Source organism: Curtobacterium sp. MCLR17_042 (genome assembly GCF_003234695.1).
Lineage (GTDB): Bacteria > Actinomycetota > Actinomycetes > Actinomycetales > Microbacteriaceae > Curtobacterium > Curtobacterium flaccumfaciens.
Map to the genome: position 1 here is coordinate 228,821 of NZ_QKTD01000001.1, position 56,498 is coordinate 285,318.

Annotated in this window: 55 protein-coding genes (2 of these 55 running past the window's edge); 20 read left to right on the forward strand and 35 right to left on the reverse strand. The window is 70.7% G+C overall.

From position 1 onward, the window contains the following. Positions 1–56: the final stretch of a hypothetical protein gene (locus tag DEJ02_RS18385; RefSeq protein WP_181440243.1), read on the forward strand. The gene continues 100 nt to the left of window position 1, outside the view; 56 of the gene's 156 nt are visible here — the last part of the coding sequence; the start codon falls outside the window, past its left edge; the stop codon is at positions 54–56. Positions 57–193: 137 nt separating this feature from the next. Then, positions 194–1,228 carry a hypothetical protein gene (locus DEJ02_RS01110; RefSeq protein ID WP_146249199.1) on the forward strand — a complete coding sequence of 345 codons (1,035 nt, stop codon included), beginning with the start codon at positions 194–196 and terminating at the stop codon, positions 1,226–1,228. A 653-nt stretch (positions 1,229–1,881) separates the two neighbouring features. Here DEJ02_RS01110 and DEJ02_RS01120 read toward each other — a convergent pair. Both DEJ02_RS01120 and DEJ02_RS01125 read right to left on the reverse strand, forming a co-directional pair. Next, complete coding sequence (locus tag DEJ02_RS01120) at positions 1,882–2,634, reverse strand: YfbU family protein (protein ID WP_111031709.1); 753 nt, start codon at positions 2,632–2,634, stop codon at positions 1,882–1,884. Positions 2,635–2,812: 178 nt separating this feature from the next. Then, complete coding sequence (locus DEJ02_RS01125; RefSeq protein WP_111031710.1) at positions 2,813–3,844, reverse strand: alcohol dehydrogenase catalytic domain-containing protein; 1,032 nt, start codon at positions 3,842–3,844, stop codon at positions 2,813–2,815. A 245-nt stretch (positions 3,845–4,089) separates the two neighbouring features. On the opposite strand from DEJ02_RS01125, the gene DEJ02_RS01135 reads away from it, so the two are divergent. Next, a complete protein-coding gene (locus tag DEJ02_RS01135) occupies positions 4,090–4,530 on the forward strand; it encodes a GNAT family N-acetyltransferase (protein WP_111031711.1) in 441 nt (146 codons plus the stop codon). Between the two features lie 31 nt (positions 4,531–4,561). Here DEJ02_RS01135 and DEJ02_RS01140 read toward each other — a convergent pair whose 3' ends face one another. Next, entirely contained in the window at positions 4,562–5,242 is a 681-nt protein-coding gene (locus DEJ02_RS01140) for an SDR family NAD(P)-dependent oxidoreductase (protein WP_111031712.1), read from the reverse strand. 102 nt (positions 5,243–5,344) lie between these two features. Between DEJ02_RS01140 and DEJ02_RS01145 the strand changes: the two genes are divergently transcribed. After that, positions 5,345–6,178 (forward strand): helix-turn-helix domain-containing protein, encoded by an 834-nt coding sequence (locus DEJ02_RS01145; RefSeq protein WP_181440244.1) that lies wholly within the window; start codon positions 5,345–5,347, stop codon positions 6,176–6,178. Here DEJ02_RS01145 and DEJ02_RS01150 read toward each other — a convergent pair. Further along, positions 6,165–7,385, reverse strand: coding sequence for a beta-ketoacyl synthase (locus DEJ02_RS01150; protein WP_111031714.1), 1,221 nt, complete (start codon positions 7,383–7,385; stop codon positions 6,165–6,167). The two genes, DEJ02_RS01145 and DEJ02_RS01150, sit on opposite strands and share 14 nt — an antisense overlap. A gap of 54 nt (positions 7,386–7,439) precedes the next feature. Here DEJ02_RS01150 and DEJ02_RS01155 point away from each other — a divergent pair, with 54 nt between their 5' ends. Next, a complete protein-coding gene (locus DEJ02_RS01155; RefSeq protein ID WP_111031715.1) occupies positions 7,440–8,018 on the forward strand; it encodes a TetR/AcrR family transcriptional regulator C-terminal domain-containing protein in 579 nt (192 codons plus the stop codon). A gap of 62 nt (positions 8,019–8,080) precedes the next feature. Here the strand turns inward: DEJ02_RS01155 and dhaM are convergent, their stop codons facing one another. The 3 genes from dhaM to dhaK all read right to left on the reverse strand — a co-directional run bounded on the left by dhaM (position 8,081) and on the right by dhaK (position 10,578). Then, complete coding sequence (gene dhaM / locus DEJ02_RS01160; protein ID WP_111031716.1) at positions 8,081–8,815, reverse strand: dihydroxyacetone kinase phosphoryl donor subunit DhaM; 735 nt, start codon at positions 8,813–8,815, stop codon at positions 8,081–8,083. Further along, positions 8,812–9,438 carry a dihydroxyacetone kinase subunit DhaL gene (dhaL, locus tag DEJ02_RS01165; RefSeq protein WP_111031717.1) on the reverse strand — a complete coding sequence of 209 codons (627 nt, stop codon included), beginning with the start codon at positions 9,436–9,438 and terminating at the stop codon, positions 8,812–8,814. Before dhaL ends, dhaM begins: the two co-directional genes overlap by 4 nt. Positions 9,439–9,576: 138 nt before the next feature. Further along, complete coding sequence (gene dhaK, locus DEJ02_RS01175; RefSeq protein ID WP_111031718.1) at positions 9,577–10,578, reverse strand: dihydroxyacetone kinase subunit DhaK; 1,002 nt, start codon at positions 10,576–10,578, stop codon at positions 9,577–9,579. A gap of 316 nt (positions 10,579–10,894) precedes the next feature. Here dhaK and DEJ02_RS01180 point away from each other — a divergent pair, with 316 nt between their 5' ends. Further along, the gene (locus DEJ02_RS01180) at positions 10,895–11,620 is read left to right on the forward strand and encodes an MIP/aquaporin family protein (RefSeq protein WP_111031719.1); all 726 of its coding nucleotides are present in this window, start codon (positions 10,895–10,897) and stop codon (positions 11,618–11,620) included. Positions 11,621–11,703: 83 nt separating this feature from the next. Further along, positions 11,704–13,215: a glycerol kinase GlpK gene (gene glpK, locus DEJ02_RS01185; protein ID WP_017887334.1), complete on the forward strand. Its 1,512-nt coding sequence runs from the start codon at positions 11,704–11,706 to the stop codon at positions 13,213–13,215. A 499-nt stretch (positions 13,216–13,714) separates the two neighbouring features. On the opposite strand, the gene trpD is transcribed toward glpK, so the two are convergent. Further along, a complete protein-coding gene (trpD, locus tag DEJ02_RS01190; RefSeq protein ID WP_111030102.1) occupies positions 13,715–14,770 on the reverse strand; it encodes an anthranilate phosphoribosyltransferase in 1,056 nt (351 codons plus the stop codon). A 70-nt stretch (positions 14,771–14,840) separates the two neighbouring features. Here trpD and DEJ02_RS01195 point away from each other — a divergent pair, with 70 nt between their 5' ends. From DEJ02_RS01195 to DEJ02_RS01215, 5 genes are all read left to right on the forward strand, one after another. Then, entirely contained in the window at positions 14,841–15,479 is a 639-nt protein-coding gene (locus DEJ02_RS01195) for a heme-copper oxidase subunit III (RefSeq protein ID WP_027465617.1), read from the forward strand. Positions 15,480–15,500: 21 nt separating this feature from the next. Next, a complete protein-coding gene (locus tag DEJ02_RS01200) occupies positions 15,501–16,310 on the forward strand; it encodes a cytochrome c (RefSeq protein ID WP_071403834.1) in 810 nt (269 codons plus the stop codon). Positions 16,311–16,343: 33 nt separating this feature from the next. Next, positions 16,344–17,408 (forward strand): ubiquinol-cytochrome c reductase iron-sulfur subunit, encoded by a 1,065-nt coding sequence (locus DEJ02_RS01205; protein WP_027465615.1) that lies wholly within the window; start codon positions 16,344–16,346, stop codon positions 17,406–17,408. Continuing rightward, positions 17,408–19,096 (forward strand): ubiquinol-cytochrome c reductase cytochrome b subunit, encoded by a 1,689-nt coding sequence (locus DEJ02_RS01210; protein WP_071403835.1) that lies wholly within the window; start codon positions 17,408–17,410, stop codon positions 19,094–19,096. Before DEJ02_RS01205 ends, DEJ02_RS01210 begins: the two co-directional genes overlap by 1 nt. A gap of 167 nt (positions 19,097–19,263) precedes the next feature. Beyond that, positions 19,264–20,223, forward strand: a complete 960-nt coding sequence (locus tag DEJ02_RS01215) for a phosphodiesterase (protein ID WP_111031720.1) — start codon at positions 19,264–19,266, stop codon at positions 20,221–20,223. 539 nt (positions 20,224–20,762) lie between these two features. Here the strand turns inward: DEJ02_RS01215 and DEJ02_RS01220 are convergent. Genes DEJ02_RS01220 through DEJ02_RS01235 form a run of 4 tightly spaced genes read right to left on the reverse strand, consistent with a single transcriptional unit; the run spans position 20,763 to position 24,909 of the window. Beyond that, positions 20,763–22,316 carry a stealth conserved region 3 domain-containing protein gene (locus DEJ02_RS01220; RefSeq protein WP_111031721.1) on the reverse strand — a complete coding sequence of 518 codons (1,554 nt, stop codon included), beginning with the start codon at positions 22,314–22,316 and terminating at the stop codon, positions 20,763–20,765. 48 nt (positions 22,317–22,364) lie between these two features. Further along, a complete protein-coding gene (locus tag DEJ02_RS01225) occupies positions 22,365–22,796 on the reverse strand; it encodes a DUF6804 family protein (protein WP_111031722.1) in 432 nt (143 codons plus the stop codon). Beyond that, a complete protein-coding gene (locus tag DEJ02_RS01230) occupies positions 22,796–23,380 on the reverse strand; it encodes a GDSL-type esterase/lipase family protein (RefSeq protein WP_071403838.1) in 585 nt (194 codons plus the stop codon). The genes DEJ02_RS01225 and DEJ02_RS01230 overlap by 1 nt, the downstream gene beginning before the upstream one ends. Continuing rightward, a complete protein-coding gene (locus DEJ02_RS01235; protein WP_258378640.1) occupies positions 23,377–24,909 on the reverse strand; it encodes an SDR family oxidoreductase in 1,533 nt (510 codons plus the stop codon). The genes DEJ02_RS01230 and DEJ02_RS01235 overlap by 4 nt, the downstream gene beginning before the upstream one ends. Before the next feature lie 43 nt (positions 24,910–24,952). Here DEJ02_RS01235 and deoC point away from each other — a divergent pair, with 43 nt between their 5' ends. The 3 genes from deoC to DEJ02_RS01250 all read left to right on the forward strand — a co-directional run bounded on the left by deoC (position 24,953) and on the right by DEJ02_RS01250 (position 27,561). Then, entirely contained in the window at positions 24,953–25,684 is a 732-nt protein-coding gene (gene deoC, locus DEJ02_RS01240; protein ID WP_111031724.1) for a deoxyribose-phosphate aldolase, read from the forward strand. Positions 25,685–25,848: 164 nt separating this feature from the next. After that, positions 25,849–26,802 (forward strand): ROK family protein, encoded by a 954-nt coding sequence (locus DEJ02_RS01245; protein ID WP_111031861.1) that lies wholly within the window; start codon positions 25,849–25,851, stop codon positions 26,800–26,802. A gap of 186 nt (positions 26,803–26,988) precedes the next feature. Further along, positions 26,989–27,561, forward strand: coding sequence for a hypothetical protein (locus DEJ02_RS01250; protein ID WP_111031725.1), 573 nt, complete (start codon positions 26,989–26,991; stop codon positions 27,559–27,561). A 658-nt stretch (positions 27,562–28,219) separates the two neighbouring features. Here the strand turns inward: DEJ02_RS01250 and DEJ02_RS01255 are convergent. The 17 genes from DEJ02_RS01255 to ybaK form a co-directional block, all read right to left on the reverse strand. Beyond that, positions 28,220–30,544 carry a bifunctional (p)ppGpp synthetase/guanosine-3',5'-bis(diphosphate) 3'-pyrophosphohydrolase gene (locus DEJ02_RS01255; protein ID WP_258378641.1) on the reverse strand — a complete coding sequence of 775 codons (2,325 nt, stop codon included), beginning with the start codon at positions 30,542–30,544 and terminating at the stop codon, positions 28,220–28,222. 69 nt (positions 30,545–30,613) lie between these two features. Continuing rightward, positions 30,614–30,961, reverse strand: coding sequence for a rhodanese-like domain-containing protein (locus DEJ02_RS01260; RefSeq protein ID WP_111031726.1), 348 nt, complete (start codon positions 30,959–30,961; stop codon positions 30,614–30,616). Continuing rightward, positions 30,961–31,965: a protein translocase subunit SecF gene (secF, locus tag DEJ02_RS01265; protein WP_071403841.1), complete on the reverse strand. Its 1,005-nt coding sequence runs from the start codon at positions 31,963–31,965 to the stop codon at positions 30,961–30,963. Before secF ends, DEJ02_RS01260 begins: the two co-directional genes overlap by 1 nt. Further along, positions 31,965–33,716 carry a protein translocase subunit SecD gene (gene secD, locus DEJ02_RS01270; RefSeq protein ID WP_111031727.1) on the reverse strand — a complete coding sequence of 584 codons (1,752 nt, stop codon included), beginning with the start codon at positions 33,714–33,716 and terminating at the stop codon, positions 31,965–31,967. The genes secF and secD overlap by 1 nt, the downstream gene beginning before the upstream one ends. A gap of 91 nt (positions 33,717–33,807) precedes the next feature. Beyond that, positions 33,808–34,209 (reverse strand): preprotein translocase subunit YajC, encoded by a 402-nt coding sequence (gene yajC / locus DEJ02_RS01275; protein WP_111031728.1) that lies wholly within the window; start codon positions 34,207–34,209, stop codon positions 33,808–33,810. A gap of 90 nt (positions 34,210–34,299) precedes the next feature. Next, positions 34,300–35,343: a Holliday junction branch migration DNA helicase RuvB gene (gene ruvB / locus DEJ02_RS01280; RefSeq protein ID WP_071403843.1), complete on the reverse strand. Its 1,044-nt coding sequence runs from the start codon at positions 35,341–35,343 to the stop codon at positions 34,300–34,302. Further along, positions 35,340–35,960 carry a Holliday junction branch migration protein RuvA gene (gene ruvA / locus DEJ02_RS01285; RefSeq protein WP_071403844.1) on the reverse strand — a complete coding sequence of 207 codons (621 nt, stop codon included), beginning with the start codon at positions 35,958–35,960 and terminating at the stop codon, positions 35,340–35,342. The genes ruvB and ruvA overlap by 4 nt, the downstream gene beginning before the upstream one ends. Beyond that, positions 35,957–36,604 carry a crossover junction endodeoxyribonuclease RuvC gene (gene ruvC / locus DEJ02_RS01290; protein WP_111031729.1) on the reverse strand — a complete coding sequence of 216 codons (648 nt, stop codon included), beginning with the start codon at positions 36,602–36,604 and terminating at the stop codon, positions 35,957–35,959. The genes ruvA and ruvC overlap by 4 nt, the downstream gene beginning before the upstream one ends. A 2-nt stretch (positions 36,605–36,606) precedes the next feature. Then, on the reverse strand, positions 36,607–37,374 hold the full coding sequence (locus DEJ02_RS01295) for a YebC/PmpR family DNA-binding transcriptional regulator (protein WP_017887357.1): 768 nt from the start codon (positions 37,372–37,374) through the stop codon (positions 36,607–36,609). Between the two features lie 119 nt (positions 37,375–37,493). Next, positions 37,494–38,105, reverse strand: a complete 612-nt coding sequence (gene pdxT / locus DEJ02_RS01300) for a pyridoxal 5'-phosphate synthase glutaminase subunit PdxT (RefSeq protein WP_071403846.1) — start codon at positions 38,103–38,105, stop codon at positions 37,494–37,496. Next, the gene (pdxS, locus tag DEJ02_RS01305; protein ID WP_017887361.1) at positions 38,095–39,015 is read right to left on the reverse strand and encodes a pyridoxal 5'-phosphate synthase lyase subunit PdxS; all 921 of its coding nucleotides are present in this window, start codon (positions 39,013–39,015) and stop codon (positions 38,095–38,097) included. Before pdxS ends, pdxT begins: the two co-directional genes overlap by 11 nt. Positions 39,016–39,028: 13 nt before the next feature. Next, the gene (locus tag DEJ02_RS01310; RefSeq protein ID WP_228516243.1) at positions 39,029–39,682 is read right to left on the reverse strand and encodes an HIT domain-containing protein; all 654 of its coding nucleotides are present in this window, start codon (positions 39,680–39,682) and stop codon (positions 39,029–39,031) included. Next, positions 39,682–41,703: a threonine--tRNA ligase gene (thrS, locus tag DEJ02_RS01315; protein WP_111031730.1), complete on the reverse strand. Its 2,022-nt coding sequence runs from the start codon at positions 41,701–41,703 to the stop codon at positions 39,682–39,684. Before thrS ends, DEJ02_RS01310 begins: the two co-directional genes overlap by 1 nt. Positions 41,704–41,827: 124 nt before the next feature. Then, on the reverse strand, positions 41,828–42,370 hold the full coding sequence (locus DEJ02_RS01320) for an adenine phosphoribosyltransferase (RefSeq protein WP_111031731.1): 543 nt from the start codon (positions 42,368–42,370) through the stop codon (positions 41,828–41,830). 173 nt (positions 42,371–42,543) lie between these two features. After that, on the reverse strand, positions 42,544–42,777 hold the full coding sequence (locus DEJ02_RS01325; RefSeq protein ID WP_128779916.1) for a hypothetical protein: 234 nt from the start codon (positions 42,775–42,777) through the stop codon (positions 42,544–42,546). Positions 42,778–43,606: 829 nt separating this feature from the next. After that, positions 43,607–46,213 carry an ATP-dependent Clp protease ATP-binding subunit gene (locus DEJ02_RS01330; RefSeq protein WP_111031732.1) on the reverse strand — a complete coding sequence of 869 codons (2,607 nt, stop codon included), beginning with the start codon at positions 46,211–46,213 and terminating at the stop codon, positions 43,607–43,609. A gap of 96 nt (positions 46,214–46,309) precedes the next feature. Then, positions 46,310–46,795: a Cys-tRNA(Pro) deacylase gene (gene ybaK, locus DEJ02_RS01335; protein WP_111031733.1), complete on the reverse strand. Its 486-nt coding sequence runs from the start codon at positions 46,793–46,795 to the stop codon at positions 46,310–46,312. A gap of 66 nt (positions 46,796–46,861) precedes the next feature. Between ybaK and DEJ02_RS01340 the strand changes: the two genes are divergently transcribed. Further along, positions 46,862–47,155, forward strand: a complete 294-nt coding sequence (locus DEJ02_RS01340) for a hypothetical protein (RefSeq protein ID WP_111031734.1) — start codon at positions 46,862–46,864, stop codon at positions 47,153–47,155. A 61-nt stretch (positions 47,156–47,216) separates the two neighbouring features. Continuing rightward, positions 47,217–47,954 (forward strand): membrane protein insertase YidC, encoded by a 738-nt coding sequence (locus DEJ02_RS01345; RefSeq protein ID WP_111031735.1) that lies wholly within the window; start codon positions 47,217–47,219, stop codon positions 47,952–47,954. Here DEJ02_RS01345 and DEJ02_RS01350 read toward each other — a convergent pair. Next, positions 47,951–48,166: a hypothetical protein gene (locus DEJ02_RS01350; protein ID WP_027465592.1), complete on the reverse strand. Its 216-nt coding sequence runs from the start codon at positions 48,164–48,166 to the stop codon at positions 47,951–47,953. The genes DEJ02_RS01345 and DEJ02_RS01350 overlap by 4 nt on opposite strands. Positions 48,167–48,541: 375 nt before the next feature. On the opposite strand from DEJ02_RS01350, the gene DEJ02_RS01355 reads away from it, so the two are divergent. Next, positions 48,542–49,174, forward strand: coding sequence for a hypothetical protein (locus tag DEJ02_RS01355; protein ID WP_146249200.1), 633 nt, complete (start codon positions 48,542–48,544; stop codon positions 49,172–49,174). Between the two features lie 229 nt (positions 49,175–49,403). Then, positions 49,404–50,765 carry an MFS transporter gene (locus DEJ02_RS01360; protein WP_111031737.1) on the forward strand — a complete coding sequence of 454 codons (1,362 nt, stop codon included), beginning with the start codon at positions 49,404–49,406 and terminating at the stop codon, positions 50,763–50,765. A gap of 649 nt (positions 50,766–51,414) precedes the next feature. Here the strand turns inward: DEJ02_RS01360 and DEJ02_RS01365 are convergent. The 3 genes from DEJ02_RS01365 to DEJ02_RS01375 all read right to left on the reverse strand — a co-directional run bounded on the left by DEJ02_RS01365 (position 51,415) and on the right by DEJ02_RS01375 (position 54,009). Next, a complete protein-coding gene (locus DEJ02_RS01365) occupies positions 51,415–53,019 on the reverse strand; it encodes a collagen binding domain-containing protein (RefSeq protein WP_111031738.1) in 1,605 nt (534 codons plus the stop codon). Next, a complete protein-coding gene (locus DEJ02_RS01370) occupies positions 53,016–53,336 on the reverse strand; it encodes a hypothetical protein (protein ID WP_111031739.1) in 321 nt (106 codons plus the stop codon). Before DEJ02_RS01370 ends, DEJ02_RS01365 begins: the two co-directional genes overlap by 4 nt. Before the next feature lie 208 nt (positions 53,337–53,544). Then, positions 53,545–54,009 (reverse strand): NUDIX domain-containing protein, encoded by a 465-nt coding sequence (locus DEJ02_RS01375; RefSeq protein WP_111031740.1) that lies wholly within the window; start codon positions 54,007–54,009, stop codon positions 53,545–53,547. 175 nt (positions 54,010–54,184) lie between these two features. Between DEJ02_RS01375 and DEJ02_RS01380 the strand changes: the two genes are divergently transcribed. Beyond that, entirely contained in the window at positions 54,185–55,054 is an 870-nt protein-coding gene (locus DEJ02_RS01380) for a universal stress protein (protein WP_164941108.1), read from the forward strand. Here DEJ02_RS01380 and DEJ02_RS01385 read toward each other — a convergent pair. Both DEJ02_RS01385 and DEJ02_RS01390 read right to left on the reverse strand, forming a co-directional pair. Continuing rightward, the gene (locus tag DEJ02_RS01385; protein ID WP_111031742.1) at positions 55,011–56,048 is read right to left on the reverse strand and encodes an SGNH/GDSL hydrolase family protein; all 1,038 of its coding nucleotides are present in this window, start codon (positions 56,046–56,048) and stop codon (positions 55,011–55,013) included. The genes DEJ02_RS01380 and DEJ02_RS01385 overlap by 44 nt on opposite strands. A gap of 105 nt (positions 56,049–56,153) precedes the next feature. Next, positions 56,154–56,498, reverse strand: partial view of a PRC-barrel domain-containing protein gene (locus DEJ02_RS01390; protein WP_027465587.1) — the 3' portion only. 12 nt of this gene lie beyond the right edge of the window; only the last 345 of its 357 coding nucleotides appear in the window; the start codon falls outside the window, past its right edge — the gene reads right to left on this strand; its stop codon occupies positions 56,154–56,156.

Here is a 56,498-nt window from a genome sequence, read left to right on the forward strand (position 1 = left end):
AGCCAGCAGCGCTCGAGATCGACGCCGACGACGTCCCGACGAAGCCCGCCGACTGACGCCGTCGTCATCCAGTGAGCAGAAGGGGTCGAGTCCGTACAGCGGACTCGACCTCTTCTGCTCACGAAGCATCTTCGCCGGTGCGCCGATAATGCATATTATGTCAACTTAGGTTCGATCCGGCTACTCTCTGGGAATGGACACACCCTCTGAACGGATCGCGCGTGCGATCGATGACGCGCTCACAGCCACTGCCGCGAACTCGCCAGCGAGCGTGATCACACGTGCCGCCCTCCGTGTAGCGATGCTCCGACAAGACGCCGTCGCGGAGTTCTGGTTGCGCATGGAGGTGCAGGGAGTCGACGACTCAACCCAAGACCGCAACCGAGCGTTACTCGCGCGGCTCACTGCCCAGATTGGAGCTGAGGATGCCCAGAAGGAGTGGGCGATCACGGCGAAATCATTCGAGGTACGACGCAGGATGAAGCTCGACGACAAGGAGACCTTCCTGTTCCCGTCTGTCGCAAGCCTTGAGTCGTCGCTCGCCTCTCTGATGACCATCCACGATGACGAGATCCCCGAGGGCATGACACCACTCGACACCGGTTTGGCCTTCCTCGACCGCCGTAAGTTGCGCGCGAGCCTTACGATCCCTGTCTCGGAACGCCGAAGCATGCTCGAACGAATCAAGGATGCCGCTTACACCTACGTCCTGGACGCCGAGGCGCAGATTCTCGTAGGCGAGGCAGTCCCAGATTCCGTAGCGAGGGGGCGAGGGTTCGTCGAGACGGAGCTTGCGAGAGTTGCGCCGTCCGCGCTTGAGGCACTGCGGGCCGCGGAAACTCGCTCTGTTGACGACGAGCAGGAGGCCGCCAGCCAGGCCGCAACTTCGTGCCGCCGCGCCATCAAAGCCCTGGCGGATGCGCTCTACCCGCCTGGGCCTCCCGTTGCAGGCGAGGACGGCGTGACCCGCTCGATGGACGACGACCATTACCGGAACAGGCTGACGACCTGGGTGCACGAGAGGAAGGGGCGCTCAACCCATGCAGACCTGCTCGCGTCCAACCTCGTCACGCTGGGTACCCGCCTGAAGTCGCTCGACGATTTGGCCAGCAAGGGCGTGCACGCAGACCTCTCACGGGCCGAAGTGGAGTCGTGCGTCTCGTGGGTTTACATGCTCGCAGCCGATCTCCTCCGCGTGGAAGTCCAGTCCGCCGCTCCATCGGAGTGATCTGATTGCAAGCGATGTGATTGCACCCTGCTTGCGGAATGCCAGCATTGAACCACCGACCCTCGCAGTTAATCGTGAATCCGCGGTAGTGTGGTCAGTGTTCGGGAACTACCTGGATACAGAACCGCCCCGGCGATGCCGGGGCGGTCTGTCCTGCACAACCAGCTGACGGTCGAACTTGCTGGCTCACCGTCAGCGGAGAGGTATATATGGCCAGGCACTTCGCCGTGTCCATGCGGATGCGCGTCCATCGCGTTGTCCGCCTTCGTATCGAGTCTACCGCGGATGAAAAAGTTACGCCAGTGCGTAAAAGCTCTACGGTAGCTATTTCGTTTATCCCTCTCGTGTTGACGACGATGCTTACGACGTTCCAGTTGTGGGACCACGCATCGTCCGCCATCACGACAGTGTTCTAGACGAAGCAGAACAAACGGCCCGTCTCGCATTTTCCGCGAGCCGGGCCGTTTTGTTTTTCTACTACACAAGATTCGTGGCGTGATTGCGTTTCGCGCGGCGGATCCTCCCGGGTCCACTATTGCGTCGTTTACGTCGTCCAGTTCATCTTCCGTTGCTGTCGTCGCGGTTGCGGTTCTGTACGTCGGTTCGTACGCCGACGATGACGCGCGTGACGCAGACTCGGGTCTGCGCACCGCTCAGGCGTTGAGGACCTGAGCGAGCTCGTCGGCCTTCAGGTCGAAGGACCCGTCGCCGAACGCACCAGCGCGGATCTTCTCGCGCCAGATGGGGGTGAACGCGTCCAGCATTCGCTTGTACGAACGCAACCAGGGGTGGTGCGAGTTGCCGCCGTCGTACGGCGTTCCGTCCGCGAACCGATCCGCCAAGTCGACCCACTTCCCCTGATCGACGACCAGGTGCCGTGCGTAGCTGAGCAGGCGGCTCTCGTAGTCGTCGTTAGCGTCGAACCCGCGGAAGACCGCGATGTTGTGCGACCGCGACTCCACCGCAATGCGCTCGTCGTTGTCAAGACGCTTCATCGAGGTCTCGAGGGCACGGAACATGTCGAGGATGTCCATGACGAGCCCGCTGTCGCGTCGCGGCAGTTCGGCGTAGATCGTAGTAAAGAGCTGCGGGTACTCCCCTGTCCAACCGTATTCGAGGACCTTGGCGCGCTCAACCTCCCACTCGGCTGCATCGGGATCCGCGGCGAGCTGCTGCGCGTGGATGCGGTGCAGCATCGCGAGAGTGTGACGTTCGACCGTGCTGAGTCGTTCCGGAACGGGCGCCTGACCCGACCGGTCGACTTCGTCACGGTCGTCGCTGCGCCCAAGACTCGCGAGGAGCACTTCCCGGGAGTGCTCCCCGATCTTCAGGCCGTGTTCGCGGGCGATGGATTCCAGGCTGTCGTATGCCTCGTCAGGGACACGAGTGGTAATGACTTTGCTCATGCGAAACAGCGTAACGCATACATGTATACATCTGCAAAGGGTTGTCGCCGTCGAGGCAGTCGCGCTGCGGACGTTCCGTCAGTAGCCTGGACAGCGACGATGGACCTGCCAAGGTGACGATGGAAAAGTTGTGCGGGCGCGGACGCGCGGACCGAAGGCTGACGGGAACGCCCGAGCCTCAGAACACCGCGACGGTCATCCCTGAAGAAGTGGCGGGGCGGTCCATCGCGACGAGTGCCTCGGGCAGGTCGTCGAAGCCGATCGTGCGGCCGATCGTCTCTTCCGGACGCAGCCGCCCGGCCACGATGGCGTCGAGCATCGCGCCGTACTCCCCGACCGCTGCCCCGTGGCTGCCGAGCAGTTCGAGTTCGTCCGCGATGACCCGGCCCATCGGGATCGCCGGAGCGGCTTCGTCGTCAAGCAGCAGCCCCACCTGCACGTGCCGACCGCGCGGACGCAGGGACGCCACGGCGGCGACCGAGGTGGCACGGCTGCCGTAGGCGTCGAGCGAGACGTGTGCTCCGCCGCCCGTGCGGGACCGCACCGTGGTGACGGCATCGGCGTCCATCAGCACGGTGTCGGCGCCCAGGGCTGCTGCGCGTTCGAGTGCGGCCGTGGAGACATCGACGGCGACGACGTGCGCGCCGGCGGCCACGGCGACCATGACCGCGGAGAGTCCGACTCCTCCGCACCCGTAGACCACGACCCACTCCCCTGCGGCGACGCGCCCTCGGGCGTGCAGGGCGTGGAACGCGGTGCCGAATCGGCAGCCGAGCGCCGCCGCCACCGCGAAGTCCACGGCATCGGGCAGCGCGACGAGGTTCAGGTCGGCGTGCGGGACGACCAGGGAGTCCGCGTACGAGCCCTGCAGGTCGAACCCGGGCTGCTGCTGGGCGGTGCACACCTGGGTCGCGCCGTCGAGGCATTCGGCGCAGGTCCCGCAGGCGAACACGAACGGTGCCGTGACCCGGTCGCCGACGGCGAAGCGCTGGACGCCCGTGCCGATCGACGCGACGACGCCGGCGAACTCGTGGCCGGGCACGTGCGGCAGCCGGACGGAGTCGTCGTGGCCCTTCCAGGCGTGCCAGTCACTGCGGCAGACGCCGGTGGCAGCCTCCCGGACGACGACGCCGTGGTCGGGTGCGACCGGTTCCGGCAGGTCGACGATCGAGGGGACGGAACCGAACTGGGCGTACTGGACAGCGCGCATGCGGCCATCCTGACAGACGCCGGACGCCGGACGCCGGACGCCGGACGCCGGACGCCGGACGCCAGACGGCGGATGCCGGACGCCCGACGGCGGACCAGCGCGACCGACCGCCAGCCGCGACCCGCGCGTCGGGGTCCCCACGGGCCTCCAGGCCGACGGCCACCCGACCACCCGACCACGCGAGCGGTCCACCGCACCCCGATCGGCCGTTGCGCCGCAGGCGCGTCCACCGGTTGACTCGTCACGTGACCGATCTGCGCTTCTCCGCCGACCCCGAAGACCTCGACGTCGACCGCGTGCACCGCTGGCTGAGCGAGGAGTCGTACTGGGCCCGCGGCCGTGACCGGGCGACGCAGGAGGCGATCATCGCCGGCTCCCGGAACTTCGGCGTGTACGACGCGACGACCGGCGAGCAGCTCGGCTACGCGCGCGTGATCACCGACGGCGTGACGTTCGGGTGGCTCGCCGACGTGTTCGTGGACCCCGACGCCCGGGGCCGCGGCGTCGGGGTCGCACTCGTGCGCGGCGTGACCGACGCGGTCGAGCCGCTCGGCCTGAAGCGCTTCGCCCTGTTCACCGCGGATGCCCACGGGCTGTACGAGCGGTTCGGGTTCCGCCCGCTGCCCGATCCGGACGGCTGGATGATGCGTCCCGGGCCGGGGTTCGGCGCCGACGTGCACGACTGACGGGGCGCGGGCGCACACGCAGCGCTGCCCCTCAGTACTCGATGCGGCCCTCGCGGTTGTGGAACTCGCCCGTCGGCCCGTCGGTGCCGATCGTCGCGAGCATGACCGTGGCGTCGGTGCCCTCGGTGATCGTCTGGTGTCCGCCGAACCCGTTGAACTCCGTCGCGGTGTAGCCCGGGTCGCTCGCGTTCACCCGGAACCCGGGCAGGTTCTTCGCGTACTGCACGGTCAACGCGATCACGGCGGCCTTCGACGCCGCGTACGGCACCGCCGGCACCCCGTACTCGTCGTGTCCCGGTGTCGTCAGCCAGCGCGGGAACCCCACCCCCGACGAGACGTTCACGATGACGGGTGCCGCCGAACGTCGCAGCAGGGGCAGCGCGGCCTGGGTCACCCGGACGATGCCGGTGACGTTGGTGTCGAGCACGGTCGCCATCGCGCTCGCGTCGAGGTCGTCGACCCCGAACGAGCTGCCGAGGATCCCGGCGTTGTTCACCAGGACGTCGAGTTCGGGGATCGTCGCGATCGCCGCGTCGATGCTGGCCTGGTCGGTGACGTCCAGCTGCACGACGTGGGCGCCGAGTGCGCGGGCGTCGTCGCCGCTCGCCGGGTCGCGCATACCGGCGTACACGGTGTGGCCGGCTTCGAGCAGTCGGCGTGCGGTCTCGAGTCCGAGGCTGCGGTTGGCCCCGGTGATGAGTGTCGTTGTCATGCGCCCAGCCTGCCCCCGCCGGCCCGGCTCCCCCAGGCACGGTGCGACGGTGGGACCGGCAGTACCAGGACGGACTGGAGGCGCGGGGCGATGATGGTGGACATGAGCGAGTTCGCGAACGTGTTGCGTTCCTGGCGCGACCGGGTGCGTCCCGAGGCGGTCGGCCTGCCGGCCGGCCCCGGCAGACGGACCCCGGGCCTCCGTCGCGAGGAGCTCGCCGCGCTGGCGGGCGTGAGCGTCGACTACGTCGTCCGCCTCGAGCAGGGCCGGGCGACGAACCCGTCGCCGCAGCTGCTCGGTGCCCTCGCGACGGCGCTCCGGCTGTCGTCCGAGGAGCGGGACCACCTGTGCCGGGTGGCCGGCGTCGCCCCGCCGTCGCGTCAGGTGGTGCCGCGGCACATCACGCCCGGCGTGCAGCGGCTGGTCGACCGGCTCGGTGACGTCCCGCTCGCGGTGTTCACGGCGACCCACGACATCGTGCTCTGGAACGAGCTGTGGGCCGCGGTGAACGGCGACCCCTCGCGGTACGTCGGGCTCGATCGCAACCTGGTCTGGCGGCACTTCACGCAGGAGCGCGACGGGGTGGACTGGGACGACGAGCACCAGGAGGAGTTCTCGAGCGACCTCGCCGCCGACCTGCGGCAGGCGTACGGGCGTTACCCGGCGGACCGTGACCTGGCGGACCTGGTCGAACGGCTGCTGCGGGAGTCCCCCGAGTTCGCCCGCCGCTGGGAGACCGGCCGGATCGCCGAGCACCGTGCGAGCCGCAAGGTCGTGCACACGCCGGTCGGGCCGGTGGAGATCGACTGCGACGTGCTGAGTGTCCCCGGCGGTGACCTGCGGATCGTCGTCTACACGGTCGTGCCGGGCTCCGAGGACGCCGCGAAGCTCGACCTGCTCCGGGTCACCGGCCTGCAGGAGCTCACGCCGCGGTGAACACCAGCGACGCGTTCTGACCGCCGAACCCGAACGAGTTGTTCAACGCGGCACGGAGCGGCGCGGTCCGGGCGGTGCCGGAGACGACGTCGAGGTCCACCGCAGGGTCGAGCCGGTCGAGGTTCAGGGTCGGTGGCACGGTCCCGGTCTCGAGCGCCCGCAGGGTCAGGATCGCCTCGACCGCGCCGGCAGCGCCGAACATGTGCCCGATGGCGCTCTTCGGAGCGGTGACCAGCGCTCCGGTCCCCACCGCACGGCTGATGGCGGCCGCCTCGCCGACGTCGCCGACCGGGGTACCGGTCGCGTGCGCGTTCACGTGGTCGACGTCGGCACCGGTGAGTCCCGCCATCCGGATCGCGGCGCGCATCGCCCGCTCCTGCTCGCTGCCGTCCGCCAGCGGTGCGGTGATGTGGTGCGCGTCCGAGGTGATCCCCCACCCGGCGAGCGTGCCGTGCGACCGCTGCCCCCGGGCGGCGGCGTGGTCGGCGCGCTCGAGCACGACGATGCCGGCGCCCTCGCCGAGGACGAAGCCGCGGCGGTCGGCGTCGAACGGCCGGGACAGGGTCGTCGGGTCGTCGCCGTCGGGCTTCGCGAGGGCCTGCGACTGGGCGAACGACGCCATCGTCACCGGGGTGACCGCGGCCTCGGTCCCGCCGGTGATGACGACGTCGGCCTCACCGGTGGCGATGAGTCGCGCGGCGGTGGCGATGGCCTCCGCACCGGAGGCACATGCCGACACCGTCGTGTATGCGCCGCCCCGCGCCCCGTAGGCGATGCTGATCTGCGCGGCGGCACCGTTCGCCATGAGCATCGGCACCGTGCGCGGTGAGACCCGCCGGGCACCGGACGCGCCGAGCACGTCGTGGGCGTCGAGGAGCGTCTCCACTCCCCCGATCCCGGTGCCGATCACCACGGCGAGGCGGTCGCCCTCCACCGCGGGGGCACCGGCGTCGGCCCAGGCCTCGTCCGCGGCGACGAGCGCCAGCTGCTGACTGCGATCCAGGCGATTGGCGCGGACCCGCCCGAGCGACCCCTCGGCGTCGAGGGCGGCATCGGCCCCGACCCGGATCGGCACCTGTTCCCAGAGCGCTCCGTCGCGGTGCAGGGCGCGGACGCCGGAGCGACCGGCCACCAGGGCGTCCCAGAGCGGCGCGACGCCGTGGCCGAAGGGTGAGACCGCGCCGAAGCCGGTGATGACGATGTCCACGGGAACTCCTCTTGTACGTTGAACAAGTTGAGTTGTACCACGTACAATTCCGAGATGGCAACCACGGTGGACGGCTCCGGCACGGCTCGCGGCGCGGCGACTCGGGCGAGGATCCTCGCCGCGACCGCCGGACTGCTCAGCGCAGGCGCTCGGAGCGTCACCGTCAGCGAGGTCGCCCGGGCCGCGGGTGTCTACCCGAACCAGATCACGCACCACTACGGCTCGAAGGACCGCCTGGTGCTCGACGCCGCCTTCGCGCTGTTCCTCCGTGACACCACGCGACTGCAGGCGGCCGGCCGTCGTGCCCGCTCGGCGGAGTCGTTCCGGCAGGTCCTCGCCCGCACCGCCCTCGCGATGCCGTCGACCCCGCTCGTGGTGCGCGCGCTCGGGGCCGCCGGGGACGACCCGGCGCAGCGAGAGCGCGTGCGGCTGCTGCTCGCCGTGCTGTTCCGGCAGTCCGAGCGCTACCTGGAGCGCGTCGTCGCCGACCAGGGATGGACGAGCCCGAGCGGCGTCGCCCGGGACGCCCGCACGTTCTGGAGCGCCGTGTTCGGTGCCACCCTGCTCGCGGACGCCGGGGTCACCGGCGGCCCCTCGGACCTCGACCTTGCGGGGACGATCTCGATCCGTTGACCGGGGCGGGCACCGCCGCCGGGGTCTCCCCCGGCGGCGCTGTCACTCGTCCGGCGGCGGTGTTACTCGCCGAAGCCGGACCGGACCAGTTCCACGAGGGCGTCGACCGCGGCCTGCGCGTCCTGCCCGGTCGCGTCGATCGACACCGTCGCACCCTTCGGCAGCGCCAGGGCCATGATCGCCAGCAGGCTCTTCGCGTCCACGCCGTTGACGTGCACGCTCGCGTCGTACTTCGCCGCCGTCTTCACGAACTCCGCGGCGGGCCGGGCGTGCAGCCCGGTCTCGTTCACCAGCTCGACCGACGCGCTGACGCGGTCGGAGCCGGCCGCGCCGTCGACGGGAGCAGCCCCGTCGGCCGGCCCCGTGCCTCCAGGCTGGTCACCGGACGGACGGGAGGTGCTGCTCGCGTCCGCCTCGGAACCCGCGGCCGACGCCGCAGCGGCCAGGACCGCATCGGCGTCACCGCCCGTCTGGGCGGCGACCGCAGCGGCCACCGCTCCCTCGACCAACGGGGCCTGCGACACGTGGACGCGGGCACGGACGTCGTCGTCCAGGAAGTCGAGCGCGGTGTCGGTCGTCAGGTAGGCGGAGCCGAGGTCGCACAGCACCACGACGGCGTCCGACTCGGCGAGTTCCTCGATGCCGGCGGTGATCGCCTCGAACGAGGTCCCGATGCCACCGTCGTCCGTGCCGCCCGCGGCGACGAGCGGCACGTCCGCGGCCATCTGCCGTGCCAGCTCGACGGTGCCCGTCGCGATCGCCGCGCTGTGCGAGACGACCAGGATGCCGACGGTCACGCTGCGTCCACCGCTGCGCGCAGGATGTACGCGGTCGACTGCGCACCAGGGTCGCGGTACCCGATCGCGCGGTCGCCGAGGTAGCTCGCGCGGCCCTTGTGGGCGACGAGCGGCTCGGTGTCCGCCGCACCCTGCGCGGCGGCGTCGGCTGCTGCGGTGAGCACGGCCTTCGGGTCGTCGCCGGCACTGGCGGCCGCTGCTGCGGCGTCGACCGCGGGGCTCCACGCGTCGACCATCGTCTTGTCGCCGACCGCGGCCTTGCCGCGGGAGACGACCCCGTCGCGGGCGGCGGTGAGGACGGCGACCAGGGCGTCCGCGTCGAGTTCGGCCGCGTCACCGGCGGCCTGCGCCGCCTTCAGGTAGGCGGTGCCGAAGAGCGGGCCGGCCGCTCCGCCCACGGTCGAGATGAGCTTCGTCGCAACGGTCTTGAGCACGGCACCCGGGGTGTCGAAGGACCCGGAGTCGACGGCCTCGAGCACGGCCCGGAACCCGCGGTCGAGGTTCTCGCCGTGGTCGCCGTCCCCGATCTCACGGTCGAGCGTGACGAGCTCGGCGCGGTGTTCGTCGATCGTCGCGGCGGTGCGACGGACCCAGTCGATGGCCCATGCGGTGTCGAGCGCCAATGCGGTTCCCTTCGTGTGTGTCCGGCCCGGTGGGGCCCGGTGTCGTGGTCCGGTGGTCGAGCGGCCATGGTCGGTCGCGGTCGCGGTCGCGATCGCGGTCGCGGTCGCGGTCGCAGTCGCTCTCGCAGTCGTGGTCGGTCAGCGTCCCCAGCGCAGGGCCGGGGTCTCCACCGGGGCGTCCCAGAGGTCCGTGAGTTCGTCGTCGAGCACCGTGACGGTGAGCGAGAACCCCTGCATCTCGAGGGACGTGACGTAGTCGCCGACCAAACTACGCGTGACCTGGTGGCCGCGGTCCGAGAGGACCTCGGCGGCGCGTCGGTAGGCGATGTAGAGCTCGGACAGCGGGGTGCCGCCCATGCCGTTCACCAGGAGCAGCAGCGACGAACCGGCCGGTGCGTCGAGGTCGGTCAGGATCGGTTCGAGCACGCGGTCGACCAGCTCGTCCGCCGGTGCCATCGCGATCCGCTCGCGGCCCGGCTCGCCGTGGATGCCGATGCCGAGCTCGACCTCGTCGTCGGCCAGCACGAACGACGGCTCCCCCGCGTGCGGGACGGTGCCCGATGCCAGTGCGAGCCCCATCGACCGCGTGACGTCGTTGACGTGCCGGGCCACGGCGGCGACCGCGTCCAGGTCGTCCCCGCGTTCGGCGGCGGCGCCGGCGCACTTCTCCACCACGACGGTCCCGGCGACGCCGCGACGGCCGGCGGTGAACAGGGAGTCCTGCACCGCGACGTCGTCGTCCACCACGACGGACTCGACGCGGACGTCGTCCATCGCCGCGAGTTCGGCGGCCGTCTCGAAGTTGAGCACGTCGCCGGTGTAGTTCTTCACGATGTGCAGCACGCCCGCACCGCCGTCGACGGCCTTCGTCGCGGCGACGATCGGGTCGGGCGTCGGGCTCGTGAACACCGGGCCGGGCACCGCGGCGTCGAGCATGCCGTACCCGACGAAGCCGGCGTGCAGCGGCTCGTGGCCACTGCCGCCACCGCTGACGATCCCGACCTTGCCGGCGACGGGTGCGTCAGCGCGGTGCAGGTGGATCGGGTCCTCGACCAGGACGACGTGTCCGGCGTGTGCCCGGGCGAAGCCCCGGACGGTCTCCTCGACCACGGCCTGCGGGTCGTTGATGAGCTTCTTCATGCGGTGCCTCCACGGGTACGGGGTCGAACCGTGGCGGTCACACCGCGCGTCGTCGACCGGAGTGGGCCCAATCTACATCGACGGCACGGGCAGCCGTCCGCTCCCGATGCACGTTCGTGCAGTGCGCCGAGGACGCGCCACCGGCTCGGGATCGTGCTGGGGACACTCGTCCTGCACGTTCGTGCACGATGCCGCACTTCGCTCACGAATTCATCGCCGGGCCGTGAACCGCATCACTATGGTTGGCCTCAATCACTCAACGGGGAGTGCGGCGCAGCACGGCCGGACCCCCACCCTCACGCACTGGAGGTCACCGATGGACGGCATCGGCGTCAATTTCCTGTCCGAGCTCGTCGGTACGGCGATGCTCATCATCCTGGGTGGCGGCGTCGTCGCCGCTGTCTCGCTCGCGAAGTCCAAGGGCTTCGGAGCCGGGTTCCTGATGGTCACCATCGGCTGGGGCTTCGCGGTCTTCGCCGGTGTCACCGTCTCCTACAGCTCGGGCGGTCAGCTCAACCCCGCGGTCAGCCTCGGGCTCGCCCTGCTCGGCAAGATCACCGTCGGCGAGATGTTCCTCTACTGGCTCGCGCAGCTGATCGGCGCGATCATCGGCGCGGTCATCGTCTGGCTCGCCTACAAGCAGCACTTCGACGAGGAGCCCGACGCGGCCGCCAAGCTCGGCGTCTTCTCGACCGGCCCCGCGATCCGGTCGTACGGCTGGAACCTCGTCACGGAGATCATCGGCACCTTCGTGCTGGTCTTCGTCGTCATCGCGTTCTCGAACGGTCAGACGCCGGCATCGCTCGGTGCGATCCCCGTCGCCTTCCTCGTGATCGCGATCGGTGTCAGCCTCGGTGGCCCCACCGGCTACGCCATCAACCCCGCCCGTGACCTCGGCCCCCGCATCGCGCACGCCATCCTGCCCATCAAGGGCAAGGGCTCGAGCGACTGGGCCTACGCCTGGGTGCCGGTCGTCGGACCGCTGATCGGTGGCGCCCTCGCCGCCGGGCTGTCCTACGCCCTGCTGCCCATCGTCAGCTGACCCACCCCCACCCCGAAGGCGTGGACGGCCGTTCCGCACGACCGCACACGCACCCGCACCGAACACACCCGTAAGGAGCACCAATGGCCGACTACATCGTCGCCATCGACCAGGGCACGACCTCGACCCGAGCAATCGTGTTCGACCACTCCGGTTCGATCATCTCGACCGGGCAGAAGGAACACGAGCAGATCTTCCCGCGCGCCGGGTGGGTCGAGCACGACCCCGCCGAGATCTGGGACAACACCCGCGAGGTGATCGGTCAGGCACTGTCGCGTGCCGACATCACGCGCCACGACGTCGCAGCCGTGGGCATCACCAACCAGCGCGAGACCGCCGTCGTCTGGGACAAGACCACCGGCAAGCCGATCTACAACGCGATCGTCTGGCAGGACACCCGCACGCAGGCGCTCGTCGACAAGCTCGCCGACGGCGACACCGACAAGTACAAGGCCATCGTCGGCCTGCCGCTCGCGACGTACTTCGCCGGCACCAAGATCATGTGGATCCTCGAGAACGTCGAGGGTGCTCGTGAGAAGGCCGAGGCGGGCGACCTGCTCTTCGGCACCACCGACACCTGGGTCCTCTGGAACCTGACCGGTGGCGTCGACGGCGGCGTCCACAAGACCGACGTCACGAACGCGTCCCGCACGCTGTTCATGGACCTCGAGACGCTGCAGTGGCGCGACGACATCCTCGCCGACTTCGGTGTCCCGAAGTCGATGCTCCCCGAGATCGTCAGCTCCTCCGAGGTCTACGGCCACGTCGAGTCCTCGAGCCTGCTGCGCGAGGTCCCGATCGCCGGCATCCTCGGCGACCAGCAGGCCGCGACCTTCGGTCAGGCCGCGTTCGACCAGGGCGAGTCGAAGAACACCTACGGCACCGGCAACTTCCTGATCTTCAACACCGGTACCGAGATCGTCCGCTCCGAGAACGGCCTGCTCACCACCGTCGGCTACAAGCTCGGCGACCAGGAGACGCACTACGCCCTCGAGGGTTCGATCGCCGTCACGGGCTCGCTCATTCAGTGGCTCCGCGACAACCTCGGTCTGATCGGCAGCGCCCCGGAGGTCGAGGCCCTGGCCAAGACCGTCGAGGACAACGGCGGCGTGTACTTCGTGCCGGCGTTCTCCGGGCTCTTCGCGCCGTACTGGCGTCCCGATGCCCGCGGTGCGATCGTCGGCCTCACCCGCTTCGTCAACAAGGGCCACATCGCGCGTGCCGCCCTCGAGGCGACGGCGCTGCAGACCCGCGAGGTCCTCGACGCGGTCAACGCCGACTCCGGCGTGGACCTGACCGAGCTCAAGGTCGACGGCGGCATGACCGCGAACAGCGAGCTCATGCAGTTCCAGGCCGACATGCTCAACGTGCCGGTCGTGCGTCCGGTCGTCGCGGAGACGACGGCGCTCGGCGCGGCCTACGCCGCCGGTCTCGCGGTCGGCTTCTGGGCCAACCTCGACGAGCTCCGTGCCAACTGGCAGGAGGACAAGCGCTGGGAGCCCCAGCTCGACGCCGCCGAGCGCGAGCGCACGCTCCGCCTGTGGAAGAAGGCCGTCACGAAGACCTTCGACTGGGTCGACGAGGACGTGCAGTAACGAAGCACGCGCACGCTGACCGCGTGCACTGAACGCACGGACAGGAGGCCCGGTGCCGGTTCCAGGAACCGGCACCGGGCCTCCTGTGCGTTGCGTCTCCTGCGGGTCGGTCGCGGGTGGTCGGTCGGTTGGTTGGTTGGGTGCGGGGTGGTTGCCGGCACGGCACGGTGCGGGCTTGTTCACCGGGTGCAGGGGTGACCGCCTGGTGCGCGCTCGTGGCGCAGCACCGAGCCGTCAGGCTCGCACCGGGTGACGAACTGCGCACGGTGCGGCTTGCGCGGAAGCGGCACGGGATCGCAGACCGCGCACGGTGCGGACTGGAGGCGCGGGGCGGGCCCGCAGCGGGCCTCCAGTCCGGCACGGGGTTGCCGGCACGGCACGGTGCGAGCTTGTTCACCGGGTGCAGGGGTGACCGCCTGGTGCGCGCTCGTGGCGCAGCACCGAGCCGTCAGGCTCGCACCGGGTGACGAACTGCGCACGGTGCGCAGGGCGGCGTGGACTACGCGGCGGGAGCTGCGCCGACCCAATCAGCCAGTTTGCGCGCACCGGCGCCCGAGTCGACCGCCTCGGCGGCGACGACCAGCTGCTCGCGGAAGCGCTGCAGGATCGGCCGGTCGGACTCGTTCGGGTCCTGTGCCAGCCGGAACGAGACGAGGCCGGCCGCGGCGTTCAGCAGGACGATGTCGCGGACGGGTCCGGTCTCCCCCGCGAGCACCCGGTGGACGACACCGGCGTTGTGCTCGGGGTCGCCGCCGAGCAGGTCCTCCGTCCGTGCCCGGGCGATGCCGAGGTCGCGCGGGTCGAGGTCGTGCTCGGTCACGCGGCCCCCGGTGACCTCCCAGATGTGGCTGTGCCCGGTGGTGGTCAGCTCGTCGAGTCCGTCGTCGCCGCGGAACACGAGGGCCGTCGCTCCGCGCGTCTGGAACACGCCCGTGATGATCGGGACGAGGTCGAGCTGGGCGACCCCCACGGCGTTGGCCTCGCACCGTGCGGGGTTGACGAGCGGGCCGAGGAAGTTGAACACCGTCGGCACGCCGATCTCGCGCCGGACCGGGCCTGCGTGGGCGAAACCGGGGTGGAACGCGTTGGCGAAGGCGAAGGTCAGGCCGACACGCCGGAAGGTGTCCGCGACACGCGCGGCGTCCATCGTGAGATCGAGTCCGAGGGCGGCGAGCACGTCGCTCGAGCCGGACTTCGACGAGCTGGCCTTGTTCCCGTGCTTGACGACGGGGACCCCGGCGGCGGCGATCACGATGGCCGCCATCGTCGAGATGTTCACGGTGCCGACCACGTCGCCGCCGGTCCCGACGATGTCGAGCGCCATCGGGTCGACGTCGAGCGGAACCGCGGCGTCCAGGATCGCGTCGCGGAACCCGACGACCTCGTCGACGGTCTCGCCCTTCGCGCGGAGCGTCACGGCGAAGGCCGCGATCTGTGCCTGGGTGGCGCGCCCGTGCACGATCTCCTCCATGGCCCATGTGGATTGCCTGATCGTCAGGTCCTCGCGCGCCATGAGCGCGCTGATCACTGCTGGCCAAGAAAGTGCGTCAGGCATGGCTCGATCGTAGTGAATTCGAGAGACCCGCCAGTCTCCTGCGAAAACACTGTCGGGGGTTTCGGCCATAATGGAGGACGTGACTAGCACCTCTCTCTCCAGATCAGCCAGCGGTCCGGCCCTCAACAGGCCGAACGCCGTGGCCGTGGGGACGATCGTGTGGCTGGGCAGCGAGGTCATGTTCTTCGCCGGCCTGTTCGCGATCTACTTCACGCTCCGCAGCACGTCCCCTGAGCTCTGGGCGACCGAGACCGCGAAGCTCGAGGTGCCCTTCGCCTCCGTGAACACGATCATCCTGGTGCTGTCCAGCTTCGCCTGCCAGTTCGCCGTGTTCGCCGCGGAGCGCTTCCAGGTGCACCGGACGAGCTGGAACCCGCGCCACTGGGGCATGACGGAGTGGTTCTTCGTCACCTACGCGATGGGTGCGATCTTCGTCTGCGGCCAGATCTTCGAGTACGCCAACCTCTGGCACGAGGGCGTGACGCTCTCCTCCAGTGCCTACGGCTCGGCGTTCTACATGACCACCGGGTTCCACGGGCTCCACGTGACCGGTGGCCTCATCGCCTTCCTGCTGACGCTCGGCCGCGGTTTTGCCGCCAAGAACTTCGGCCACAAGGAAGCGACCACCGCCATCGTCGTGTCGTACTACTGGCACTTCGTCGACGTCGTGTGGATCTTCCTCTTCGCCGTCATCTACCTTCTCAAGTAGGAACTGGACACCCCCCAGCACATGTTCAACAGAACCAAGTCCAAGAAGGGCCGCCGTTCACCGATGGCGACCGTGTCGCTCATCGTCGTGGGTCTCATGACCACCGGTGGCGCGTACGCACTGTTCAGCTCCACGGCGAACGCCGACGACAGCACGAACACCGTCGCCGCCTCGAGCCAGTCGCAGGTGAACGAGGGCGAGAAGCTCTTCGCGTCGAACTGCGCCACCTGCCACGGGCTCTCCGCGCAGGGCACGAGCGAGGGTCCGTCCCTCATCGGTGTCGGCGCCGCGTCGGTCGACTTCCAGGTCGGCACCGGCCGCATGCCGATGGCCGCTCAGGGCCCGCAGGCCGAAGAGAAGCCCGCGCAGTTCACGGACGAGCAGGTCGACGCACTCGCGCAGTACGTCGCCTCCCTCGGCCCCGGCCCGTCGGTCCCCTCCACCGAGCTCACCAACGGTGAGGACGGCGACGCTGCCGAAGGCGCCGAACTGTTCCGCATCAACTGCGCCATGTGCCACAACGTGGCCGGCGCCGGCGGTGCGCTGACCGAGGGCAAGTACGCCCCGAACCTCGAGACGGTGTCCGGCAAGCACATCTACGAGGCCATGCTCACCGGCCCGCAGAACATGCCGGTCTTCAACGACCTGAACCTGACGCCGGAGCAGAAGGCCGACATCATCACGTACCTCAAGTACGTGCAGGACAACAAGTCCCCCGGTGGCTTCGCACTCGGCTCCCTGGGGCCGGTCGCCGAGGGTCTGTTCATCTGGATCTTCGGACTCGGCGCGGTCGTCGCGATGACCGTCTGGCTGACCGCGAAGTCCAACTGATCGTCCGTGTCGAACGACACTGAAGGGAACACCATGGCAGAGCACGACGACGAGACGCTGAACTCGTCCTCGGCTGTCGAGAAGCACGGCACGACCACCTCCCCCGGGATCGCGGTCCTCCCCGTCGACCCGTTCGAGAACCCGGGCGAGCCGCCGCACCGCCCGCGTCGCACCGACGTCGACCCGAAGAAGCAGCGTCTGGCCGAGCGCCAGGTCGCCGCGTACTTCTACCTGTCGATCGTCGGCAGCGTCCTGTCGATCGCTGCGTACGTCGCCTTCCCGATCGACCCGAGCGACTTCGGGACGGTCCGCACCGCGAACCTCTTCCTGGGCCTGTCGATCGCCCTCGCGCTCCTCGCCCTCGGCCTCGGCGCCGTCTACTGGTCGAAGTCGCTCGTCGTCGACCGTGAGATCACCGAGCTCCGTCACGGCACCCGCGGCACCGACGCGACCCGCGCCAAGGCCGTCGAGGCGTTCCAGCTCGCCGACAAGGAGTCGGGCTTCAGCCGTCGCAAGCTGATCCGCAACTCGATGATCGGTGCCCTGGCCGCGTTCCCGCTCCCCGGCATCGTCCTGGTCCGTGACCTCGCTCCGGCCGAGGACCCCAACGAGCTGCTCCGCCACACCTTCTGGAAGCAGGGCCTGCGCCTGACGAAGGACCCGACGGGTCTGCCGATCAAGGCCTCCGACGTCACCATCGGTTCGGTGTTCCACGTCATCCCCGAGGGCATGCTGGAGTCCGAGCACATGCTGGAGGAGAAGGCCAAGGCCTCCGTCCTCCTCATGCGTCTCGACCCGAAGGACCTCAACCCGTCCAAGGGCCACGAGAACTGGGGCTACGACGGCATCGTCGCGTACTCCAAGATCTGCACCCACGTCGGTTGCCCCGTCGCGCTCTACGAACAGCAGACGCACCACCTGCTGTGCCCGTGCCACCAGTCCACCTTCGATGTCTCGAACAACTGCGAGGTCATCTTCGGTCCGGCAGCACGCCCCCTCCCCCAACTTCCGATCGCGATCGACGACGACGGCTACCTGGTTGCCCAGAGCGACTTCCACGAGCCGGTCGGACCGTCCTTCTGGGAGCGTGAACGCTGATGACCAGCACCACCACCACCGCACCGAACACGTCGACGAACAAGCCGGCGCCGGAGCGCGGATCCCGCATCATCGGCGGGGTCGCCAACTACATCGACGAGCGCACCAGCATCTCGGGCCTCGTCAAGGAAGTCGGCCGCAAGATCTTCCCGGACCACTGGAGCTTCATGCTCGGCGAGGTGGCGCTGTACAGCTTCGTCGTCGTGCTGCTCTCCGGGACCTTCCTGACGTTCTTCTTCCAGGCGTCCATGACCGAGGTCGTCTACAACGGCTCGTACGTCCCGCTCAAGGGCGTGGCGATGTCGACGGCCCTGCAGTCCACGCTCGACATCTCGTTCGACATCCGCGGCGGGCTCTTCGTCCGCCAGGTCCACCACTGGGCAGCCCTGCTGTTCGTGGCGTCGATCATGCTGCACATGGCCCGCGTGTTCTTCACCGGTGCCTTCCGCAAGCCGCGTGAGCTCAACTGGGTCTTCGGGTTCCTGCTCTGGGTCCTCGCCATGGCCGAGGGTTTCACCGGCTACTCGCTCCCCGACGACCTGCTCTCCGGAAACGGTCTGCGGATCATCGTCGGCATGATCGAGGGTGTCCCGGTCATCGGCGTCTGGATCGCCTACCTGCTGTTCGGTGGCGAGTTCCCGGGGACCGACATCGTCGGCCGCCTGTACACGCTGCACATCCTGCTGCTGCCGGCGATCCTCGTCGCGGTGCTCGGTGTCCACCTCGTGCTCGTCGTGATCAACAAGCACACGCAGTTCGCCGGTCCGGGCAAGACCAACGAGAACGTGGTCGGTGTCCCGATCCTCCCGGCGTTCGCCGCGAAGGCCGGTGGGTTCTTCTTCATCGTCGCGGGCATCCTGGCCCTCATCGCGTCGCTGTTCACGATCAACCCGATCTGGAACTACGGCCCGTACGACCCCTCCCCGGTGTCCGCCGGTACCCAGCCCGACTGGTACATCGGCTTCGCCGACGGCGCGCTCCGACTGGTCCCGCCGCACTGGGAGGTCGTGTGGTTCGGCTACACGGTGTCGTTCAACATCCTGGCGCCGATCGCGGTCCTGGTGCTGCTCATCCTGGCGATCCTGCTCTACCCCTTCATCGAGGCGTGGGTCACGGGCGACAAGCGTGAGCACCACATCCTCGACCGTCCGCGGAACGCCCCGACGCGCACGGCGTTCGGTGCCGCTGGCATCACGCTCTACGCCAGCCTGTGGGCAGCAGCCTCGTCGGACATCATCGCGACGCACTTCCTGGTGTCGATCGAACACGTGATCCACGTGATCCAGGCAACGACGGTCCTCGGTCCGTTCATCGCCTTCTGGATCACGAAGCGTGTCTGCCTCGCCCTCCAGAAGAAGGACCGCGAGATCGTCCTGCACGGCTACGAGTCGGGCCGCATCGTCCGACTCCCCCACGGCGAGTACATCGAGGTGCACGAGCAGCTTGACGAGTACGAGCGGTGGAAGCTCCTGCAGTTCAACGAGTACAAGCCGCTGATGATCCGCCCGAACGCCAAGGGCAAGATCACGGGTCTGCAGAAGGTCCGCGCCGGTGTCTCCCGCTTCTTCTTCGAAGACCGCATCGAGCCGGTCTCGAAGGCAGAGCTCGAGGCAGCACACGCCGCGCACCACGGCCCGAACCTCGAGGGCGGCCACCAGGCTCCCCAGGTCGGCCCCGGCGATCACTGATCGGTAGCGCACGAAGCAACCCCCGTCACGATGTGGCGGGGATTTCTTCGTGCACAGGGCAACACGCCGCCCCCAGTTCACGGCTGGTTCACTCTCGCGTGCTGGACTCGTCCAGGACGGTGTGGCAACGTGTTGCACCACGCATCCGCCAACGGAATGAGACCCCGATGGACAGCCGGACGGCCGAACACCCCAGGCCGAACCACTTCCTCCTCCACCTCAGCGACACGCACCTCGTCTCCGGGGACCGCGACCTGTACGGCGATGTCGACTCCGCCGCTCGGCTCACGCAGATCGTCGCGGACATCGAAGCCTCGGGCACGCGTCCCGAAGCGATCGTCGTCACCGGAGACGTGGCCGACAAGGGCGAGCCGGGCGCGTACGCCCGTGTCCGCGAGATCCTCGAACCGGCCGCGCAGCGCATCGGTGCACAGGTCATCTGGGCGATGGGCAACCACGACGAGCGCGGTGCCTTCCGCCAGGAGCTCTTCGGCCTGCAGCCCACCGACCGCCCGGTCGACTTCGTCTACGACGTCAACGGTCTCCGCGTGATCACCCTGGACACGAGCGTGCCGGGTCACCACCACGGTGAGGTCTCCCCCGAGCAGCTCGACTGGCTCGCCGAGGTCCTGTCCGAGGCCGCGCCGCACGGCACCATCCTCGCGATGCACCACCCGCCGGTGCCGAGTGTCCAGGACCTCACCGTGCTCGTCGAGCTCCGCGACCAGCAGGCCCTCGCCGAGGTCGTCGAGGGCAGTGACGTCCTCGCCATCATCGCCGGTCACCTGCACTACTCGACCAGTGCCGTCTTCGCCGGCATCCCGGTGTCCGTCGCCAGCGCCACCTGCTACACGCAGGACCTCACGGAGTACCAGGGCGGCACCCGCGGACGAGACGGTGCGCAGTCGTTCAACCTCGTGCACGTCTACGGCCACAACGTGGTGCACTCGGTCGTGCCGATCGGGCACTACGCCACCGTCGGCCAGCCCGTCTCCGCGCTCGAGACCGAGGCGAAGCTCGCCGCGCACGGCGTGACGATCCCCGCGGCCGTGGAGCCTGCACCGGTCACCTCGAGCATCCCGGTGTTCACGCTCGACTCGGTGCCCGTCTCCCCCGTCCACCGGTAGCGCCGCGCACTTCGCGTGCAGAAGAGGTCGGGTCCGTCATGCGGACCCGACCTCTTCTGCTCACCAAGCGTTTGCGTGAGCCGCCCCCGCGCGCGGTGGACCCGCTGCGCGGCGGCCTGGAGGCCCGTGGCGGGGTCGACTTGCGCCTCCCGGCCCGCGGGGTGGTCGCGACTCACCGCGGGTGGTGCGTCGCGTGGTCACGTTCCGTCGGCTGTGGGCGGCGCAGGCGACGGGTTGCGACCGCTCGGCGTGGGGGTGGCGGGGAGTCGTGACCGGTCGGCGTGCGGTGGCGTGCGAACCAGCTGGCTGGGTTCCGGCGCCGGGCTCGCAGGCTCGCCCGGAGCGCCCCAGCAGGCCGCTGGCGCGTCCTAGACGCTGGGGCGCTCCCAGCAGGCCGCTGGCGCGTCCTAGACGCTCCGTGGGACCGGGCTCGCAGGCTCGCCCGGAGCGCCCCAGCAGGCCGCTGGCGCGTCCTAGACGCTCCGTGGGACCGGGCTCGCAGGCTCGCCCGGAGCGCCCCAGCAGGCCGCTGGCGCGTCCTAAGCGCTGGGGCGCTCCCACGGCGCAGGGAACGGGAAGTAGCGCTCCAGGAAGCCCGTGACGCGCTGCGTACGCTCTTCGTCGCTCACCTCCGGGAAGCTGCCGTCGTTCAGGCAGAAGAAGTCCACGTTCCGCTTCTTCAGCAGCTCGTCGAGGGCCTTGAGTCCGGAGACCATGGTCGTGTCGATGTACCCGACGGCCGCGTTCTCCTGGATGATCGCCCGACCGGTGAGCAGCGAGTAGTAGTGGTACAGCGAGTTCGTCACCGAGATGTTGTCGGCGGCGCGGAAGCGTGAGGCCGCAGTGGCCGCGAACTCGTCGGCGAACTCGTGCTCCATCTCGGTCATGATCGAGGCGCGCAGGGGCGTCGGCGCGTGCTCGAGGTGCCGGGTCGTCACCGCACCGAAGCGCTGCTGCAGCAGGCGACGGTTCACGCGGGCGGAGTTCTCGAAACCGCTGCGTGCCGGGTTGTTGGAGCCGAGGCCGATCCGGGTCGACGCGAGGATGAACTTCGTGACCGATCCCGGGCTGTAGAACACCGAGGGGTCGACGAGGCGCCCGAAGAACATGTCGTCGTTCGAGTAGATGAAGTGCTCGCTGATGCCCGGGATGTGGTGCAGCTGCGACTCGACGGCCTGCGAGTTGTGCGTCGGCAGCACGGAGGGGTCGGCGAAGAACTCCTCGCTGCGGACGATGCGGACCTTCGGGTGCTCGGCGAGCCAGTGCGGCGCCGGGGAGTCCGTCGCGATGTAGATCTGGCGGATCCACGGCGCGAAGGTGTGCACCGATCGGAGCGCGTACTTCAGCTCGTCGATCTGGCGGAACCGGGCCGGGGCGTCGTCGCCCTCGCCCAGGACGACGTTCGACTGTGCGGCCTGGCGGGCGCGCTGGTACTCGATGGCGTTGCCGTCGACCCACGAGAAGACGATGTCGATCGGGAACCGGATGTCCGAGACGTGGTCGTCGAACATGTGCTCGACGGTGCGCCAGGTGCGGCCGTAGCGTTCGATGTCGACGAGGACGAACTCGTCGATCGGCAGGCTGCGACGCATCAGGGCGTTCTCGACGGGTGCGCGGACCTCGATGTCGGTGACGCGCCAGAACTCGAGCTGGACGCTCGTCTCGGCGCCGTAGCGCAGGCGTCCGAGCGGCTCGAGCCGCGGACGGAACACGCGGAGCACGGGTTCCTCGACGGAGCCGAGTCCGTCGTCCTGCACGAGCACGGCCGGCTTGCCCGGGGGCTTCGCGTAGAAGGGCTCGTTGACGGCCGCGGACATCACGGCGCTCTCGGCGCGCTGGCGGTCACGCTCGTCGAGGGCGATCACCGGGCGCTGGTCGTTGCCGCGGATGAGCAGGTGGTCGACGTCAGCCGCGGTGAGCGCGTCGTCGAGGAACAGCAGGTCCTCGATCATCGACTGCTGCGGCGTGAGGTGTCCGTTGATCAGGGTCAGTCGCCCCTTGCGGACGACGACGTCGGATCGGTCGAGACCGCCGGAGGACGGTCGAGGGTTCAGCAGAGGACTCTCGGTCACCGGCTCGGTCTCGTCGTTCATCCATGCCCTTCGGGTGTGCGGCCGGGTCCTGTACCCGACCTGCCGATCCTACCGTCCGTCCGACTCGCGGGGCACCTTGACCACGATGCCCACCACGATGAACAGCGCGGCGGCCACCAGCTGCAGTGCCGCCCACACCTGTCCGGGGATCGGCACCGTGACGAGCGGGTTCCAGCAGACGGCGACTGCGGCCATGAGCAGGGCGGCCCACCAGACCTTGCCGCGCACGCTGAAGACCAGCACGATCAACGCGAGCACCGTGACGCCCCAGCGGGCGAAGACGAAGCCCGACGAGTCGACGATGGCGACGCAGGCCAGCAGCACGATCGCCGCGATCATCGACGGCGCCAGCGCGGGCCGGGTGAATGGCGGGGTGGTGCGGGCACCGTTGGCAGGTGCGGCGGCTGCGGGTCGCGGGGACCCTGCGGGCACGCCGTGCTGGGACGACCCCACCGGGGGCCGCCCCTTGCGTGCGGCCATCAGTCCGCGGAGCCGTCGAGGTCGATCGCCTGGATCGACCGCGACATCGGCGGCAGGTCGCGGACGCGCTCGAGCGCCGGCACCAGCTCACCGACCAGCGCGCGGTAGCCGTCTTCGGTCAGGTGCAGGCCGTCCTCGGTGAAGCGGGCGTCCAGGTGGTCGCCGTCGGCCAGGGCGGGCCAGGCGTCGAGGTACTGCGCGTGGCACGTGGCGACGAACTGCCGGAGGTGCCGGTTGGCCTGCTCGATCTTCGTGGCGTACTCGGCTTGCCGGGGCAGGATCGACACGAGCAGCAGGCGCACGCCCGGCAGCTCGCGGCGGAGCGTGACCAGGATGGTCTCGACGTTGCGGACCACGTGCTCGGCGCTGGCGCGGTGGTTGCCGAAGTCGTTCGTGCCGATGAGCAGCACGATCACCTCGGGCTGTTCGGCGACGACGGCGTCGAGGCGCGTCAGCACGCCGTCGGTGGTGTCGCCACCGATGCCCTGGTTCAGCGTGTGCTCGTCGGGGAGCCAGGTGTCCCAGTCGCCCTGTTCGGTGATGCTGTCCCCCAGGAAGAGGACGGGGCTGCGGTCGTCGGTCATGCTGCCTCCTCGTGCGCCGGCTCGGGGGTCCCGGTCTGCTGCGTCCGGTTGCGCTGCGTGGACTCGGTGTGGTCGGACTCCCGCTCGGCGGCGGCGGTGATGCGCTCGACCATACCGGGGAAGATGACGCCGTGGAACGGCAGGATGCCGTACCAGTACAGCCGCCCGGCCAGGCCCTGCGGGAAGTAGATGGCCCGCTGGTGGTAGTCGCTGCCGCCGTCGGGGCTCGGTGTGACGGTCATCTCGAGCCAGGCACGACCGGGCGACTTGAACTCGGCGCGGAGTCGCAGGTACCGGCCGCGCTCGAGTCGTTCGACGCGCCACCAGTCGAGCGCGTCGCCCTGCTCCAGGCGCTGCTGGTCACGCCGACCGCGGTTCAGGCCGACGCCGCCGGCGATCTTGTCCATCCAGCCGCGGGCGACCCAGGCGAGCGGGAACGAGTACCAGCCGTTGTCGCCGCCGATCGACTCGACGACGCGCCAGACGTCCTCGGCGGAGGCACTGGAGTGCCGCTTCCGGTCGTCGACGTAGACCGTGTGCCCGGCCCAGTCGGGGTCGTTCGGCATCGGGTCGGCCGAGGCGCTCGAGAGCGTCGCGCTGCGCCAGCTCGTCTGGACCTGACCGATGCGCATCTTGTTCAGCGCGAGGCGGACGGCCCGACGGTACGAGGTGAGCCCGCCCTCGGGCTGCGGCACGACGTCGTCGATGTCGTGCTCGCGCTGCACGCACTCGAACTGCAGCGACTCGATGATCGGGGTCGCGAGCTTGCGCGGGATCGGGGTGACGGCGTTGAACCAGTGTGCGGCGAGGCGCGGGGTGAGCACCGGCAGGACCGTGATCGGGCGCTGGGGCAGCTTCGCCTCGACCGCGTAGCCGTTCAGCATCTGGCCGTACCGCAGGACGTCGGGTCCGCCGATGTCGAAGGTGCGGTTGACGTCGGCGGGGACGTCGAGCGCGGCCACCAGGTAGTACAGGACGTCGCGGACCGCGATCGGCTGGATGTGGTTGCGGACCCAGCGCGGCGCGGGCATCCACGGCAGGACGTCGGTCAGGTGCCGGATCATCTCGAACGAGGTGCTGCCCGAGCCGATCACGACCCCGGCCTGGTACGCCACCGTCGGCACGCCGGAGCCGAGGAGGATCTCCCCCACCTCCTTGCGGCTGCGGAGGTGCTTGGACAGCTCCCCGTCCGGGTGCAGCCCACCCAGGTAGACGAACCGGCTGACGCCGGCCGCCTTCGCCTCGCGCGCCATGGTCTCGGCGGCCTCGCGCTCGGCCGACTCGAAGTCGCCGTCGGCCCCCATCGCGTGGGCCAGGTAGTAGACCGCCTCGACCCCGTCGACGGCGGCGCGCACCGCCTCGGCGTCCTGGAGGTCGCCCTCCGCGACGTCGACCTCACTGCTCCACGGGACGTCCTGGAGCTTCCGGGGGTTGCGCACGAACACCCGGACGGAGTGGCCGGCTTCGAGGAGACGAGGGACGAGACGACCACCGATGTACCCGGTGGCGCCGGTGACGAGGACCTGCATGCCCTGCACGCTACGCGGCACGCCTGACGGGTAGGCTTGCCGGGTGGACAACGCAGCCTTCCCCGTCACCGTCGATGCCGTCCGTGGCCTCATCGACCACGCGATCCTGAAGCCCGAACTCACCCGCGCGGACGTCGACGCCCAGCTCGACGAAGCCGCCGCCCACCGTGTCTTCAGCGTCTGCGTCCGTCCGAGCGACGTCGCCCACGCCGTCGAGCGCCTCACGGGCACCGGCGTCGGCGTCGGCACCGTGATCGGCTTCCCGCACGGCACCACGTCCACCGCGGCGAAGGTCGCCGAGTCGCTGCAGGCCCTGGCCGACGGCGCGTTCGAGCTCGACATGGTGCAGAACATCGGCGCCGCGAAGTCGGGTGACTGGCAGCGCGTCGAGCAGGACGTCCGCGCGGTCGTCGACGCCGCCGGCGACAGCGTGGTCAAGGTGATCCTCGAGACCGCGTTCCTGACCGACGACGAGATCGTCGCGGCCTCGCGTGCGGCACAGACCGCCGGCGCAGCCTTCGTGAAGACCTCGACCGGGTTCGCCGGCGGTGGCGCGACGGCCGAGCACATCGCCCTGATGCGCCGCACGGTCGGTGCCGACACCGGCGTGAAGGCCTCCGGCGGCGTCCGCGGCCTCGACACGCTGCTCGAGATGGTCGAGGCGGGCGCCGACCGCATCGGCACGAGCGCCTCGGCCCGCATCCTCGACGAGGTCGCGCACCGCGCCGAGACGGGCGCCGCGTCGGCGCTCGGCGACGACACGACGTCCTACTGACCCACGGGGCTGACCCACGGCGCTGAGCCCACCCGGCTGAGCCAGCCCAGCTGAGCCAGCCCACGCACCCAGCACGACCCACCACGACCAGGCCGGTGCCCACCGGACGCGACGACGCGTCGGCGACCCGCACCGTGCCTCCAGACCGCCGCATCGGAGCGCGCATGTCCAGCACCGCACCCCAGTCCCCCGCCCTCGCCCTGGCCGTCGACCTCGGCGGCACGAAGGTCGAGGCCGCGCTCGTCACCGACCAGGGCGTTGTGCTGCCGGCGACCCGGTTCCGCAGCCCCACCGGGCCGCAGCGCACCTCGGACGAGCTGCAGGCCGCCGTCGACGAGGTCGTCACGGCCGCGCTCGGCGCGCTGCCCGCCGACGCGACGCTCGTCGGCGTCGGCGTCGGATCCGCCGGCCCGGTCGACGAGGAGCACGGCCTCGTCTCCCCGCTCAACATGCCGGTCTGGCGTGGCCACCCGCTGCGCGACCGGATCGCTGCGCTCGTGCCGGACGCCGTCCCGGTGACGCTCCGCATGGACGGCCTGGCGATCACCCTGGCCGAGCACTGGGTCGGCGCGGCCCAGGGCTACGAGCACGTCATGGGCATGATCGTCTCCACCGGTGTCGGCGGCGGGCTCATCCTGCACGGTCGCACCGTCAGCGGACCGACGGGCAACGCAGGCCACATCGGCCACGTCGAGTGCGGCGGCTACGACGACCCCTGCGCCTGCGGCGGCACCGGTTGCCTCGAGGCGATCGCCAGCGGCCCGAAGACCGTGGCCTGGGCACGTCGTCAGGGCTTCGCGGGCACGACCGGCGAGGAGCTCTCGGCCGCGTACGCCGCCGGTGACGAGATCGCCGTCGCAGCGATCCAGCGGAGCGGCCGTGCCCTCGGGCAGGCCATCGCCGCCGCCACGAGCCTGGTGGACCTCGAGATCGTCGCCATCGGCGGCGGGTTCTCACACGTCACCCCGGACCTGTTCGAGTACGCCCGGCAGGCCGTGGCGGAGCGTGTCGAGTTCGGGTTCGTCACGAAGGTGCAGATCGTGCCGACCGGGTTGTCCCAGGACGGTCCGCTCATCGGTGCCGCGGCGCTCGTGCACCGCGCCGACGTCCTGCGCTGAGCACGCGCGTCGCGCCCGGTCCGGGGTGCGGCCGTCAGTTGGCTGCGTCGTCGACGCGGCCCACGCCGTGGACGTGACCGGCGACGGCCTGGAGGCGCGGTGCGGGCCCGCCACGTGCCTCCCGGCTTGCCCGTGGCTTGTCCACAGGCCTGTCGGTCGCGTCCGCAGGTCGGGCAGGATGTGCGGGTGCCCCGCCCGCGACTGCTGACCAGTGACGACTGGCCGGAACCCGAGCTGCGTGCGGCGGTCCTGGCCGGTGAGCTGGTCGCCGTCGGTCCCTGCTGGGCCTCCCCCGCTGAGCCGCAGACGCCGTCGTTGCGCGCGGCCGCAGCCGCCTGGGTCCTGCGGGACGCGCGGCTGATCGCCTGCACCCTGACCGCCGCGTGGATCTGGGGCGCGGTGTCGCGGCCGCCGGTGCCGCTCGAGGCCTGCATCCCGCCGCAGATCCGCGTCCACGTCGGGCCGGACGTGCGCCTGCGGGAGGTCCGGATCGACGTCGACGACACCGTCGAGCTCTCGCGGCTGCGGGTCACGGTGCCTGCGCGGACCGCGGTCGACCTGCTCCGGACGCCGGGCCCCTCGGCCGGTGCGTTCGGGGAGGCCGAGGCGACGGCCGTGCGCGGGCTGCTCGCAATCGGGGCGGTCACCGCTGCCGAGCTGCGGGCACGCCTGACGTCGCTCGGGACGATCCCCATGGTGCGGCAGGCCGAGCGGCGCCTGCGGGGGCTGCAGGGCGCGGCTGGGGGTGCTGTGCGGTAGGGGGTCGCGCGCTGGGTGCGGGCGCGGGTGGTCACAACACCCCGCTCAGGTACGCCGAGTGGTCACGGGATGTCGGTTGGCGCGGCTGCAGCCGACGGTTCGTGACTGGTCGACGCTGACCGGACGACGAGTCGTGACCGGTCGGCGGGCGGGAGGCGCGGGGCGGGGCCGCCACGTGCCTCCCGGTCCGGCGCGTGCGGGCGGTCAGGACACCCTGCTCACGTTCGCCGAGTGGACGCGAACTGTCGGTTGGCGCGGCTGCAGTCGACGGTTCCTGACCGCTCGGCGGTGCCCGCGCGACGAGTCGTGACCGGTCGGCGGGCGGGAGGCGCGGGGCGGGGCCGCCACGTGCCTCCCGGTCCGGCGCGTGCGGGCGGTCAGGACACCCTGCTCACGTTCGTTGAGTGGTCACGGACTGTCGGTTGGCGCGGCTGCAGTCGACGGTTCCTGACCGCTCGGCGGTGCCCGTGCGACGAGTCGTGACCGGTCGGCGGGCGGGAGGCGCGGGGCGGGGCCGCCACGGGCCTCCCGGTCCGGCGCGTGCGGGCGGTCACAACACCCCGCTCACGTCCGCCGAGTGGTCAAGAACCGTCGGTTGGCAGGGCCGCAGGCGACAGTTCGTGACCGCTCAGCGGGCGGGCCGCGCGGGGCCCTGCCGCTAGCCGGCGCTGACGCGGTAGACGTCGTAGACGGCGTCGATGCGTCGCACCGCGTTGAGCACGCGGTCGAGGTGGATGGTGTCGCCCATCTCGAACACGAACCGGCTCAGCGCGAGACGGTCGGACGAGGTCGAAACCGTCGCGGACAGTATGTTCACGTGGTGGTCCGTCAGCACCCGGGTGACGTCGCTGAGCAGGCCCGACCGATCGAGCGCCTCGATCTGGATCTGCACCAGGAACACCGACTTCGACGACGGGGCCCACTCGACCTCGATCATCCGGTCGGGCTCGTTCATGAGCGACTTCACGTTGGTGCACGACGACTGGTGCACCGAGACGCCCTGGCCGCGGGTGATGAAGCCCACGATCTGGTCGCCCGGCACCGGCGTGCAGCACTTCGCGAGCTTCACGAGGATGTCGGGCGCACCGCGGACCAGCACGCCGCTGTCGCTCGTGCGCAGCTGGCGACTGGTGACCTGGCGCGGGAACGCGAGTTCGGGTTCGTCGGTCTCGGTCTCGGTCTGGACGTTGCCGAGGACCTTCTCGATCACCGACTGCGTCGAGACGTGGCCCTCGCCGATGGCGGCGTACAGGGCGGAGACGTCCTCGTACCGCATCGACGAGGCGACCTCGGCGATGCTGCCCTGGCTCATGATGCGCTGGAGCGGGAGGTTCTGCTTGCGCATCGCCCGGGCGATGGCGTCGCGACCCTGCTCGATCGCTTCTTCGCGGCGCTCCTTGGTGAACCACTGCTTGATCTTGTTGCGCGCGCGGGGGCTGCGGACGAACTGCAGCCAGTCCTGCGAGGGGCCGGAGTCGGGGTTCTTCGATGTGAAGATCTCGACGACGTCGCCACTGGACAGCTGGCTCTCGAGCGGCACCAGGCGGCCGTTGACCTTCGCACCCATCGTGCGGTGGCCGATCTCGGTGTGCACGGCGTAGGCGAAGTCGACCGGGGTGGCACCGGCGGGGAGTCCGATGACCTTGCCCTGCGGCGTGAAGACGTACGTCTCCTTGGCGCCGATCTCGTAGCGCAGTGAGTCGAGGAACTCGCCCGGGTCGCTGGTCTCGGCCTGCCAGTCGGTGATGTGGGCGAGCCACGCCATGTCCTGGTCGTCCGTGGTCGACGAGGTACCGGCGTCACGGCCGGCAGCGCGTTGCTTGTACTTCCAGTGGGCGGCGACACCGAACTCGGCGCGCTGGTGCATCTCGTGCGTGCGGATCTGGATCTCGACCGCACGACCCTGCGGTCCGAGCACCGTGGTGTGCAGCGACTGGTACAGGTTGAACTTGGGGGTCGCGATGTAGTCCTTGAAGCGACCGGGCAGCGGGGTCCAGCGGGCGTGCACCGAGCCGAGCATGGCGTAGCAGTCGCGCACGGTCGGCACGAGCACGCGGATGCCGACGAGGTCGTAGATCTCGTCGAACTCACGACCCCGCACGATCATCTTCTGGTAGATCGAGTAGTACTGCTTCGGCCTACCCATGACGTCGCCGCGGACCTTGGCGGCCTTCAGGTCCTTCTTCAGGGTGCCGATGACGTTCTGGACGAACTGCTCGCGCTTCGGCTGGCGTTCCTTGACCAGGCTGTCGATCTCGACGTAGAGCTTCGGGTGCAGGACCGCGAACGACAGGTCCTCGAGCTCGAGCTTGATCATCTGGATGCCGAGCCGGTGCGCGAGCGGCGCGTAGATCTCGAGCGTCTCCTTCGCCTTGCGCGTGGCGGAGGTCGACTCGACGAAGCCCCACGTGCGGGCGTTGTGCAGGCGGTCGGCGAGCTTGATGACGAGGACACGGATGTCCTTCGACATCGCGATGACCATCTTGCGGACGGTCTCGGCCTGCGCGCTGTCGCCGTACTTGACCTTGTCGAGCTTCGTGACGCCGTCGACGAGCATCGCGATCTCGTCGCCGAAGTCGGCCCGCAGCTGGTCGAGCTGGTAGTCGGTGTCCTCCACCGTGTCGTGCAGGAGCGCGGCCGCGATGGTGATCGTGCCGATGCCGAGGTCGGCCAGGATCTGCGCGACCGCGACCGGGTGCGTGATGTACGGCTCACCGGACTTGCGCTTCTGCCCGTCGTGCGCGCGCTCGGCGACCGAGTAGGCCCGCTCGATGAGCGTCACGTCGGCCTTGGGGTGGTGCGAGCGGACCGTGCGGATCAGTGTGTCCACGGCGCCGGCCGGCTGGGCGCGCGAGAACAGGCGCGGCAGCAGCGAGCGGAGGGAACCGAGGTTGCCGGTGGTGTTCGGACCGATCGGGCTCGAGGGCCGCGGGGCGGAACCCGGGCGGCTCGGCGCGGACGGCTCTTCGCGGGTGTCCGTCATGATGCGCCTCCCAGGACTCGGTCCGAGAGCTCGATCCGAGCTCGATCCGACAAGACTACGCGTCCCCGGTCAGTGCCCGTGACGCGGTTCGCCGTGGGCGTCGCGCTCCACCGGTGCCCCCGCCTGCTCCCAGGCGAGCATGCCGCCGGAGAGGTTGACGGCCGGGACCCCCGACTGCTCGAGCGCCGCGACGATGCGCGACGAACGGCCGCCGGAGTGGCAGACGATGATGGCCGGCTGGTCGCCGCCGTCGATCTCCTGCCAGCGGTCCACGAACTCCGACATCGGCACGAGCGTGGCCTGGGGAGCGTGGACCTCGTCCCACTCCCCCTGTTCACGGACGTCGAACAGGCGGGCTCCGGCGTCGATGCGGCGCTGGGCCTCGGCGACGTCGATGTCCTGGATCTCGATGGGCATCAGACGTTCGCCTCCGCTGCGTCGACCTCGCGCCGGCGCTTCTCGGCCGCCGCGGTCTTCTTGGCGTCGGACTCCTTGATCTTCGGCTCGTTCTCGCGCAGCTGCGCGTACATCGGCGACGCGATGAAGATCGTCGAGTAGGTGCCGACGATGATGCCGATGAACAGCGCGAGCGAGATGTCGCGCAGGGTACCGGCGCCGAGCACGTACGACCCGATGAAGAGGATCGCCGCGACCGGCAGCAGTGCCACGACCGAGGTGTTGATCGATCGGACGAGGGTCTGGTTGACCGCGAGGTTGACCGACTGCTTGAACGTCCGGATCGATTCCTGCGCGGTGTTCTCACGCACCTTGTCGAAGACCACCACGGTGTCGTAGAGCGAGTACCCGAGGATCGTCAGGAAGCCGATGACCGCAGCGGGCGTGACCTCGAGCCCGACGATGCCGTACACGCCGGCCGTGATGAGCAGGTCGTGCAGCAGCGCCGCCATCGCGGACAGCGACATCTTCCAGGTGCGGAAGTACAGCGTCATGAAGACCGCGGCGAGGGCGAGGAAGATCACGAGACCACGGATGGCCTGCGCGAGCACGTCGGCACCCCACGTCGCGCCGATGAAGGTCGCGGCGACCTGGCTCTCCGGGACGTCGTAGGCCTTCGCCAGGGCGTCCTGCACCTCGGTCGTCTGCCGGTCGGTGAGCTGCCCGGTCTGGACCCGGATGCCGTGCGTGCCGAGCTGCGAGACGCGCGGGATCGACTCCGGGACGACGTCCTCGACGGTCTCGGTGGCGATGTTCTGGTCGAGCGTCTTGACGTCGGAGATCGTGAACTCCGAGCCGCCGGTGAACTCGATGCCGAGCTGGTACCCGCCACGGAGCCACGGGGTGACCAGGGAGATCAGGATCATCGCGAGGGCGATGAGGTACCAGGTCTTCCGGCGCCCGATGATGTCGTACGACCGCTTCCCCGTGTAGAGGTCGCTGCCGAACTGGCTGAAGCTGGCCATCAGTCGTCCTTCCCGTCCGGCGTCGAGCCGTTGTCGCCGGAGGCCTGCTGGGCCTTCCGCTCCGCGATCGTCTGTCGGCGCTGTGCCTCACCGGCACTGCGCTGGCGCTTGCCGTCCACGACGGGTGCGCGGAACTGTGCGCGCCCCCGGTAGACGGCACCGAGTGCTGCCGGGTCGAGACCGCTGAAGCGGTGCCCCTCGCCGAAGAACCGGCTGCGGGCGATGAGCTGCATCATCGGGTGGGTGAAGAGCGCGACCACCACGATGTCGATGAGGGTCGTGAGGAGCAGCGTGAACGCGAAGCCCTTCACGTCGGCGACCGCGAGCACGTAGAGCGTCACGGCGGCGAGGAAGTTCACCGCGTCGGACGCCAGGATCGTGCGGAGGGCACGCTTCCAGCCGGACTCGACCGCGCTCTCGAGGGCACGGCCGTCACGGAGTTCGTCACGGATGCGCTCGAAGTAGACGATGAACGAGTCCGCCGTGATGCCGATGGCGACGATGAGACCCGCCACGCCCGCCAACGAGAGGCGGTAGTCGACGCGCCACGACATGATCGCGATCACCAGGTAGGTGAGCACGGCGGCGATCCCGAGCGACAGCACCGTGACGAACGCCAGGGCCCGGTACTGGATGACCGAGTAGATGATCACCAGGATCAGACCGATCAGGCCGGCGACGAGGCCACCGATGAGCTGCGCGGTACCGAGCGTCGCCGAGATGTTCTCGTTCGACTGCACCTGGAAGTTGATCGGCAGCGCACCGTACTTGAGCTGGTCCGCCAGGGTCTTCGACGACTCGGCCGTGAACGATCCGGTGATCTGCGCCTTGCCGTTCGTGATCGCGGAGTTCGTCGTCGGTGCGGTGATGACCGAACCGTCGAGCACGATCGCGAACTGGTTCTGCGGCTGCTGGAGCGAGACGAGACGGTTCGTGACGGTGCGGAAGTCCTTCGAGCCCTCGCCGTTGAACGTCAGGTTGACGGCCCACTGGCCCGTCGACGTGCCCTGCGAGTCGGTGGCGAGACCCGAAGTGGCGTTGCTGATGTCGGCACCGGAGACCTCGACCGGACCGAGGATGTACTTCCCCGCGCCGTCCTGGTCACACGTGACCAGCGGCTCGTCGTCCGGCGCCGTGGTGACGTCGTCCGGAGCCGCGCAGTTGTAGTTGGTGTAGAGGTCCTGCAGCTTCGGCGTGACCCAGTTCAGGTCGCTCGCGTTCGTCGGCTTCGCGCTCGGCGTCGCGGCGAGCGAGGCCGGCGGCGAGTACGGCGTGGCCGATGCGGTGCCCTTGCCGTCGTCACCGACGGCGGAGTTCGTCGCGGCCTCGGTGAAGAGCACCGGACGGAAGGTCAGCTTGGCGGCTGCCTCGATGCGGTCGATCGTGGCCTTGTCGGGGCGACCCGGGATCGAGACGACGATGTTGTTCGCGCCCTGGGTGTTGATCTCGGACTCGGAGACACCGGTGGCGTCGATGCGCTGGCGGATGATGTTCACCGCCTGCTGCAGCTGCTGCGAGGCGACGGAGTCGCCCTCGGTGTTCTGCGCCGCGAGGGTCAGCTGCGTGCCGCCCTGCAGGTCCAGAGCCAGCTCCGGCACCCAGCTCGCGCCCTGGTACCACTTGTCGGTGTCGTCCTTCGAAGAGCCGGCGAGGATCGACGCGGCGGTGTTCACGCCGGCGAGGATCGCCATCAGGATCACCAACCAGGTGAGCGAGCGCAGCGCCTTCTTGACGGGTGTCGATCGTGCCACCGGTCGTCTCGTCTTTCTGTTCAGGACCGTCGGCACACCGTGCGACGGCAGAGGGAAGCCGCCGGGTCAGACGACCCGGCGGCCGAGGGCGTCAGTCGTCGGACTTGCGCTTCGTGGCGTCGGTCTCGTCGACGCGGTCGGTGTCGACCCGCTTGCCGTAGACCGGCTCGCCGTTGAGCTCGGCCACCGGCTTCGGCTCGTCCTCGGTGGTCGTGGTGGTCTCGACGTCGGACGCGTTGTCGTCGACGACGCGCGACAGGGTCTGGCGGTGCACGGTGACGACGGTCCCCGGTGCGATCTCGACGTCAGCGGTGACCTTCTCCTCGTTCACGGAGAGGAGCGTGCCGTAGAGGCCGAAGGACAGCATGACCTTGGCGCCCGGGACCATCTTGTCCACGAGTTCGGCCTGCTGCTTCTTGCGCTTGCGGCTGTTGTAGAACATGAAGGCCGCGAACGCCACGACGATGACGATGAGGATGACTTCTTGACCCATGATGCGTTGCCTTCTCTGGTTGCTCGGTTTCGGGCCGTAGCAGTCTAGGGCACGCCGGTGTCCGTGGCATGTCACTCGACTGATCGGCGTTCAGTCGTCGGTGTCCTGGTCGTCGAAGAGCCCCGGCTGCCCGCCGTCGGCCTGTCCGGGAGTGAGGCCGAGGTGCCGCCAGGCACGTGGTGTGGCGATGCGCCCACGGGGCGTGCGCGTCACGAGACCGACCCGGACGAGGAACGGTTCGACGACCGACTCGATCGTCTCGGATTCCTCGCCGACGGAGACGGCGAGGGTGTTCAGCCCGACCGGGCCCCCGTCGAACCGGGTCAGCATGATCTCGACCACGGCCCGGTCGAGCCGGTCGAGCCCGAGTTCATCGACGTCGTACAGGTCGAGTGCACCCTGGACCGCGGCCATGCCGTCGGTGGTGCGGTGCACGAGGGCGTAGTCGCGCACCCGGCGGAGCAGGCGGTTCGCGATGCGCGGGGTGCCCCGGGAGCGTCCGGCGATCTCGCGCAGGGCGGTCCGGTCGATGTCGAGTTCGAGCAGGTGGGCCGCACGGATCAGGACCTGCTCGAGCTCGTCCTTCTCGTAGAACTCGAGGTGGGCGGTGAACCCGAAGCGGTCGCGCAGCGGGTTCGGCAGCAGGCCGGCCCGGGTGGTGGCGCCGACGAGCGTGAACGGTGCGAGGTCGAGCGGGATGCTCGTGGCACCCGCACCCTTGCCCACCATCACGTCGATGCGGAAGTCCTCCATCGCCAGGTAGAGCATCTCCTCTGCCGAGCGGGCCATGCGGTGGATCTCGTCGATGAACAGCACTTCGCCCGGGACCAGGGACGACAGCACGGCGGCGAGGTCACCGGCGTGCTGGATCGCCGGGCCACTCGACATGCGCAGCGGTCGCCCGGTCTCGTGCGCGACGATCATCGCGAGCGTGGTCTTGCCGAGGCCGGGAGGACCCGCCATCAGGATGTGGTCGGGCGTGCGCTCCTGCATGCCCGCGGCCTTGAGGAGCAGGTCGAGCTGCCCGCGGACCTTGCGCTGCCCGACGAACTCGTCGAGCGAGCGCGGCCGGAGCGCGCCTTCGAACGCGAGTTCCTCCTGCGACTCGGCGCCGGCGGACGTGATGCCGCTCACCGGCCGGCTGCCGCGGGTCGGAGTGCGCCGAGGGCGGCACGGAGCAGGGCCTGGGTGCCCATCGCGGCGGCACCGGGCTCGTTGGCGACGGCGTCGTCGACCGCGGACTGTGCCGCGTCCTCGCGCCAGCCGAGGCCGATGAGCGCCGAGACGACGTCGACCGCGGCGGGGTGCACTGCGGTCCCCCGTGCTGCCGCGACCACGGCGGCCTGCTCGAAGGCCACGAGCTTGCCGGAGAGCGCGACGATGATGAGCTTGGCGGTCTTCGGGCCGATGCCGGAGACCTTGCGGAACGCACCGTCGTCCTCGTTCGCGACGGCGTTCGCGATCTGCGCCGGGTCCATGTGGGCCAGGACGCCCATCGCGGACTTCGGGCCGACGCCGGAGACCCCGCGGAGCAGGTCGAACACCTGCAGCGCGTCGGTCGACTCGAACCCGAAGAGCAGGTGCTCGTCCTCGCGCACGATCATGGCGGTCCGCACGAACACCTCGGACCCGTGGCGCATCGTCAGCGCGTGCGCGGGGGTCACGGTGACGGCGTACCCGACTCCCCCGACCTCGATCACCACGGCCGAACCGGCGATGTCGATGCAGGTGCCCCGGAGACTCGCGATCATGCTCCGAGCCTAGGGCCGCCCACCGACGACGCCGACCTGCCACGCTGCGGGCGGGCCGCGGCGGCGGCCGCGCGGGCCAGCGGCGAGTCGACGTTGCCGCCCTGGGCGTCCCGCCAGGCGCGCTGTGCCGGCGTGAGGTTCGTGGCACGCGAGCCGGCGGCGTCGGGTGATCCGAGCCTCCAGGCATGGCACACGGCCAACGCGAGCGCGTCGGCGGCGTCGGCCGGCTTCGGGGCCTCGTCCAGACCGAGCACGCGCGCGATCATGGTCTGCACCTGCCGCTTGTCGGCGTTGCCGTAGCCGGTGACGGCGGCCTTGACCTCGGACGGGGTGTGCAGCCCGACGGGCAGGCCGCGGGCGGCCGCGGCGTGCAGCGCCAGGCCGGCGGCCTGCGCGGTGCCCATCACGGTGCGGACGTTCGCCTGCGCGAACACCCGCTCGACGGCGACCGCATCCGGGTGGTGCTCGTCGATCTCAGCGGCGATGCCGTCGGCGATGCGGAGCAGCCGCTGTTCGAGCGGCATGTCCGGCGGGGTGCGCACGACCGTCACGTGGACGAGCCGTGCGCGCCGGTTCGGTGCGACCTCGACGACGCCGACGCCGCACCGGGTGAGCCCGGGGTCCACCCCGAGCACACGGAGCACGGCTACTCGCCCTCGTCCTCGTCGAGCTCGGCCTGGACGTCCGCGGGGATGTCGAAGTTCGAGTAGACGTTCTGCACGTCGTCCGAGTCCTCGAGCGCGTCGATCAGGCGGAACACCTTGCGGGCGGTCTCGGCGTCGACCGGGACCTTGAGGCCGGGCACGAACTCGGCGTCGGCGGAGTCGTAGTCGATGCCGGCGTCCTGGAGGGCGGTGCGGGCGGCGACCAGGTCGCTCGCCTCGGTGATGATCTCGAAGCCGCCACCCTGGTCGATGACGTCCTCGACACCGGCGTCCAGCACCGCGGTCATCACGGTGTCCTCGTCGAGGCCGTCGGTCTTCGTGACCGAGATGACGCCCTTGCGCGAGAAGTTGTAGGCGACGCTGCCCGGGTCGGCCATGGTGCCGCCGTTGCGCGACATCGCCGTCCGGACCTCGGCCGCAGCACGGTTCTTGTTGTCCGTGAGGCACTCGATGAGCATCGCGACGCCGTTGGGGCCGTAGCCCTCGTACATGATCGTCGTGTACTCGATGGTCTCGCCCGTGAGACCGGCACCGCGCTTGACGGCGCGGTCGATGTTGTCGTTGGGGACCGAGGTCTTCTTCGCCTTCTGCACGGCGTCGACCAGGGTCGGGTTGCCGGACATGTCGGCACCGCCCATCTTCGCGGCGACCTCGATGTTCTTGATCAGCTTGGCGAACGACTTGGCACGGCGCTGGTCGATGACCGCCTTCTTGTGCTTGGTCGTTGCCCACTTGGAATGCCCGGACACGGTTCTCCTTGCGTCTTGCGGAAAGTCCCGCTCAGTTTAGCGGCCCTGTGGGCCGAACACCGGTCTGGAGGCGCGGCGCGGCTTCCGTCCCGTCGGTGCGGCGGGTGGACGGTCACGCCTCAGGCGCTGCGCACCAGGTCGAGGAACCGGCGGTGGAAGCGGTCCTCGCCGGCGACCTCGGGGTGGAACGCACTCGCGATGACGTTGCCCTGCTGCACGGCGACGACCTGGCCGTCGGGCAGTGCGCCGAGCACGTGGACGTCGTCGCCGCGCTGCTCCACGACGGGGGCCCGGATGAACACCGCGTGCACCGGGGCCTCGCCGAGGTCGGGCATCGGGATGTCGATCTCGAACGAGTCGTTCTGCGCACCGAACGCGTTGCGGCGCACGGTGGTGTCGAGCACGTCGAGGGTCTGCTGGCCGCTGATGCCGTCGGTGATCCGCGACGACAGCATGATCATGCCGGCGCAGGTGCCGTAGGTGGGCAGGCCACCGCGGATCGCGTCGGCGAGGGGCTCGGCGACACCGAACGCGCGGGACAGCTTGTCCATCACGCTCGACTCGCCCCCGGGGATCACGACACCGTCGAGGGTCTCGATCTCCTCCGGGCGACGGAGGGGCACCACGTCGGCGCCGAGCTCGGTCAGCGAGGCGATGTGCTCGCGGAAGTCACCCTGCAGCGCCAGGACCCCGATGCGGGGCCGAGCGGCGCTCGTCGGACTACCAGCCACGCTCGGCGAGGCGGTGCGGTGCGGGGACGTCGGCGACGTTGATGCCGACCATCGCCTCGCCCAGACCACGGGACACCTCGGCGATGACCTTGGGGTCGTCGTGGAAGGTCGTCGCCTTGACGATCGCGGCGGCACGCGCTGCCGGGTCGCCGGACTTGAAGATGCCGGAACCGACGAAGACACCGTCGGCGCCGAGCTGCATCATCATGGCGGCGTCGGCCGGGGTGGCGACACCACCGGCGGTGAAGAGGACGACGGGGAGCTTGCCGGTGCGGGCGACTTCCTGCACGACGTCGATCGGGGCCTGGAGCTCCTTGGCGGCGACGTAGAGCTCGTCGTCACGCAGGTTGCGGAGCGCCGCGATCTCCTTGGTGATGGTTCGGATGTGCTTGGTGGCCTCGGACACGTCGCCCGTGCCGGCCTCGCCCTTGGAACGGATCATGGCCGCGCCCTCGGTGATGCGTCGGAGCGCCTCGCCCAGGTTGGTGGCACCGCAGACGAAGGGGGTGGTGAACTTCCACTTGTCGATGTGGTTCACGTAGTCGGCTGGCGACAGCACCTCGGACTCGTCGATGTAGTCGACGCCGAGCTCCTGCAGCACCTGCGCCTCGACGAAGTGGCCGATGCGTGCCTTCGCCATGACGGGGATCGACACCGCGGCGATGATCTCCTCGATCATCGAGGGGTCAGACATGCGGGCGACGCCGCCCTGCGCACGGATGTCGGCGGGGACGCGCTCGAGGGCCATGACGGCGGTCGCACCGGCTTCTTCCGCGATGCGGGCCTGCTCGGCGTCGACGACGTCCATGATCACGCCGCCCTTGAGCATCTCGGCGAGTCCGCGCTTGACGCGGTCGGAGCCGGTGATCGAGGTGCCAGGGGTGCCGGAGGTGCTGGTGCTGTCGCTCATGATGCCGACCAGTCTAGTGCGCCCGGGGCCACCCGTCGGCGACGAGTCGACGGGTCTCGCCGAGCAACTGCGACATGGACTTCGTCCGGGCGATGATCGGGAAGAAGTTCGCGTCCGACTGCCACCGCGGGACGATGTGCTGGTGCAGGTGTGCGGCCACGCCGGCACCGGCGACCTCGCCCTGGTTCATGCCGATGTTGAAGCCGTCGCAGTGCGAGACCTCGCGCAGCACCCGCATCGCGGTCTGGGTCAGCTCGCCGATCTCGCGCAGTTCGTCCGGAGTCGCCTCGTCGTAGAGCGGGACGTGCCGGTACGGGCAGACGAGCAGGTGCCCGTTGTTGTACGGGAACAGGTTGAGCAGCACGTAGGCGTGCTCACCGCGGGCCACGATCAGGGCGTCCTCGTCGGTCTTCCGCGGGGCTTCGCAGAACGGGCAGTCGTCGTCGTGCCCGCGTCCCCGGCCTTCGCGGCCGGCGTCGATGTAGGCCATCCGGTGCGGGTTCCAGAGCCGCTGGAACGCGTCCGGGACGGCTGCACCGGTGGCCGCGTCGCGGATCACCAGCGGATCGGTGTCCGCGCCTTCGGAGCCCGCGGCGGCGGTGGGGCCGGCCACGTCGTCGACGTGACCGGTCCCCGCGGCCTGCTCCGGGCCTCCCGACTGCGCCATCAGACCTGCGTGCGCTCGCGGATCGCGGTGAGGATGCGGTCCACGGCCTCGTCGACGGGCACCGCGTTGTCCTGGCGGCCGTCGCGGAAGCGGAAGCTGACGGCGCCGGCGTCACGGTCGTCGCCACCGGCGATGAGCTGGAACGGCACCTTCGCCTTGGTGTGCGTGCGGATCTTCTTCTGCATGCGGTCGTCCGAGTGGTCGACCTCGGCGCGGACCCCGTGCGCGCGGAGCTTCGCGATGACCTCGTCGAGGTAGTCGCCGTACTCGGCCGCGACCGGGATGCCGACGACCTGGACGGGCGACAGCCACGCCGGGAACGCGCCCGCGTAGTGCTCGGTGAGGACCCCGAAGAAGCGCTCGATCGAGCCGAACAGCGCGCGGTGGATCATCACCGGACGCTGGCGCGAGCCGTCGGCAGCGGTGTAGTCGATGCCGAAGCGCTCGGGCAGGTTGAAGTCGAGCTGCACGGTCGACATCTGCCAGGTGCGACCGATGGCGTCGCGGGCCTGCACGGAGATCTTCGGGCCGTAGAACGCGGCGCCTGCGGGGTCCGGCACCAGCTCGAGGCCGGACTCCTCGGCGACCTGGCGCAGGGTGTCCGTCGCGACGTCCCAGATCTCGTCGTCTCCGACGTACTTCTCCGGGTCCTTCGTCGAGAGCTCGAGGTAGAAGTCGTCGAGGCCGTAGTCGCGCAGGAGCGAGAGCACGAACGCGAGGGTCGTGGTCAGCTCCTCCTTCATCTTCTCCTGCGTGGTGAAGATGTGCGCGTCGTCCTGGGTCAGGCCGCGCACGCGGGTCAGCCCGTGGATGACGCCGGACTTCTCGTTGCGGTACACCGTGCCGAACTCGAACATCCGGAGCGGCAGGTCGCGGTAGGAGCGGGGCTGCGACCGGTACGCCAGGATGTGCATCGGGCAGTTCATCGGCTTGAGGTAGTAGTCGGCGCCCTGCCGGGTGACGTTGCCGTCCTCGTCCTTCGCCTCGTCCATGTGCATGGCCGGGAACATGCCGTCCTTGTACCAGCCGAGGTGCCCGGAGGTCTCGAACAGGTCGCCCTTGGTGATGTGGGGCGTGTAGACGAACGAGTAGCCGTTCTCCTCGTGCCGACGGCGCGAGTAGTCCTCCATCTCGCGGCGGATGATGCCGCCCTTGGGGTGGAAGATCGCCAGGCCGGAACCGATCTCGTCGGGGAACGAGAACAGGTCGAGTTCGGCGCCGAGCTTGCGGTGGTCGCGCTTGGCGGCTTCCTCGAGGCGCACGAGGTACGCCTTGAGCTGGTCCTTGTCGGGCCAGGCGGTGCCGTAGATGCGCTGCAGCTGCGGGTTCTTCTCGGAGCCGCGCCAGTACGCGGCGGCGACGCGCATGAGCTTGGCCGCGTTGCCGATCCAGCGGGTGTGCGGGACGTGCGGGCCGCGGCAGAGGTCCTGCCAGAGCACCTCGCCCGACTTCGGGTCGACGTTCTCGTACACGGTGAGCTCGCCGGCCCCGACCTCGACGCTCTCGCCGGAGTCACCGTCGGACGCCGCGCCCTTGAGGCCGATGAGCTCCTGCTTGTAGGGCTCCCCCGCCATCAGCTCGCGTGCCTGCTCGTCGGTGACGACCACGCGACGGAAGCGCTGGGCCTGCTTGACGATGCGGTCCATGCCCTTCTCGATCGCCTTGAGGTCTTCGGGGGTGAAGGGCTCGGCGACGTCGAAGTCGTAGTAGAAGCCGTCGGTGACGGGCGGCCCGATGCCGAGCTTGGCGTCCGGGTTGATCTGCTGCACGGCCTGCGCCAGCACGTGGGCGGCCGAGTGGCGGAGGATGTCGAGCCCGTCCTGCTCCTGCAGGGTGACGGCCTCGGCGGTCTCGCCGGCCTGCACGTCCGCCGCGAGGTCCTTCAGGACGCCGTCGACGCGGATCGCGACGACGCCGCGCTCACCGTCGAAGAGCTCGGTGCCGGTCGTGGTCGTCGTCGCGGTCCGGGGCTCGGGTGCCTGGGGAAGCTCGGCGGGCGCGGGTGCGACTGACTCGGTCACGATGATGGGACTCCTCGATCGAAATGGTGCGTCAAGACTAGTGCGAGACGTGCTCGCGTGCGGACGCACGGGATGCGCCTGTGGAGAGAACGAATGGCCGCCCCGACGGGGCGATTGCCCGCGCTCAGGCCGGGACGGCGCCGAGCGTCGCGACGGGCAGGCGCGGCTCGAGACGCTCGCGCCCGTTCAGGCCGTCGAGCTCGAGCAGGGCGGCGAACCCGATGGCCTGGTACCCGGCGCGTTCGAGCAGGGTGATGGTCGCAGCGCCGGTCCCCCCGGTGGCCAGGACGTCGTCGACGACGAGCACCCGGGTGCTGGCCGGCAACTGACCGGGGCGCAGTTCGAGTTCGGCCTCGCCGTACTCCAGCGCGTACTGCTCGCTGAGGACCTCGCCGGGGAGCTTGCCCGCCTTGCGCACGGTGAGCACGCCGACCTGGTGCTGGGCGGCGATGCCCCCGGCCAGTGCGAAGCCGCGGGCCTCGATGCCGGCGACCGCGTCGAACCCGGCTCCGACCGCGAACGGTGCCGCGAGTGCTTCGCACACGCGGCCGAACGCGACGGCGTCCGAGAACACCGGCGTCACGTCACGGAAGAGCACCCCCGGCTTCGGGAAGTCCGGCACGAGGGCGGTGAGGCGTTCGACGAGTGCAGCTGCGGTTTCGGTCACCCGCCAACGGTACGGGAGGCCCGGGGTGCGTCCGACACGTCGGCGCACGGTGCGAGGGTGGCCCGGCGTGGTGCGAGGTCCCGGACGTGGTGCCACCCCGAGGGGCGGTCACCGAGTGCGGAACCTCGCACCATGCGTGCGAGCGTGTGGCGCCGGCGCCGCAGCGCCGCGGGTCAGCGCCACATCCGCATGGCGGCGCCCTGGGTGATCCAGTCGGCCTCGCGCTGCTGGCGCTCCCGCTCGAGGCGGGCCAGCGTGGCGAGGTCGACCTCGGGCCGCTCCTTGCGGGTGCGTCGGCTCCAGATGATGAGCGACATCCCGACCCGGAGTGCGATGCGGTCGGCGAGTGAGACCCGGCGGCGCACCGCGCGGGTATCGGGTGGACGGGTGGTGGTCTTCGTGGTCACGGTGTTCCCCTTCAGGGCACGGCAGAGCTGCCCGGGTGTCGGGCAGGACGAATCCGCCCGGGTTGCGGGCAGCAGGAATTGAATGCGTGAGAATGCACTCCGGGATGGTCCGGAAATGTTCGGACAACGATCGCGGAATGCTCGTCGACACCGAGAGCGTCGCACTGTCCACCGACATTGTTCCGGCGTCGTCCGCGCAGATCGGACGGCTTGCATCAACGAGCCGTCGAGCCGTTCAGCGGATGAACGAACCGGTGCTGCACGAGCCTGATCGGCTCAGTGCACGGTGCCCGGAGGCACAGGTGTCAGGAGAGTGGGACGCTCCGGGTCAGCGGACGCGGAACGGGGTACCGACGCGTCCACGGATTCCACGGAACGGAGTGGTTGCGGAGATCATCATGGTCGGCCCCCTTTCGGTCTCGAGCTGGCGGAGTCGTCCGGGTCGAATGTTCGACCGTTCGCGACGAGTGAACACTATCGGCACCGCAATTCGGAGCGCAACCCCTTTTCCGGAAAACCTCCGGAATTGCATTCCCGAACAGGCTGATCACGGTGCGAGGTTGGTGTTCTGGTGTCGACTCGCCGGCTGTGTGCCGAGTTCCCGTCGCGCACCGGCGCCGGGCCTCCCGGCTGCACCGTGCGCCGCCGGCGGACCGGTGGCAGCTTGCGCGCTCGGTGCCGGATCGCAGGCGCGCACGGTGCGGGCAACCTCGCACCGTGTGACGGAGCACGCACGGTGCGCGGCGGCGGCGCGCACCGCGGCGGTCCGCGCACGCCGAAGGCCCGGTACCGAATCGGTACCGGGCCCTCGTGTGTGCATGCGACCGGACTAGACCGCCGCGTGCTCCGCGACGCTCGCCGTCAGGGCATCGCCCTCGACGTCGATCCGCACGGTGTCACCCGCGGTGACCCCGCCCTCGACCACCAGGGTCGCGATGCGGTCGTCGACCTCGCGCTGGATGAGCCGACGGAGCGGGCGGGCGCCGTACTCCGGTTCGTACCCGTGCTCGGCGAGCCAGTCGACCGCCGCGTCGGACACCGACAGGAGCATGTCCTGTGCGACCAGCCGGAGCGCCGTGTCCTGCAGCAGCAGCGACACGATCGACGCGATCTGGGACCGGTCGAGCTTGCGGAACAGCACGATCTCGTCGATGCGGTTGATGAACTCGGGCCGCATCGCCTCGCGCAGCTTGCCCATCACGCGGGCCCGCAGGTCGTCTTCCGCGTAGCCGTCCGTCGCACCGACCGGGGAGAACCCGAGCGCTCCCGAGCGGGAGGCGAGGAACTCCGAGCCGATGTTCGACGTCATGATGACGACCGTGTTCCGGAAGTCGACCGTCCGCCCCTGCCCGTCGGTGAGCCGGCCGTCGTCGAGGACCTGCAGCAGCAGGTTGAAGACGTCCGGGTGGGCCTTCTCGACCTCGTCGAGCAGGATCACCGAGTACGGGTTGCGGCGGACACGCTCGGTGAGCTGGCCGGCCTCGTCGTAGCCGACGTACCCGGGAGGGGCACCGACCAGGCGGGACACGGTGTGGCGTTCGCCGAACTCGCTCATGTCGAAGCGGAGCATGGCGGACTCGTCACCGAACAGCGACGACGCCAGGGCCTTCGCGAGTTCCGTCTTGCCGACGCCCGTCGGGCCGAGGAACAGGAAGCTGCCCACCGGACGACGCGGGTCGCCCATGCCGGTCCGGCTGCGCCGCACCGCCTTGGCGATCGCCCGCACGGCGTCGTCCTGGCCGACGACGCGGTCGTGCAGCTCGGACTCGAGCGCGGCGAGCCGCGTCTTGTCGGCCGAGCCGAGGCGGGTCACCGGGATCCCGGTGGCGCGTGACACCACGGCGGCGATGTCGGCTTCCGTGATCGACGTGTCCGCGGATTCCGGACTGGAGGGGCGGCTGGCGTCCGCCGACGAGGCGGCGGTGATCCGGGCCTCCAGTCCGACGATCTCGTCACGCAGGTCGGACGCTTCCTCGTAGTGCTCCTCGGCGACCGCACGGTCCTTGCGGGCCGTCAGGTCGGCGACCTGGGCACGCAGTGCCTCGACGTCGACGTCGCCCGACAGGGCGAGGCGGCGGCGTGCACCGGCCTGGTCGATGAGGTCGATGGCCTTGTCCGGCAGGTGCCGGTCGGTCACGTAGCGGTGCGAGAGCTCGACAGCGGTGCGGAGTGCCTCGGGCGTGTAGGCGACGCCGTGGTGCTCCTCGTAGCGCGGGGCGAGGCCGGTCAGGATCGCGACGGCGTCCTCGACGTTCGGCTCCCCCACCGTGACGGGCTGGAACCGGCGCTCGAGCGCGGCGTCCTTCTCGATCCGGCGGTACTCGTTGAGCGTCGTCGCGCCGACCAGGTGCAGGTCGCCGCGGGCGAGCCGGGGCTTGAGGATGTTGCCGGCGTCCATCGAGCCGCCCTCGCCGCCGCCACCGGCACCGACGACGGTGTGGAGCTCGTCGACGAAGACGATGAGCTCGTCGGCGTGCGCCGCGATCTCGTCCATCGCCTTGGTGAGGCGCTCCTCGAAGTCGCCGCGGTAGCGGGTGCCGGAGAGCATGCCGGGCAGGTCGAGTGCGACGACCCGCTTGCCCTGCAGCAGGGCGGGGACGTCACCGTCGACGATGCGCTGGGCGAGGCCCTCGACGATCGCGGTCTTGCCGACGCCGGGCTCACCGATCAGCACCGGGTTGTTCTTCGTGCGGCGGAGCAGGATCTCGACGGTCTGCTCGATCTCGTCGGCGCGGCCGATCACCGGGTCGACGTGCCCGTCACGGGCGCGCTCGGTCAGGTCGGTGCCGAACTGGTCGAGCGTCGGGGTGTCGCTGTCGGTGGCCTGGTCGGTGCCGACGGCGTCGTTGGTTCCTGGCATGGGACGCCCCTCTCGTGCTGCTGCCGCGGCCTGCTGGGCGTAGTCCTGCATGACCTGCGGGGTGATCCCGGCGCTGGCGAGCAGCTGGCCGGTCACGGTCTCCTGGTCCATCACGAGCGCGAAGAAGACGTGCTCGGGGTCGGTGTAGGTGCTGCCGAAGCCCCGCGCGGCCTGCGTCGCCTCGACGAGGATGCGCTGGGCGGTGCCGGTCAGCGCCGGGCGGCCGGGCTGCTCGGCGAGCGGCTCGTGCGCCATCGGCAGGCGCTGCTCGATCTCCTCGGCGAGTCGCTGGGGATCGACCCCGGCGGAACGCACGACGGCGTCGAACGGTTCGGTGCGGACGAGCACGTGCAGGATGTGCAGTGCGTCGATCTCGCGCTGCCCCTGCGCGACCGCGAACTCGGCGGTGTGCTGGAGCAGCTCGTGGGTCCGGCGGCTGAGCAGCCGGGTGATGTCGACCGGTCGACCGAACGCGCGGACGCGCTGCTGGTCACCGGTGCGCTGTGCCGCGAGCAGGCGGGCGAGGAACTCGTCGAACGAGTCGTTGCTACCGGTCGGGCCGAACGTCTCTGGCAAAGGGACCTCCTGGGGAACTTGAGTGCCTTCGACTCAATGCAACGCAGGAGGGCCCGGGTCATTCCCGGGTGCCGAAAAAACTTGCGGCGACTCGACTCAGGTCCGCGCGATGGGTGCGGCGACCGCCTCGGTGATCCGTGCGAGGTCGGTCGGTGCCACCTCGACGTCGAAGCCGCGCCGTCCGCCGGACACGAAGATGCTCGCGTACGACAGCGCCGACTCGTCGAGCACGGTGCGGAGCCGGGTCTTCTGGCCGACCGGGCTGATCCCGCCGACCACGTAGCCCGTGCGCTTCTCGGCGAGGGTGGGATCGGCCAGCGTCGCCTTCTTGCCGCCGACCGCGGCGGCGATCGCCTTGAGGTCGAGCCGGTTCGCCACCGGCACGATCGCGACGGCGAGGGTGCCGTCGACGGAGACGACGAGGGTCTTGAAGACCTGCTCCTCGCGCAGCCCGAGGGCGGCGGCCGCCTCTTCTCCGAAGTTGGTGGCGCTCTCGTGGTGCTCGTACACGTGCGGCGTGTACGGGACCCCGGCCGCCTCGAGCGCGACGGTCGCTGGGGTGCTCGGCGAACCTGCGGTCATGCCGTGATCCTCCCCCGCCGCACCTTCCGGTCCTCGACGGCACGCGGGCGTTACGCTGAACGGACCATGACCGCCGTCCTGCTGCTGCTCCGCGCCACCGCCGCGCTGGTGCTCGGCGACCCGGCCGCCGGGGTGCTGCCCCTGCTGGCCGTGGCGGCACTCGGGCTGACCGCCATCGCCGTGACCGTCGTCGTCGCCCGGCTGCTCGTCGCGGTGCTGGCAGCCGTCCTCGGGGTCGGCTCGGCATCCGTGTCGGACCGGTCGGCGGTGCCCGACCTGGTCACCCGGATCGGGTGGAGCCACCCCGACGCGGACGGCCACGTCCGCTCACGGGCACCGGGGGTCGCGACCCCGGCCTGACCACCGACCGGTGGCCGGGCCGCTCGCGCACCCCGCTGACCCACCACCGATCGGAACCGTCATGGACCTGTCCACCCTGCCCCTCGTCGGCCCGCTGCTGCACGGCGGAGCGGACCTCGTCGCCGCCCTCACCGCGGCGCTCTCCCCCGTCGCCGGCTCGTTCGCCGCGGCGATCGCCGTCGTGCTCCTCACCCTGGCCGTCCGCCTGGTGCTCGTCCCGCTGTCCGTGCTGCAGGTGCGGGCCGAGCGCGACCGTCGGCGCCTCGCACCCCAGCTCGCTGCGCTGCGGAAGCGGTACGGCCGCGACGCCCAGCGCCTGCAGCGGGCGGTGCAGCAGCTGTACACCGACGAGAAGGTCTCACCGCTGGCCGGCTGCCTGCCCGTCCTCGCGCAGGCACCCGTCGTGTCGTTCGTCTACGCCCTGTTCACGCACGCCTCGATCGGCGGCACCGCGAACGCCCTGCTGGAGGCGACGCTCGTCGGGGTTCCACTCGGCCACTCGCTCGTCGTCACCCTGACGTCGCCGCTGTGGGTGCACGCCTGGGTGGTGCTGGTCCTGCTGGCGGTGCTCGCGGTCGTCGTCGAGCTCAGCCGCCGGTCGAATGCCCATTGGAACCCGGTGCCGACACCGGAACCGGGCGTCCCCGGAGCCGCCGCGACCGCCGCCGTGGGTCGGTACGTGCCGTTCGTCACGGTCGTGTTCGCGGCGATCGCACCGCTCGCCGCCGCGCTCTACGTCGTGACGAGTGCGATCTGGACGTACGGCGAACGCGCCGTGCTGCGCCGGGTGGTCCGCTAGCCGCCCTGGCCCTCCTGCTGCGGTCCCTGGTCGACCGGGTCGTACTCGGTGCCGCGGCCCTGCTCCTCGTCGGCGGTCGGCACGTGGCGTTCTGTGCCGGCACCGCCGGGGCTGGTCGCGACGTAGTCGGCCTCGCCGGACTGGGTGTCGTGGCTCAGCGGCTCGAGGGTCTCGGCGTCGGCGTCGTGCTGCGGCATGGGGTCGGTGCTCATGCACCACGCCTACTCCCTCGTTCTGGGTGCGCGCGCACGGCTCGGCGGTGCCACGATGGACCTGTCCACGCGACCGGCAGAGCGGGAGTGCGCATGGCCCACGACGACGTGGCAGCGGAACGGGCACGGCTCGAGGCCGTCGCCTGGGGAGCAGGATCGAGCCCGGCGGACGCGGCGCGCGCCCGGATCGCCCTGCAGGACCTGGAACGCGGACGGCGACCCCGCGTCCGTGCGGGATCGACGGCGCGGGATCAACTGCCGGGAGGCCCGGGTCCGGTCAGGACGTCCGTCCCGTCCGCGACGCGGTCGGGTCCAGGGCACGCGTCCGTGCCCACGCAGGCGCCCGCGCCCGGTCCCGTGTCCTCGCCCGCCGGCATGGCTGCCGTGCCTGCCGGAGCCGACGTGTCGGAGGCGACCGACGGCGGTGGGGGCGACCACGTCGACGACGCGGGGGGCGACGGCGGGGACGAGCCGGGCCTCCAGGCAGTGCCGACCGAGCGATCGCGGTGGCGGCGGTGGCTGTGGACGGAGCGACCACGCGCCTGGATCGCGGGCGGCGCAGCTGCGGCGGTGGGCGTCGCGTTCGCCGCCGGGACGCTCGTCGGGACCGCGCAGCCCGACGTCGCCGCGGCGCCGAGTGTCACGCCGACGGCGGGGACGGTGACGCTCGAACAGCTGCTCGACGTCCCGCAGACGTACGCCGACCAGCTGCCGGGGCCGGTCGCTGCGCCGGTGAGCCTGCACACGACGCGACTGGTCTTCACGAACCGGGCGCTCGACGGCGGGACCGCCGAGACGCCCTGGAACGTCTGGGCCGGCATCGGGACGGACCGGTCGACGATCTGCCTGGTGGCGACGGCGGACCGCATCGAGTCGTCGACGGCGTGCTTCCCGCGGCAGGCGGCGCTGCACGGGTCGGTGTCGATGTCGGCGCAGTCCAGGAGCGGCACGTTGACGATCGAGCTGCGCGGCGGCGGGGTCCAGGGCCGGGTGACGAACGAGTACTGAGCGGGCGAGCAGTACCTGAATGTTTCGTTGGAGCGCTCCGATGTATTTGCTGGATGCCCTCGCGAGAGTCGTTCCATCGTGCAACACTGGATGAGCGCACTCGTCGTGGAGTCGTACCCACATCATCCACATCCGCCAGCGAGCGCGCCCCGCAGACCCTCCCGGTCACCGCCGTCAGAACGATCGGCATCGTCGCGCGCTCCACCGTGCCTCGGAGGAGGTCAGCAGCGTGTCCACCAACACCACCACCTCGGCCGTGTCGACCCACACGCGGCCGATCACCGTCACCAGTCAGTCCATCGTCGGCATCGCCGTGCTCGGGCTGGCCACGTTCTTCGCCATCACCACCGAGCTCATGCCCGTCGGGCTGCTCGGCACGATGAGCGCCGACCTCGGCGTGACCGAGGCCACCATGGGCATCGTCATCACCGTGTACGCCGCGGCCGTCGCGCTCCTCGCGCTGCCGCTCACCGCGTTCACCGCGAAGCTGCCCCGCAAGACCGTGCTCGTCGCCACGCTCGTCGGCTACACCGTGTCGAACCTGATGGTCGCGCTCGCACCGTCGTTCGCCGTGGTCTGCGCCGGACGCGTCGTCGGCGGCATCGCGCACGCACTGTTCTTCTCGGTCGCCTCGGCGTACGCCACCCGGATCGTCCCGCCGCGGCTGGCGGGACGGGCGATCGCGTTCGTGTACTCGGGCAGCTCGCTCGGGTTCGTGCTCGGTGTGCCCGTCGCGACCTGGGTCGCGCAGCACATCGGCTGGCGCCAGGCTGTGTTCTCCGTCGGTGTCGCCGCAGCGGCACTCGCGGTCGTCGCCCTGCTGTTCCTGCCCGCCGTCCGCGGTGCCTCGTCGCCGCACATCGGGTCGCCGAAGGCCTGGGCGCGCACCGGACTGCTGTCCGTCGTGATCGCCGACATGCTCCTGTTCGGTGGGCACTACGTCGTCTACACCTACATCGGGCCGTACGCGATCGACGCCGGGCTCGACGCCGGCATGGTCAGCGGGGCGCTGCTCGTGCTCGGTGGCACCGGGGTCGTCGGGCTCTGGCTCGCCGGCATGTTCGTCGACCGTGCGCCCCGGCAGACGCTGATCGCCTCGGTCGCCGTGATGGCCGTGGCCTTCGCCACGATGCCGTTCGTGCACGGCTCCCTGATCGGGACGATGGTCGTCGCGGGCATCTGGATGGCCGCGAACGGCACGACCGGCACGCTCTTCATGGCCGCGGCGATCCGTGCCGGAGGCGTCTCCCCCGACATCGCCGGCGCGCTGGTCAACGGCGCGTCGAACATCGGCATCGCCGGTGGTGCGGCGTTCGGCGGGCAGGCGCTCGGGATCGTCGGGCTGCAGTACCTGCCGTTCGCCGGTGCCGCGGTGCTGGTCGGGGCGCTCGGGGTCGTCGTGCTGGCACGCCGCGGGTTCCCGGTGCACTCGCACGCGCAGGAGCACCTGTCGACCTCGTCCATCGAGGCCATCACGTCGTCGCTCGCGGTCGTCACCACGTCGGTGCCGGTCGTCGGGCGGGCGATCCAGACGGTCACGGGGTCGATCGGCGTCGTCACGGGTTCGGTGCGGCGGCCGCGGACGCGGTAGGGGCTGGCGCGGGCGGCGGTCGTGGGCGCGGGCGCGTTCGCCGAGTGGTCACGACATGCCGTTGGCGGGGCGTCGGGGTGGCACGAACTGTCGTCTGACGGGTCGGCGGGCGACGGTTCGTGGCCCCTCGGCGGACGCGGGCGGCGTGTTGTGCGACTGCTGCGGTGGCGTGCGGCCTGGCGCCGAGTGGTCACGACGTGCCGTTGGTGGGGCGTCGGGGTGGCACGAACTGTCGTCTGCGGGGTCGGTGGGCGACGGTTCGTGGCCCCGCGGTGGACGCGGGCGGCGTGTTGTGCGACCGCGGTGGAGGCGTGCGGCCTGGCGCCGAGTGGTCACGACATGCCGTTGGTGGGGCGTCGGGGTCGCACGAACTGTCGTCTGGCGGGTCGTCGGGCGACGGTTCGTGACCCCGCGGTGGACGCGGGCGGCGTGTTGTGCGACCGCGGTGGAGGCGTGCGGCCTGGCGCCGAGTGGTCACGACATGCCGTTGGCGCGGCGTCGGGGTCGCACGAACTGTCGTCTGCGGATCCGGCAGGCGACGGTTCGTGACCCCTCGGCGGACGCGGGCGGCGTGTTCTGCGACCGCGGTGGAGGCGGGCGGCGTGTTGTGCGACCGCGGCCGCCGCGACCGCGCCCGCGCCCGCCCCGGTCAGTCCTGCAGGTGGTCCGTGCGGCGGCGGTTGCGCACCGCGCGGTAGGTCAGCAGCGCCGCACCGAGCAGCACGAGCACGCCGGCGGCGATGAGCCCCGGCCCGAGGTCCGCGCCCGTGTACGCCAGCGGTCCACCGTCCCCCGCGTCGCCCTGGCCCGAGACCGGCGCGGAGCCAGAGCCCGAGCCGGCAGCGGGGCCGGTCGGAGCCGCCGAAGGAGAGCCACTCGGCGACGGTGACGGCGACGGCGCGGGAGCCGGACCCGCCGCAGCCCGCACCACGAACGCCAGCGGCGTCGCGGCCCCGGACTCCGGGGTGACGACGGTCGCAGTCTCGGCCCCCTCGACGTCGACCGAGACGACGTACTCGGTCGTGGGCTCCAAGCCGGTCAGGTCGAACGCACCGTCGTCGTCCGTGACGACCGACACGGGATCGCCGGACTGTGGGTCCGTCGGAGTCGCGACGACCTCGACGTCCGGAACGGGTTCGCCGTTCGTGTCGACGACCGTGCCGGGCTGGTCGGTCGTGACCTCGGCGGCTGCGGCGGCGGAGGCGAACGGCAGATCGGACGCAGCACGCTCGCCGGCGACGGCCGTCACACCGGCGTTCGAGGTCGCCCCGGTCGCCCCCGGCTCCGGTCGTTCGGTCCGGACGGTGTACGTGCCGGCTGCGGTGGCGAAGACGTAGCGACCGTCGGCATCGGTCACCGTCGATGCGACCACGGTGCCGGTGCCGTCGACGAGCTCGACCACTGCGCCGGCGGGCACGGGTGCACCGTCGAGCGAGACCACACCCGCGACCGTCGCGACGACGGCGGCCGGGGCGTCGATCTCGTCGGGGACCGCGGGTGCCGCGTCGACGTCGCCGGTCGTGATGGTCACGGGTGGCTCGTCGGCGACGGACACGTCGAGCTCGGTGTCCGCCGGCAGGTCCGAGCCGGTGTAGACGCCGTCGCTGTTCGTCGTGGTGTCGACGAGGACGTCCCCGGAGTCCGGGTCGGTGATGACGACCTCGAGGTTCGAGACCGGTCGGCCGTCCTCGTCGACCACGGTGCCGATGACCGACACGGTGTCCTCCGGCGACGTGAACGCGAAATCGGCCTGCTGGTCCACGCCGCCCGGTGAGCCTGCCTGGGCAAGGGAGACCCTCGTGGGCTGGTCAGGACCCTCGGCGCCGTCCGGCGGGGTGATCTCGACGCGGTAGTTCGCGATGACCGGCAGCTGCGGGAACGCGTAGGTGCCGTCGGGGTTGGTGGTCGTCGTGTAGACGGTGCCGCGCGGAGCGGTGACACGGACGATCGCCCCGGGGATCGGCGCTCCGTCGAGGGTCGCCGTGCCGGTGATCGCGGCGGTGCGGTTGGCGAACCAGGTCTGGTACACCGGGAACCCGCTGCGCTGCTGGTAGGTGATCGTCAGGCTGGTGAGCGACACGGTCGGCGTGAACCAGGCCGTCGCACCGGCGGTGTCGACCGCGCCGGTGTTGCCCGTCAGGGTCCGGGTGGCCGGGTCCCAGGTGGGCCGGTCCTGCCCGGTCGTGCCGTCGGGGTCGGCGGTGCACGACGGCCCTCCGGCGACTGCGGCAGAGCACGAGTTGTAGGAGCTCACGTAGCCGAGCTGCTCCGCGGTCGCGGCACCGCCCCCGGAGACGGTGGCCGAGATGGTCGCCCGATCGGCGTCGACGCCGACTGCCAGGTCGATGCCCCGCTGACGACGGTCGACTGCCGGGAGTCCGACGTGAAGGTCGTCTCGGGGAACCCGGCGAGCGTCATCGTGCCGGTGTAGGCCCGGCTCGCTCCGCTGAGGGTGAAGGTCCCCCAGTTGCCGACCGGCTCCGCCGACGCACTGGTCGCGCCGCCGATCGCGAGTCCTGCTCCGAGTGCGAGGGCCGTCAGCCCTGCCGTGACCGCGCGCCAGCGCCGCATGTGTGCTCCCCTGCTGTGGCGCCGGAGAACCCGACACCTCCTCAGACTATCCAGCGGGCGCGGCTCGTGTCCGGTGTCCGACACAGCCGAGAAGGTCCCGCCGAGTGGTCACGACCTGCCGCGTGCCGGTCGCCGGGTGGCCGAGAAGTGTCGGCTGGAGGGCCGCCGGGCGACAGTTCGTGACCCCTCAAGCAAACCGAACGGCGCGTCAGGAACCCAGCGCGACCAGGGCGTCGAGCGCAGCGACCTGCCCGGCCACCACCAGCTCCCGCGCATCGTCGAGGCCGACCCACCGTGCGTCGTCCACCTCGGGCACCTCCACGAACCGCCCCGACCCACGCGGCAGCTCGAGCCGCACGGTGTTGCTGCGCACGGTGTCGACCGAGAACCCCGACGCCCGTGCCGCGAAGACCCGCACCCGCTTGCCCGACGCCTGCCGGAACTCCCCCAGGTCGGTCAGGTCGGCGGCGGCCACCGGTGCGGGCACGCCGATCTCCTCGGCGAACTCGCGCAGCGCGGTGCCGAGCGGCTCCTCGCCCGCCTCGACCAGGCCCTTCGGGATCGACCAGGCACGCGGCCGGTTCCGCCAGAACGGCCCGCCCATGTGCGCGAGGAAGACCTCGGGCCCGGACGGGCCGGTCCGGTGCAGCAACAGTCCGGCGCTCACGACCACGCCCCGAGACTACGCAGACCCGACCGGGAGGCCCGGATCACCGCCCGCGCACGGCGCACGACCCGATGTGGCCGGTTCCACCGCCGGTTCCCCACGCCCGCCCGGGAGTACCGTGTGGCGCACGGAGCGCCGTGTGACGCCCCCGGAGGACCTGCGATGGAGGAGGCCGATCGGGATGGACGAACGATGGACGACGGTGACGCTGGCCGCGGACGCCGCGATGGCGCACGACGAGGCGCTGCGGTGGATCGCCGCCCGCGCGGACAGCGGGATCGAGCGGATCCGGATCATCGGTGCCGACCCGGCGATCGAGGGCCCCGGACCGGTCGCTGACCGCCTGGCCGAGGCCGCGCGCGCCGCCCTGCCCGGAGTGACCGTCGAGGTGCACCGGCACGCGGGGCCGTTCGCCACCGCCCTGGTCGAGGAGTCCGACGGCGGTGACCTCCTGGTGATCGGGACCTTCCGGAGCCGACGGGGTTCGACCGCCGGCGGCGACCCGGCGCGGGTCGCGGTCCGCGCGGCGGTGCCGACCGTGATCGTCCCCGAGGGACCGCACCCGATCGACGGCGACGTGGTGCTGGCCGTCGAGGAACCGACCGATGAACGGGCCGTCTCGATCGCCGTCGCCGAGGCCGTCCGGCTGCACCGGCGACTGACGCTGCTCCGGGCGTGGGAGATGCCCGTGCTGACCCGGACCGGGCTCACCGACTTCGCCGAGGATCCCCTGCGGTGGCGCGCCCGGAACGCCGAACTGCTGCAGCGGGTCACCGAGGACCTGACCGCGCGGTTCCCGGCGGTGCGGATCCGGCCGCTGCTCGTGGAGGGACACCCGGGGCACGCCATCGCATCGCGCACCCGGCGGGCGTCGCTCGTGGTGCTCGGACGGGGGCACGTGCGGGTGCTGTCCGGCGCACTGCTCCACGACGTCGTCCGTGAGACGGCGGCTCCGGTGTGTGTCGTCCCTCCGGCGGCGCACACGGACAGCGCGGGGTCCGGAGGGGTCAGCCGGCGAGTTCCCGGATCGCGTCGGCCATCTGGTCGGTGAGGTACGCGACACCGCGGCCGTTCGGGTGCAGGGCGCCGGCCTTGAGGTCGATGCGTCGCAGGTCGCTCGAGCCGGTCAGGCTGACCCCGGCGACGTAGCGTTCGTCCGCCGGGGCGCAGGCCGAGTGGGCCTCGGTGCGTTCGAGGACGTCGACGAACCGCACCCCGGCGGCGTCGGCGGCGGATGCGGACACGGCGTCGAGCTCCTCCTGCACACCGTGCAGGTACGCCACGTCGTCGTCGGTGAACGGGAAGGTGTCCGAGGGGAACGACCCCGCGAGCGTGCCGAGGTCGAGCGCCGAGCGGAAGCAGCCCTTCGCCGGGGTGTGCTCGGCGTCCGGGAAGATCGCCGGGTACCCGAGGAACACGACGACGGCGTTCGGCGCGGCCCGTTGCACCGCTGCGAGGGTGTCGGCGATCCCGAGCGCGACCCGCGACTGGATCTTCACGCTGAGCTGGTCCTCACCGTCCTGCACGAGCGTGCTCTCGCACGACGGCGCGTCACGTCCGGAGAACACCGGGCCGTCGGCCGAGATCGCCAGGCACGACGCGGCGGTGCCGAACAGGTCCGCGTCGTTGCCGCCGATGGTCAGGGTCACGAGCCGGGTGCGCGACGACAGCGACTCGATCTGCGGGGGGACGCCCGTGAACTGGTGTCCGGTCGTGACGTCCTCGCTGGTGGCGCCCGCACACGTGACGTCGGTCAGGTCGAGGCCGAAGCGCGCCGCGATCCGGTGCGGGTAGTCACGGGCCGACTGCACGCACGCGCTCGTGGGCAGCCGGGTCCGGTCGCCGAGGCCGTAGCCGGCGGAGTACGAGTCACCGAGGGCGACGTACTCGCTGCCGGGCGGGAGGTCGGCGAGCGATTCGGTGGGGTCGTCCGGCACCGGGTAGGGCTGCGGGACGGGCCACATCGGCGCGGCCGACGCGGGTTCCACCGGCCCCGGTGCCGCGACCCCGGCCACCACCAGCCCGACGACGGCGACCGCCGCCAAGGCGGCGAGCAGCGTCGTACGGGCGGTGCGGAGCAGTTGCGGCCTCCGGGCGGGTGCGGCGGATCGGTCGGTCGGGTGGGGTCGGTCGGGTGGGGCGGGACGGGCTCAGCGGCGTCCGAGACGGCGTTCGCCACCGCTGCCGGTGCGGTACTCCAGCCCGTAGTGCTGGAACAGCTCGGGCTCGGTCGCGGCGTCGAGCTCCCCGTCGGTCGAGATCGAGGGGGCGTCCTTGACGAGCTTCTTCGGGAACGTCACGCGCAGGTGCTTCGGGGCGACGGTGGCGCCGAACAGCGGGACGAAGACGAGCTTCTGGAACCCGACCATGCCGGTGGTCAGGGCACCGAACGCCGGCTCGGACGTGGCGGTGTCGTAGTAGATGCTCTCGAGCGTGCCGACCTTGTCGTCGGCCTCGTCGACGACGGGCAGACCGATCCAGTCACGGATGTTCGC

Coding starts and splice junctions, on each gene's coding strand:
- DEJ02_RS01110 (WP_146249199.1), top strand. CDS start 194: ATGGACACACCCTCTGAACGGATCGCGCGTGCGATCGATGACGCGCTC.
- DEJ02_RS01120 (WP_111031709.1), bottom strand. CDS start 2,634: ATGAGCAAAGTCATTACCACTCGTGTCCCTGACGAGGCATACGACAGC.
- DEJ02_RS01125 (WP_111031710.1), bottom strand. CDS start 3,844: ATGCGCGCTGTCCAGTACGCCCAGTTCGGTTCCGTCCCCTCGATCGTC.
- DEJ02_RS01140 (WP_111031712.1), bottom strand. CDS start 5,242: ATGACAACGACACTCATCACCGGGGCCAACCGCAGCCTCGGACTCGAG.
- DEJ02_RS01145 (WP_181440244.1), top strand. CDS start 5,345: ATGAGCGAGTTCGCGAACGTGTTGCGTTCCTGGCGCGACCGGGTGCGT.
- DEJ02_RS01155 (WP_111031715.1), top strand. CDS start 7,440: ATGGCAACCACGGTGGACGGCTCCGGCACGGCTCGCGGCGCGGCGACT.
- dhaK (WP_111031718.1), bottom strand. CDS start 10,578: ATGAAGAAGCTCATCAACGACCCGCAGGCCGTGGTCGAGGAGACCGTC.
- DEJ02_RS01180 (WP_111031719.1), top strand. CDS start 10,895: ATGGACGGCATCGGCGTCAATTTCCTGTCCGAGCTCGTCGGTACGGCG.
- glpK (WP_017887334.1), top strand. CDS start 11,704: ATGGCCGACTACATCGTCGCCATCGACCAGGGCACGACCTCGACCCGA.
- trpD (WP_111030102.1), bottom strand. CDS start 14,770: ATGCCTGACGCACTTTCTTGGCCAGCAGTGATCAGCGCGCTCATGGCG.
- DEJ02_RS01195 (WP_027465617.1), top strand. CDS start 14,841: ATGGAGGACGTGACTAGCACCTCTCTCTCCAGATCAGCCAGCGGTCCG.
- DEJ02_RS01200 (WP_071403834.1), top strand. CDS start 15,501: ATGTTCAACAGAACCAAGTCCAAGAAGGGCCGCCGTTCACCGATGGCG.
- DEJ02_RS01205 (WP_027465615.1), top strand. CDS start 16,344: ATGGCAGAGCACGACGACGAGACGCTGAACTCGTCCTCGGCTGTCGAG.
- DEJ02_RS01210 (WP_071403835.1), top strand. CDS start 17,408: ATGACCAGCACCACCACCACCGCACCGAACACGTCGACGAACAAGCCG.
- DEJ02_RS01215 (WP_111031720.1), top strand. CDS start 19,264: ATGGACAGCCGGACGGCCGAACACCCCAGGCCGAACCACTTCCTCCTC.
- DEJ02_RS01220 (WP_111031721.1), bottom strand. CDS start 22,316: ATGAACGACGAGACCGAGCCGGTGACCGAGAGTCCTCTGCTGAACCCT.
- DEJ02_RS01225 (WP_111031722.1), bottom strand. CDS start 22,796: ATGGCCGCACGCAAGGGGCGGCCCCCGGTGGGGTCGTCCCAGCACGGC.
- DEJ02_RS01230 (WP_071403838.1), bottom strand. CDS start 23,380: ATGACCGACGACCGCAGCCCCGTCCTCTTCCTGGGGGACAGCATCACC.
- DEJ02_RS01235 (WP_258378640.1), bottom strand. CDS start 24,909: ATGCAGGTCCTCGTCACCGGCGCCACCGGGTACATCGGTGGTCGTCTC.
- DEJ02_RS01245 (WP_111031861.1), top strand. CDS start 25,849: ATGTCCAGCACCGCACCCCAGTCCCCCGCCCTCGCCCTGGCCGTCGAC.
- DEJ02_RS01255 (WP_258378641.1), bottom strand. CDS start 30,544: ATGACGGACACCCGCGAAGAGCCGTCCGCGCCGAGCCGCCCGGGTTCC.
- DEJ02_RS01260 (WP_111031726.1), bottom strand. CDS start 30,961: ATGCCCATCGAGATCCAGGACATCGACGTCGCCGAGGCCCAGCGCCGC.
- secF (WP_071403841.1), bottom strand. CDS start 31,965: ATGGCCAGCTTCAGCCAGTTCGGCAGCGACCTCTACACGGGGAAGCGG.
- yajC (WP_111031728.1), bottom strand. CDS start 34,209: ATGGGTCAAGAAGTCATCCTCATCGTCATCGTCGTGGCGTTCGCGGCC.
- ruvA (WP_071403844.1), bottom strand. CDS start 35,960: ATGATCGCGAGTCTCCGGGGCACCTGCATCGACATCGCCGGTTCGGCC.
- pdxS (WP_017887361.1), bottom strand. CDS start 39,015: ATGAGCGACAGCACCAGCACCTCCGGCACCCCTGGCACCTCGATCACC.
- DEJ02_RS01310 (WP_228516243.1), bottom strand. CDS start 39,682: ATGGCGCAGTCGGGAGGCCCGGAGCAGGCCGCGGGGACCGGTCACGTC.
- ybaK (WP_111031733.1), bottom strand. CDS start 46,795: ATGACCGCAGGTTCGCCGAGCACCCCAGCGACCGTCGCGCTCGAGGCG.
- DEJ02_RS01340 (WP_111031734.1), top strand. CDS start 46,862: ATGACCGCCGTCCTGCTGCTGCTCCGCGCCACCGCCGCGCTGGTGCTC.
- DEJ02_RS01345 (WP_111031735.1), top strand. CDS start 47,217: ATGGACCTGTCCACCCTGCCCCTCGTCGGCCCGCTGCTGCACGGCGGA.
- DEJ02_RS01350 (WP_027465592.1), bottom strand. CDS start 48,166: ATGAGCACCGACCCCATGCCGCAGCACGACGCCGACGCCGAGACCCTC.
- DEJ02_RS01355 (WP_146249200.1), top strand. CDS start 48,542: ATGGCTGCCGTGCCTGCCGGAGCCGACGTGTCGGAGGCGACCGACGGC.
- DEJ02_RS01370 (WP_111031739.1), bottom strand. CDS start 53,336: ATGCGGCGCTGGCGCGCGGTCACGGCAGGGCTGACGGCCCTCGCACTC.
- DEJ02_RS01380 (WP_164941108.1), top strand. CDS start 54,185: ATGGACGAACGATGGACGACGGTGACGCTGGCCGCGGACGCCGCGATG.